A 56,780-nucleotide genomic window follows, 5' to 3' on the forward strand; every position below is an offset into this window, starting at 1 on the left:
GAGCCGGAAGCGATTCGCGCATTGCACAAATGGTTGCAAGAGCGCGGCGAGCCGGTGTTTGCCAGTCATCACCTGGCCAGCGTCTATCCGCCGGCCGCGCATTATCAGCAGGTCGCCAGCGGCGTGCTCGCCATGAGCCTGCCCAAACCGGTGGACAACGGCGTGCTGTGGTTCCGCCCCGAAGTCAAAGAGAACATCAACTGGAGCGGCGACCCGCGCAAGCCGCTGGACCTGGAAAACTCCGACGCCGGCCTGCGCCTGCGGCCGCGTACTTCGTTCGAAATCTGGAAGGTCGAGATGGCCGGGATTTCCAGCAAGTGGAGCCACGGTGATCTGTTTGCCGCCAATGATCTGCGCCGCTCGGCGCTGGAAAACGATCTGGCCCGCCAAGTGCGCCGCGAGCAGGAAGCGGTGCGCGCCCGCGACGAGCTGGTGGCGGTGGTGTCCCACGATCTGCGCAACCCGATGACCGTCATTTCGATGCTGTGCGGCATGATGCAAAAGGCTTTCAGCTCAGACGGGCCGCACACCTCGCGGCGTATCTCGACCGCCATCGACACCATGCAGCAAGCCGCCGGGCGCATGAACACGCTGCTGGAAGACTTGCTCGACACCTCGAAAATCGACGCCGGGCGCTACACCATCGCGCCGCAGAAACTCGATGTCGCGCAGATGTTTGAAGAGGCGCAATCACTGCTCGCGCCGCTGGCGCTGGACAAGGACATCAGCATCTCGTTCGAGGCGGATCCCGATCTGCGCATCCATGCCGACCCCGAGCGACTGTTCCAGGTGCTGTCGAATCTGGTCGGCAACGCGATCAAATTCACTCCGCGCCTGGGCACGGTAGGCGTGCATGCCAGATCTGTCGGCGATGAAATCGTCTTCACCGTGCGTGATAGCGGCGAAGGCATTCCCAAGGATCACTTGCCGCACGTTTTCGACCGCTACTGGACGGTGAAGGAAGGCAATCCGACCGGCACCGGACTGGGCTTGTACATCACGCAAGGCATCGTCGAGGCCCATGGCGGGCGGATCGTTGCCGAGAGTGAGCCGGGGCAGGGCAGCGAATTCCGCTTCACCGTGCCACGTCTGGACTGAATACCGGCTCGCGTCGGGTGGCCTGCAGCAGGGCCACCCACTCGGCGGCGAATCGATGGCAATCGCCGGGCCAGCGCGCCGTCAGCAATTGGCCGTCGCGCACCACAAATCCCGCGTGGGGTGACTGCGCGCAATCTCGCTTGGCGATGAGTGGGCCGCGTATGAAATCGGCTTTGCTGGCCAGTGCGGTTTTCACTTCTGCCTCGACCGTCTGTTTGTAGGTGCGGTAGTAGCGCCCCAGCCAGAACGAGGTCATCAGCCACGCCGGTAGCTCCATGGTTGCCGCGAGCAACGCGGTGACCTTGCGCCCGAACAACACCGAGCGCCCGGTGTCGGGATCGAGCGTCCGGGCCAGCAACAACACGCCATGACACACCGCTGCCACGGGTTTTTCAGCCTTGAAAAATTGCAGGGCGATCTGCTGGGCCTGCGTGGACTCCAACAGCGTGCGCATCCCTTTGGCATGACCGCCGGGAATCAATAAACCGTCGAACCGGGTCGTGTCGACATCGGCATACGCCAGTGGCTGGCGAAACGCTTCGGATTCGATCATCTGCGTGTAACTGTCGAGGTCGGCCTTGCGCGTCATCAGCATCGAACTCAACAGGCCGAAACCGATGTCCACCAGTCGTGAGTCGGCGTGGGCGGGCAAGCCTTGCGGCGTGGCAAAACGTACCTCGATGCCCGCGTTGCGCAATGCCTGCCAGGGCACGCTGCTTTCGGTGGGGTCGTAATCGGCGGAGGGCAGCAGAATCAAAATCATCGAGGGCGGACTTCCTGATCAAAAGTGGTCGCATGGCCAAAGCGTAGTGGGTCTGAGCGCACGGGGGTAATTTCCTTCAATACCGCCCGGTGTGTGCTGGCTACTGTGAGCGCCTTGTTCCTCGATTTGAAGCAGGTGTGCGATGAGTCTGATTGTGTCGATGGCGGCGTTTGCCCTGGCCGCGTCCATTACCCCGGGGCCGGTGAATATCGTGGCGTTGAGTTCCGGTGCGCAGTTCGGTTTTCGTGCCAGCCAGCGGCATGTGGCCGGGGCGACGCTGGGGTTTGTGCTGTTGCTGGTGTTGATGGGGTTGGGGCTGCACGAAGTGTTGAAACTGTGGCCGTCGCTGACCCGCGTGGTGCAACTGGCCGGCGTGGCGTTTCTGCTGTTCATGGCCTGGAAGCTGGCCACCGATGACGGGCGGTTGAACGCGAAGGATTCCGGGCGGGCACCGTCGATGCTTTATGGCGCGGTGATGCAATGGCTCAATCCCAAGGCCTGGCTGGCCTGCGTGGCGGGGATGGGCGCGTTTGTCGCCGATGGCGAGGCGCGGCTGGTGTGGCAGTTTGCGGCGGTGTATCTGGTGATCTGTTATCTGTCGGTAGGTTGCTGGGTCTATGCCGGGACGTTTCTGCGTGGCTATCTCGGTAACCCGGCGGGGATGCGGTTGTTCAATCGGGGGATGGCGTTGCTGTTGGCGGTGAGTGCGGGGTATCTGTTGCTGCCGTGAGCGGGGCGGCCCTTGGGTTTAAAGGTGTTTAAGGATGCGTCCGGCAAGCCACAACACCTTGCGCCATTGCCTACGCATCCGCCAGAATCCGCCGGCTTGTGGGCCTTGGGGCCGGGTTTTATCGTGTGTCGGTCGCTGACGAATCAGCGACCGGACTTGACCGTCCGACTCAATCAAGGCGCCAGCGTGCCGTTTTCGTTCAGCTTTCATGGCTGTTCGTTTTATGGCGGTTGTGCGCGGGATACCTTCGGGTATGCCGGGTTCCTTGATTCCCGGTCGGTCAACCCGCGTACAGCTGCCACCTGTTTCGATTGACCGCGAACGGTTGCAGCTCCGCCTATCAAGGAGCTTCACCATGATCAAGCCAACGCCAAACCCGCCTGAAACAGATACAACCTCGCCCTACGAAACCCTCGATTCAAAGAAATTCCACGAAGCCGCCGAACGCGCCCTCGATCACTACCTCAATCCGTTCCACCCCAGAAAGCCGCTGCTCAAACCCAACACCCGCTACCTCATCGCCCCCGGCATCCCGAACGAAGAACTGCTGGCCGACGCCTGTGAAACCCTGACCTCGGCCAAAACCATGGCCACCGACTTCGCCGGACTGGTGGATGGCTCGCATCGGCATGTGCTGCTGGGTATTGCGCAACTGATCATGCTGGGGGAACTGGCGGTGAATCGGGCGCTGGATAATCTGGAGGTGGCAGCTGAACCTCGCGTCTGAGTGATGGAACCGAAACGGCTCCTTTAAGGGGTCGTTTTTGCGTCCGCAGGACACAGTTCACCAACGACCATTCGTCTTGAAGTCTGCCTCACCTGTCAGATCTGACAGGTGACGATGCGCCCCTTTCGCGGTGTGATGAGGTTCGAACCCGATATGGCCGGCGCCGGCGCCAGGAGAACAAGATGAACATCAACGTCAATTCACTGGAAGCTGATGCAGTGCTCAAGCTCTATCCCTTGCATCTCCCCGGCTCGATACAAACGGTGCAACCGCCGGGATATGCCGATCGCGGGGTGCCCCGTTCCATTTATTCGGCAATTCAACCCCTGGCCATCGTGGTTGATCCGTTGGTGATGCTGGCCAATTCGAAAAATGGTGCGCTGGGTGGCGTGCTTGAAGCTTACGATACCGTGACGGTGTGGGTGAACGGCGTTGCGACGGGCGCGAGTGACTACGTCAGGCCAGGTAAGGAAAGCGAACGGATGTTGTTGCATCTTCAGCCGGGATGGTTCAACGACGGTGTAAACACAATGCGTTATCGGGTACAGCGACTGAGCGGAAATAACGAGGATTCTCTGCCATTGAAGGTGCTGTATTACAACCCGGCCTCCGGCGTCACGGTCAGCCATCCGCCAAGTGTCGGTCCGGGACAAACGGGACCAATCACCATCACCATCAGCTACCCGCGCCCCTATGGAACCGTGACGCTGACCATCGGCAACTGGAGCATCACGTTTAACAACTTCGATGACACCAAACCGATCATTTACCACCTGACGCTCACTGACCTCCAGCAGATCGGTGACGGTACCCACCCAGTCAGCGCCATACATATTGATCAACTTACTAACAGCAATGTGTCGCCGACGACCTCTATCGTTATCACCGCCAACACACTTGTTTTACGGCCCCCCACCGTCACGGGGCAGACAGGCAACAACTTCAATCCGACCTTGCAGAATGTCGAGGTAGTGGTGCCTGCGGGCACTCTGTTGCCCAGCGACAAGGTCCACGTCGTATGGGAGGGCGCGATCAGTGCGCCAGGGGCTTCCTTCACCAGTCCGCAACGCCTGGTCAGTGCGGGTCTGAAATTCGTGGTACCGCGCTCGGTGCTGGCCTACAGCCTGGGCAAAGGGGTCAAGGTCACCTATGTCATCGAGCGCAATGGTGTCTTGACCTCATCGCAAGTCTTGCCACTGAACATCCTGCCATTGCCCGCCACGGCGCTGATCCCGCCGAAAATTCTGGAAGCGAATGCGAACAACGTGCTCGACGTCACTGCGCTGGGCACCAAAAACGCGACGAATCACGCCTTGCTCTGGACGCTGATTGCCGATGGCATGCCGTGTTGGCTTTCGCTGGAGGGCAAGAACGCGGACGGTACGGTCGTTAATCTGCCCTTGTGGAATGGTCTGCCGGCGCGGGTCAATCCGACTTGGGTCAGTCAGGGTTTCTGGCCTCAAGTGTTGGAGAACAGCTTCCTTAAGGAACTTGGAGATGGAACTTCACTGATCATCAAGTTCGCGGTGTCGATGGACATGAGCAATGTCAGGGCGACGGCCGTGGAGTTTCCGGATCGGGTCTACACGATCAAGGCTGTGGCGCTCATTGCGCCAACCATCGTCAACGTGAACGAAAACACCGCCACCGGTAAACCTGTTGCGAACGCAGGAACCACCACGGCAACCACGCTGGTGATCAGCGGAAAGTTGAGCCCTGGTCAGCAGGGCGAGTTGTACGATGGCAGCGGCGCGAGCGCGAAGCCGTTGGGCAAGGTGACCGCCAACGCGGCGGGCGACTATTCGATTACCATCACGGTCGCGCAGGGCGCCCATCGGTTCTACATTCAGTCGCTGTATCACCCCGGGACGGTGTATTCCAATGTCTGGACGCTGACTGTTGTTGCTCTCGTGATACCGACCATCGTCAATGTGAACGAAAACAACGCCAACGGTAAACCTGTTGCGAACGCAGGAACCACCACGGTGCCCACTCTGTTTTTCAGAGGCAAGCTGAGCCCCCATCAGCAGGGCGAGTTGTACGATGGCAGCGGCGCGACCGCGAAGCCGTTGGGCAAGGTGACCGCCAACGCGGCGGGCGACTATTCGATCACCATCACGGCCGCGCAGGGCGCCCATCGGTTCTACATTCAGTCGCTGTATCACCCCGGGAATGTGTACTCCAATGTCTGGACCCTGACTGTCGTGGCCCTCGTCAACGCAACTATCACCAAGGTGAACGAAAACACCGCCACCGGTGCGCTCGTTGCACATGGAGCATCTACCCATGCGATTAGGCTTGTGATTACAGGCACGGCTAATGCCGGTGAAAATGCTGAGCTGCGTGACAACAATTCGGTGATAGATACATTTGTCGTGGACGCGAAGGGTGATTTCCAGCGAACCGTAACGGGGCAGGCGGTTGGTAATCATAATTATAGAGTCAGAGAGTTGGGCAACGGGACGGAGTCGGCAATTAGATCACTTACAGTTGTGGCCTGGAGAGATTCGATAACGGATTTCAATAATGGTACTTCTGGAGGTTGGCTGAAGGGGCCAGCAGGCTTTCAAGGCGCTATCGCTGGGGGAGTATTTCGGAATTTAACTCCGGCCCATACTGGTCATGCTGGTGTATTGTTCAGTCAGTCATTTCAGTTGGTCGGTGGAAGTAGGTATTCGTTCAGCTATCGAGTTCGTAATATATCCCCCCAACCTCCGGATCTGGCACCTTCATTTTCGGTAAGCACATCTTCGGGGCTGACGATTCTTCCGGTTTTCAATGTACCTCGAAATAGTCAGTGGTATACGCAGTCGAATGTTTTCAGTGTCACTACGAGCGGTACATATCGAGTAAATCTAGTAAGCCACCAAGATAGAGGTGGAGGTAATAACGGTGACGGTGGTAACGACTATGAAATCGACGACCTTATTATGAGATGGGTCAGTTAGCGTAAAAAACGTAAAAGGGGACGCGTAAAGAATAAGAGGGGACGCATCTATTTTCCTGCGACAAAGCCATGATCAATGACTTTGCCGATTACCCTCAAGGCCCGCAGCAATGCGGGCCGTTTTGTTATCCCCGATACTGTCCCGGCGTCGCCGCCAGATGCTGCTTGAACGCCCGCTGAAAGTGCGCCTGGTCAGCAAACCCGGCCTCCAGCGCCACATCCGCAATCAACTGCCCGCGACGCAGACACTCACGGGCAAATTGAATGGCGAGTAAAAGGGGACGCATTTATTTACCTGCGACAAAGTCATGACCAATGACTTTGCTAGTTACCCTGACGGCCCGCAGCAATGCGGGCCGTTTTGCTGTTATCCCCGGTACTGCCCCGGCGTAGCCGCCAGATGCTGCTTGAACGCCCGCTGAAAATGCGCCTGATCGGCAAACCCTGCCTCCAGCGCCACATCCGCAATCAACTGCCCGCGCCGCAGGCACTCACGGGCAAACTGAATGCGCTGGTTAATCAGAAACGCATGAGGCGTCATGCCGTAATGCTGTTTGAAGGCACGAATCAGGTATGACGGTGACAATTCGGCAGCGGCGCAGATGTCGTCGAGGCTGAGCAGGTCGGTGCAATGCTGGCGTATGAACTCGGCGGCGCGTTCGAGTTTGAAGTTTGGCTCGCGCAATGGTTGTTCGATGGGGTTCAGGCGCAGTTGCAGATCACTGAAGAACTCCACTGCCGCGCTCTGTTTGCGCAGCACGTCTTGCTGATCGTCGACCAACACTGCGTACAACGCATTCAAGTCGCGAAACAGGCGGGCATCATTCAAATGCGTATCGGAAAACCGCCGAAACTCAAGCTCCGCGCTGAACCCCAGCTGATGCTGCAGATCCGTCAGCCACGGCGTTTCCACATACAACATCAGATACGACCATGGCTGATCATCGATCGGGTTGCACGCGTGCACATCCCCCGGATTCATCAGCACCACGGTGCCAGCCGCCACTTCGAACGAGGATTGCTCATGCACATAGGTGCTGCGCCCGGCGGTGATCGCGCCGATGGAGAAGTGCGCGTGGGAATGCCGTGAATAGCAGACCTCACGCCCGTCGGCGATGGCCCGGGCCTCGATGAAGGGCAGGGCGTCGTCGCGCCAGAAACGCGGGGCTTGTTCGGGGTTCTTGGCGACAGCTTTCATCATTGGGGTTCTCGGCAGGCCAGTGCCCGAGTGTATTAGCTCTGGCCGGCGAAGGCTCGTTCCAGTTCGGCGATGTCGAGTTTTTTCATCCCGAACATGGCCTGCATCGCCCGCTGGGCTTTGCTCTGGTCGGCATCGGTCATCATGTGCATGAACGCCACCGGCACGATCTGCCACGACACGCCGAACTTGTCCTTGAGCCAGCCGCATTGCTGCGCTTCCACCGGACCTCCAGCGGACAGGTTGCCCCAGAAATGGTCGACTTCCTCCTGGTTCTGGCAATTGACCTGGAACGAGATCGCCTCATTGAACTTGAACACCGGCCCGCCATTGAGGCCGGTGAAGGTGTGGCCGTCGAGTTCGAAACTGACGGTCATCACCGAGCCTTCCGGGCGACCGTGGAATTCCTGGCCGACCTTGCTGTAGTGGGTCAGGGCGGTGATTTTCGAGTGATCGAAGATCGAGCAGTAAAACTTGGCCGCCGCCTCGGCCTGATCGTCGAACCACAGGCACGGGGTCAGCTTTTGAAAGCGTTGCATGGCAGTCATCCTCGGCAGGTTAGACACGCTGGATTAATAGCGTAGTCAGTTTGTGATCAGCTGGCGGTGCCGTGGATCGAGTGGTTGGCTGTTGTGAGGATGAGGTGTAGTCGTATTGACTTTGAGGTGTGTCAAAAAGACTCTTTTGTGTTTGTGTCAAATTGACTCGTATTTTCGCAACTGGCTGATATTGCTGAGCTAAAAATCTGGCACGCAAGTTGAATTGTTCAACGTACAAACTGATCCGCTCAGGAGTACGAAACATGTTCACTGTCTTCGAGAATCCGCTGAACGTTCTGCACCTGTCGAGCAAAGTGCTCGTCGCCGGTCTGGTCATGTTGCTGGCCGGGATCTATGGCGCTTATCTGTATCAGGGCCACATGCCGATTGCTTTGCTGGTGGCGATGCACGCGATGACCATCGTCGGTCCGACGCTGATCAAGATCGGCTATGTGATGCGTTTGCTGTCGCAGTATCGGCTGGCTCGATACCCAGCCATGGCGGTGGCCTGAGATGCGCAGACTCGCGGCGGCGCCGGTGTTCAGCCTGGGCTTTCGGCCGCTGTTCCTGGCCGGGGCCGGATTCGCCGCTCTGGCGATTCTGATCTGGGGTTTGTGGCTTTACGGCCATTGGTTCGATCTGCAACCGGCGGGCGGCATGCTCGCCTGGCATCGGCATGAAATGCCGTTCGGTTTCGCGGCGGCGATCGTTGCCGGGTTTCTGCTGACGGCGGTGCCCAACTGGACCGGAATTCCCGGTGTACGCGGCGGGGCGTTGATCGCTTTGGTGTCGGTCTGGCTGCTTGGTCGCGTGGCCTGGTGGCTACCGTTGCCCGTTGGATTGATCCTCGGGCTGCAATGGGTTTTTCTGCCGCTGCTGGCGGTGATGCTGACGCGGGACTTGATTGCTGCGGGCAAACGCGACAACTACCCGATTGTGCTGGTGCTCGGGCTGATGGCGGGTTGTCAGGCACTAACCTTGATTGGCCTGTTCAACGATGACACCGGTTTGCAGCGCCAAGGCGTGCTGGGCGCGTTGTGGCTGATTGCGGCGCTGATGACTGTGATTGGCGGGCGAGTGATTCCGTTCTTTATCCAGCGTGGCTTGAACCGTCCACCGGCACCGGTCGCCAACCCACTGCCAACACGCTTGCTGCTGATCGGCAGCCTGCTGACCGCCGTCACATTTGCGGCAGGGCTCAATGATTCGCCACGGCTGTGGCTGGCGGGCTTGTTTGCGCTCACCGGCAGTTTGCAAATGCTGCGGCTGATCCGCTGGCATGATCGCGGGATGTGGCGGGTGCCGCTGCTGTGGTCGCTGTACCTGGCTTACGGCTGGATGGCGTTGGCGACTTGGGACATGGCGGCCTGGCATCTCGGACTGCTCGGCCAGCAAAGCCTGGCGACCCATGCACTGGCGGTCGGCGGCGTGGGCGGGTTGATTCTGGCGATGATTGCACGGGTCAGCCTCGGTCACACCGGCCGGTTGTTGCAACCGCCGAAAGCCGTGGTGCTGGGGTTTGCATCGGTGTTGATCGCGGCGGGTTGCCGGGTGTTGCTGGTGCCGTTTTCCAGCCTCGGCCTCGGTTTGTCTGTGGCGCTCTGGTGCGCGGGGTTCGCGCTGTTTTTACGGCATTACACCGGGATCCTGCTCAAGCCGAGGCTGTAGCTTTTTCAGCCGCGACGCTCGGCAATCATCAACAACGACTGTGGCACAGGGCTTTGCGGATGTTGTGGCTCGCGCAGACTGCTCAACTGAAATCCGGCCATGTCCAGCGCATTCAGCCAACTGGACAAGGTGCGGAAATACCACGGCATCGGTCGCCATTGGCCCTTGAATCCATCGAAGGTTTCCTCCCGCCAGCCATCCTGATAATCACCCGCTGCCACCGACCACGGATGCAGCGTCTGGATCACCAGCGCACCGCCGGGCACGAGCAGGGCGTTCATGGCGGCGAGCAGCGGGATGATGTCCTGATGCAGCAGGGAAAAGTTGGCGCAGATCAGGTTGTAATCGCGGCCGATGTCGACTTTCGCTTCTACCAAATCTTCATAGCTGGCGACCTGCACCGGTGACGATCCTGCCGCTTGCGCTGCCTCCACCAGTGTTGCATCACCGTCCACGCCGACCGCTTCGATCCCGCGTTCGGCCAGCGCCCGCAACAACCAGCCTTCGCCGCATCCCAGATCGAGCACGCGCTCGGGTTGGCGCCCCATGATTGCCAGCAGAATGGCCTGATCGGTGACCTGCCGACGGCTCTCGATGGCGCCGCTGCGCACGGCTTCGGTCCAGGCCAGGGCGTTGTGGTGCCAGCTCTGGAGCAGGGTGGATTCAGGCGAGGGCATGGCGAGCTCCGAGGATGCGGGTGCAGACAAGGATAGGTCAGGTGTAGTCGGCCAGACGAATCCGGTTGCGACCGCTACGCTTGGATTCGTAGAGCGCGCTGTCGCCCTGTTCGATCAATGCAGTGAGGCTGGTCGGCGGCTGATCGAACACCTTGGCGCCGATGCTCAGGGTGACCGCTTCCGGGGTGACGTAGGACTGAGAAGTCATCTGCTGAAACTGCTCACGCAACGCACTGCCCAGCACCATGATCTGTTCGTGGGACGCATCGCCCAGCAGCATCACGAATTCGTCACCGCCCAGCCTTGCCGCCAGTGCGCCCTTGGGCAGCACCGCGCGGATCATTTCGCTGAGGGCGATGAGCAGCCGATCGCCAGCGGCATGGCCATACAGGTCGTTGATCAGTTTGAAGTTGTCGATGTCGATCAGCAGCAGGGCGCCGGGGCGAGTGCTGGATACTTGATCGAGCAGGCGCGGCGCGCGGACTTCGAGAGCGCGGCGGTTGTACAGCGCGGTCAGCGGATCCCGGGCGGCCAGTTCGGCAATCTGTTTTTCCCGGCGGTAGCGCTCGGTGCCGGTCATCGACAGTGCGATCAGCATGATCGCCATCGCGCCCTCGACCAGAGAAATCTGAATGATCTCACCGCGCAGCGACGCCAGATCGATCAGCGTGCCCGGAATCACTGCGATGATCGCTTTGGTGAAATAGAACGCGCCGTGGATCAGCAGTACATAGCGCAGTTGCACCGCACCGATACTCAGCGACTTGCCGTGAGGGCGCAGCAACAGACTGGCCCGCAGCATCAACAGCGCAATCAGCAGCGAGTTGGCCATCAGCATGATCTTCGACCACGCCGGATCTTCCGGTAACAGCAGCAACGCCAGCCATGCGAGGAACATCAAGTACCAGGCCCGCGACAACCGGCGTTGGGTAAACTGCGCGACGCCCAGCAGGAACAGCCAATGCGCAACGACCAGCAAACCGTTGGCGAACCAGATGCCGATCAACGGATATCCGTTGGCGCGCAGCAGTGCAAGGCTCGAGCCGACGGTGATGGTGGCGAAACCGGCGCTCCAGAACAGCAGTGAGGATTCGCGGATGCTGCGCCATTCGACCGCCAGATACAGGGCGGCCGCCGCGGCCAGGGCGGTGGAAATGGTGAGCATCGTGAGGGGATCGAGCGCCATGAACGGACGGGTCTGCCTGGATAGTGGTAATGGGCCACGATTGTAAGCGTTCGCCCGATGGGCTGCTATTTTCACTCACCGGTTATTCCATTTTCAGGCGAGGTGTTCCATGGACCGGTTTACTGGCGGTTGTCTGTGCGGCGAGGTGCGGATCGAGGCGTCGGGGCGACCTTACCGTGTCGGGATTTGTCACTGCCTCGATTGCCGTAAGCACCATGGGGCGCTGTTTCATGCATCGGCCATCTTTCCCGAGGACGCGGTGACGATTACCGGCGAGACCCATGACTATGCCGGGCGACATTTCTGCCCGCGCTGCGGGTCGTCGGTGTTCGGCCGCAGCGGCGATGAAGTCGAGGTGAGTCTGGGCGCGATGGATGCGCCGGATCAATTCCGGCCCACCTATGAGTTGTGGACGGTGCGTCGCGAGTCGTGGCTGCCGACGTTTCCATTGGCCAGACACTATGTGGGTAATCGCAAGGCAACGGGGCGAACCGAAGAATAGCCGGGGTCAGGCTGGGAGCCTGAGCCCGGCCAATAGGGTCAGCCGCGAATGAAGGCCAGCAGATCCGCGTTGATCGTCGGCGCTTCGGTGGTCGGCATCCCGTGAGGGAAGCCCGGATAAATCTTCAGCGTGCTATTTTTCAGCAGTTTTGCCGACAGCACACCGGAGTCTTCATACGGCACGATCTGGTCGTCATCGCCGTGCATCACCAGCACCGGGATCGAAATGCCTCTCAGGTCTTCGGTGAAGTCGGTCTGGGAGAAAGCGACGATCCCGTCATAGTGCGCCTTGGCGCCGCCCATCATGCCTTGACGCCACCAGTTGAGCACGACGGGTTCCGAAGGTTTGGCTCCCGGCCGGTTGTAACCATAGAACGGACCGGCCGGCACATCGTGATAGAACTGCGCGCGATTGGCTGCCAGTTGGGCCTGAAGATCGTCGAACACCGACTTCGGCAGACCGCCCGGATTGCTCTCGGTTTTCACCATCAGCGGCGGCACGGCACTGATGATCGCGGCTTTGGAAACCCGATCCTCGCCATGCCGGGCGATGTAATGGATGACTTCGCCGCCACCGGTGGAATGGCCGACATGCACGGCTTTTTGCGTTCCCAGATGATTGACCACCGCCGCCACGTCATCGGCGTAGTGATCCATGTCGTGGCCGTCCCAGACCTGGCTCGAGCGTCCGTGACCGCGTCGGTCGTGGGCCACTACCCGGAAGCCCTGAGCGAGGAAGAACAGCATCTGCGCATCCCAATCGTCCGAGCTCAGCGGCCAGCCGTGGTGGAAGTGGATCACCGGGGCATCTTTCGGGCCCCAGTCCTTGTAGAAGATTTCGACGCCGTCTTTCGTTGTGACATAGCCCATGTTCGCTACTCCTGAAAAATGCGGAACGGAAACGTGAAGGGGTGAAGACAAGCGCTATGAACTCTAGGATTGAAGTGCACTTTAAGGTCAAGCAAGTTCCGAACGGTCATCGCTGGCGTGAATGGTGGGCCATAGCCGTTGTGCGCTTGACCTTAAAGTTTGGTTGAACCTTAGAGTGGCGCTGACCGGCCACCTGCCGGGCCACTCATCGAGAAAGGTCAGCGAACATGAGCAAGCGCTTTACAGAAGTCGAATTCGGATCGCACAAGGTCGAGGTGCTGGAGGGCGGCTACTACGACCGTTTTCGTATGAACCCCAATCTCGACGAAGTGGCCCGGGACAAGGCTGCCGGCAATATCGACTTCTTCCGGCGCATTCCCAAGCAGCAGGTCGCTTCGAGAGTCGGCCCGACCTGGGCGCCGAACTTCTATTACCGTTCCGGCAGCGTGCAGTTGCTGTTCCTGGCGCCGCTGGACCGTCTGCGCGCTACCTTGCCTGCGCCGCTTGAACCGCTGCGGGCATTTCCCGGTTATGGGCTGGTGGCGCTGACATTTTTCTCCTACTCGGTTTGCGACAACGATCCGTACGACGAAGTCTCCGTGGCGATCGTCGTGCGTCGTCCCGGCGCCCGTGGCTCCCATGTGCTGGAGCTGATGGACGCCATGCGCCGGCGTAGCTTCACCGCCCATGTGCTGGCGCTGCCGGTGAACACCGAAATCGCCCGGGTGCGCGGCGTGCACGGCTATCAATTGCCCAAGTGGCGCGCCGACATCAACGTGAACATCGGCACCAGCGTCAGCGCCCGTATTGACGGGCCCAAGGGCCTGCCGGACCTGATCCTGAAAGCGCCGCTGCCGACCCTGCAAAACGTTACGCCGCAATCGCGCATGAGCACCGCCACCATGATTCATCAGGTCGATGGTCTGTGGCATCAGAGCGTGGTGCAGAGCAACACACTATCCTTTGCCCAACGCCTGTTTCCCCGCGATGTGCAGCTGGATCGCAACGGCGGCCCCCTGAGCCAGTTGCTCGACGGCCTCGGGGCTTCGCGGATCCTGCGTCTGGACGTGATCAAGGACGCCCAGATCGTGCTCAACCTGCCGGTGCCGCTGACGGCGTTCGGTCAGGCCGGTGTCACCCCAAGAGAGGCTGCCAAATGACACGTCGAATCCTGCACGTCGTGACCAATGTCGCCCACTATGCCGACCCGACCGAACCCACCGGGCTATGGCTCGGGGAGTTGACCCATGCCTGGCAGGTGTTCGCGGAAAAAGGCTTCGAGCAGCGACTGGTCAGCCCCAGGGGCGGGCGGAGTCCACTGGAGCCTCGGGCATTGAAGTGGCCGATGCTCGACCGCTCGGCCAAGACCTGGCTGAACGATCCGGCGAGCATGGCGCTGCTGGCGAACACCGCCAGCCCGGAGCAGATCGACAGCGCGGATTTCGACGCCATCTATTTCACCGGCGGGCACGCGGTGATGTGGGACTTTCCCGACGACCCCGGCCTGCAACGGCTGACCAGGGAAATCTTCGAGCGCGGCGGGATCGTTTCGTCGGTCTGCCATGGTTATTGCGGGTTGCTCAATACGCGGTTGTCGGACGGCAGCCTGCTGGTGGCGGGGCGCAAGGTCACCGGTTACTCGTGGATGGAAGAAGTGCTGGCCGGTGTCGCGAAAAAAGTACCGTACGACTCGGAGCAACAGATGAAGGATCGCGGGGCGCGCTACGAAAAGGCGTTTCTGCCATTCACCTCGAATGTGGTGACCGACGGCAAACTGGTGACCGGACAGAACCCGCAATCGGCCAAAGCCACGGCGCAACAAGTAGCCGCGATGCTGTAGATCCATGACCGGTGGTCGCGGCGGCTGGTCGTCGGGGCAAAATGCGCTTAGCTGAAAGGGATAAGCCGAGGTGTGCACGGCATCGAATGCTGTCGCAACGCCCCTTCAGAACACCGTGAGTCTGAGGAAATCCCCGATGCTGACCTTGAACATCAATGGCAAGGATCAGGAGCTCGATGTCCCCGCGGACATGCCGTTGCTCTGGGTTCTGCGCGACGTCGCGCACCTGACCGGCACCAAGTTCGGTTGCGGCATGGCCCAGTGCGGGGCCTGCACCGTGCATGTCGATGGTGCACCGCTGCGCGCCTGTATAACGCCGGCCACTGCCGTCGCCCATGGCCAGAAAATCCTCACCATCGAAGGCCTGTCGACCGACGGTTCGCACCCGGTGCAACAGGCCTGGGCTGAACTGGACGTGGTGCAGTGCGGTTACTGCCAGTCCGGGCAGATCATGTCCGCCGCCGCGTTGCTGGCCAAAATCCCCAAACCCACCGACAGCGACATCGATCAGGCGCTCTCCGGCAATATCTGCCGCTGCGGCACGTATCCAAGAATCCGCGCAGCGGTCAAACGTGCCGCCGACATTGGCTGAGCGAGGGGAGGTGAGTGATGAACAGTCCTGTATCCCGTCGCGGATTTCTCAAGGGCAGTGCCGTGCTTGGCGGTGGTCTCGTCGTGGCTTTCGTGGTGCCCGGCGGCAACCGCTTCGCCATGGCGGCCGAGAATGAAGGCAAGGTGTTTGCGCCGAACGCGTTCCTGCGGATTGCGCCGGACAACAGCGTCACCGTGCTGCTCGGCCATTCGGAAATGGGCCAGGGCATCTGGACCGGCCTGACCATGCTGATCGCCGAAGAGCTGGACGCCGACTGGTCGAAGATCCGCGTCGAGCACTCGCCGGCCTCGGCGGCCGATTACGGCATGCCCGGTTTCGGCGGGATGCAGATTACCGGCGGCTCGACCTCGACCTGGATGGAATTCGACCGCTACCGACTCGCAGGCGCCACGGCCCGGCAGATGCTGATCGAGGCGGCGGCCAAGCGTTTCAACGTGGCGCCGTCGACGATCCACACCGAATCCGGTGTGGTGATTGCTGGCGACAACCGCGCCACTTACGGCGAACTGGCGGACGCCGCCGGGCAACTGCCGGTGCCGGATCCGAAGTCGATCACCTTCAAGGAAGCCAAGGACTGGAAAGTCATCGGCAAACCCACCAGACGCCTCGACACCCCGGAGAAAATCACCGGCCGTGCGAAGTTCGGCATGGACGTGCAGTTCGACGGACTGATGACGGCGATGGTCGCGCGCGCCCCGGTGTTCGGCGCCACGGTGAAATCCTTTGAAGGTGCGCAGGCACTGGCCGTTCCAGGCGTACATAAAGTGGTGCAGGTGCCGACCGGCGTGGCGGTGATCGCCGATCATTACTGGGCGGCGAAATTGGGGCGTGATGCGCTGAAGGTTGATTGGGATCTGGGGCCGCACGCGGATCTCAGCAGCGAAAAACTGCTGGAGAGTTTCCGCAAACTCGCCGCCACACCGGGCATTTCCGCCAGTCAGGCCGGTGATGCCAAGGGCGGCTTTGGCAAAGCAGCGAAGAAAATCGATGTCGAGTACAGCGTGCCTTATCTGGCTCATGCGCCGATGGAACCGCTGAACTGCACGGTGAAGATCAGCGCCGACAAGTGCGAGATCTGGACCGGCACCCAGTTTCAGACGCTGGACCAAATGGTTGCCGGCAAGATCACCGGATTGAAACCGGAGCAGGTGGAGATTCATACCGAATTCCTCGGCGGTGGTTTCGGTCGGCGGGCCAACCCGACGTCGGACTTTGTCGCCGAAGCGGTGCAGGTGGCGAAGGCCGCCGCGATGCCGGTGAAAACCGTGTGGTCGCGGGAGGATGATATCCGGGGCGGTTATTACCGTTCGATGTTTCTGCATCAGGCACGGATCGGTCTCGGCGCGGATGGCTTGCCGCTGGCCTGGCAGCATGTGCTGGTCGGGCAGTCGATCATGGCCGGCACGTTCATGGAACAGACCATGGTCAAGAACGGCGTCGATCAGACCTCGGTCGAAGGCGTTGCCGACAGCCCGTACATCAAGGATCTGGCCCATCATCAGGTCGATCTGCATTCGCCGAACACTGGCATCAATGTGTTGTGGCTGCGTTCGGTGGGGCATAGCCACACCGCGTTTGTCATGGAATCGCTGATCGACGAAATGGCCGCAGCGGCGGGCAAGGACCCGGTGGAGTACCGACGAACCTTGCTCAAGGATCACGCCCGGCATCTCGGCGTGTTGAATCTGGCGGTGGAGAAGGCCAACTGGAAAGCACCGCTGCCCGACGGCCATGCGCTGGGCGTGGCGGTGCACGAGTCGTTCGGCAGTTATGTGGCGCAGGTGGCCGAGGTATCGCAGGACAACCTGAAAATTCGCGTGCATCGGGTGGTGTGTGCGGTGGACTGCGGGATTGCGGTCAACCCGCAGAGCATCGCGGCGCAGATGGAATCGTGCATCACCTTCGGCCTGGGCATGGCGTTGCACAGCAAGCTGACGCTCAAGGACGGCCGCGTCGTGCAGTCCAACTATCACGACTATCAAGTGCTGCGCCTGAACGAGATGCCGGTGGTCGAGGTGCACATCGTGCCGAGCACGGACAAGCCCGGCGGTATCGGCGAGGCAGGTGTGCCGCCGACTGCACCAGCGGTGGCCAACGCGGTGTTCGCCCTGACCGGGCAGCGCCTGCGGGAACTGCCGCTGCAACTGTCGGGGGTGTGAGATGAAACGACATCTGTTGTTGGGCGCTGTGATTCTGGTCGGGCTGGGTGGCTATGCCTCGGACCTGTTCGCCGACGATCAGGAGGCCTTGAAAGCCTTCGGCACGGTGCAGAAAGTGTTCCAGAGCCCGCGTTGCCAGAACTGCCACATTCCCGGCGATTCGCCATTGCAGTTCGACGCCGGTACGCCCCACGCGATGAACGTGGTGCGCGGCATGGATGGCAAGGGCGCCGCCGGTTTGCCTTGCGCCACCTGCCACGCCGAAACCAATCCGCCGGCCAGTTATGGCCCCCACGCGCCACCGGGTGCGCCGCACTGGAGCCTGCCGCCGGCCTCGCACAAGATGGCCTGGATCGGCCTGCCGCCAGATCGCTTGTGCGCGATGATCAAGGACCGCAGCAGCAACGGCGACCGGGACTTCGCCGCGCTGATCAAGCACGTCAGCGAGGACAAACTGGTGCTCTGGGGCTGGAATCCCGGGCCGGGGCGGCAACCGGTGCCGGTGCCCCACGACATCTTCGTGAGTCAGTTCAAGCTCTGGGCGGACGCGGGTGGGCCGTGTCCGGTGGCGGGCGGATGAGCATTTGAGTCATCGCCAATCGGGGCTACGCTGAAGGTCACTGATAACAAGGGAGTGTGTGATGCTGGTGCCAGGCAAACCCGTCAATGAAGCGGCTCGAGTGCAAGCGCTGTATGGATTGAACCTGCTCGATTCCGCCCCCGAAGAACGCTTCGACCGTCTGACTCGATTGGCCAGGCGGCTGTTCAACGTACCGATCGCGCTGGTGACGCTGGTGGACAAGGATCGGCAGTGGTTCAAGTCCTGCGTGGGCCTGGACGCCACGGAAACCCCACGGGACGTTTCGTTCTGCGGCCATGCGATCCTCAAGGATGAATTGCTGCTGGTGCCGGATGCCCGCCAGGACGAGCGTTTCCACGACAATCCTTTGGTGATCGGCGACCCGAACATCCGCTTCTACGCCGGTTATCCGCTGACCGTGCCCAACGGTAACAAGATGGGCACCTTGTGCCTGATCGACACCCGTCCCCGCGAACTCGACGACGAAGAGCGCGCCTTGCTGCGCGATCTCGCCGGCATGGCCGAGCAGGAACTGATGGCCGTGCAGATGGCGAGCATGGACGAGCTGACGCTGTTGTCCAACCGACGCGGGTTCATGATGCTGGCCCAGCATGCGCTGGATGCCTGCGCGCGGATGGGCAAGCCGGCGACGCTGCTGTTTTTCGACCTCAACGACTTCAAGCAGATCAACGACCTCTATGGCCATGCCGAGGGCGACAGTGCGCTAAAGACTTTCGCCGATGTATTGCGCATCGCCTTTCGTGAGAGCGACGTGGTCGGGCGGTTGGGCGGCGATGAGTTCGTGGCGTTGCTGACCGGTTCCAGCCACATCGAAACCACGGCGATCATGACGCGGCTCAAGGAGATCCTTGAGGAGCGCAATGCCACGTTGCATCGGGGGTATGCGATTCGCTTCAGTGTCGGCCAGATCGAATACGACCCGCGACGACATGAAACCGTGGACAAGCTGCTGGCGGATGCGGATGGGGCGATGTATGCCCACAAGCAAGCCCTGAAGCGAATCTGACGCTTATTTGGCAAACAACTGCCCGATGTCCTTGAACGCCTTGAACTCCAGGGCGTTCCCGCAGGGGTCGAACAAAAACATCGTGGCCTGTTCGCCCACCAATCCCTGAAAGCGAATCCCCGGTTCGATCACAAACCGCGTGCCCAGCGATTTCAGGCGTTCGGCCAGGGCGTGCCATTCCTCCATCCCCAGCACCACACCAAAATGCGGCACCGGTACGTCGTGTCCGTCCACGGCGTTGGTGTGGGCGGCTTCCTGCGAGGCATTTTTCGGCGCCAGGTGAATCACCAGTTGATGGCCGAAGAAGTTGAAATCGACCCAGTGATCGCTGGAACGACCCTCTTCGAGGCCAAACACTTCACGGTAAAAATGCCGGGCGGCGGCGAGGTCGTACACGGGAATGGCCAGATGGAAAGGGCTGAGTGGCATGGGGTTGGTCTCGATCAACGGTTGGGGTGAGCTGAGTCTAGCGCTGTGCATTTCGATTGAAAGACGATAGTTTTTGCGCCGAGCTCAAATTATTTCGATCAATCGAGGTGTCCATGCTGCGTGAACTCAAGACCTTTCTGGCGGTGGCGCAGCACGGCACGTTTGCTGCGGCGGGCCTGCATGTCGGCCTGACGCAATCGGCGGTCAGCGCGCAGATCCGCAATCTGGAACAAGCGCTGGGCATACGTCTTTTCGACCGCACCGGGCGTCAGGCGATGCTCAATCCGGCAGGGCAACGCGCCGTGCCGATGGCGCAGGAAATGCTCGCCACCTTCAGCCGCATGGCGATCAGTGAAGATGCCAGCGAGTTTCGCGGCGAGCTGAGAATCGGCGCCGTGGCGACCGCACAGACCGGGCTGTTGCCTCAGGCCTTGCTGCGCTTGCGTCAACAGGCACCTGGCGTGGAGCCGAAACTGGTGCCGGGTGTGTCGTTGAACCTGCTGAGCCAGGTGGATGCCGGGGAAGTCGATCTGGCGATCATGATCAAGCCGCCGTTCGAATTGCCCAAGGAGCTGTCGGCGCAGGTGATGCGGCGCGAACCGTTCGTGCTGATCGTGCCGACAACGGTCGAGGGCGATGATCCGCTGCAATTGCTCGCCGAGCATCCCCATGTGCGCTACGACCGCAACTCGTTCGGGGGGCGGCTGGTGACGCGGTTTCTGCGTGAGCAGCGGATTGACGTCCACGTAGCACTGGAGCTGGATGAGCTGGAAGCGATCGTGAAAATGGTCGAATGCGGGCTCGGCGTTTCATTGCTGCCCAGGGCCGGGCTGTGGCTGGAGCATCCGTTGAAGGTGAGGGTGATCGAGTTGGGTGAGCTGACGTTTTATCGGGAGATGGTGCTGTTGCAGCGTTATAGCCAGCGCCGTCAGCCGATTCAGCAGTTGTTCGCTCGTTGCCTGGAATCGCAGGCATGAAAAAGCCCGCCAATCGGCGGGCTTTTTATCGGCAGCGCGAAGATTACTCTTCGATGTTGCCCATGGCGGTGGTGTTGAAGCCGCCGTCCACGTACATGATTTCACCGCTGATGCCCGACGCCAGGTCGGAGCACAGGAAGGCGCCGGCGTTGCCGACTTCTTCGATGGTGACGTTGCGGCGCAGTGGAGTTTGCGCTTCGTTGGCGGCCAGCATCTTGCGGAAGTTCTTGATGCCCGAAGCTGCCAGGGTGCGGATCGGACCGGCCGATACGCAGTTGACGCGGGTGCCGTCCGGGCCCAGGGAGCCAGCCAGGTAACGTACGCCGGCTTCCAGCGAAGCCTTGGCCATGCCCATTACGTTGTAGTTAGGCATGGTGCGCTCGGCGCCCAGGTACGACAGGGTCAGCAGGCTGCCGTTGCGGCCTTTCATCATTTCGCGACCGGCTTTTGCCAGGGCCACGAAGCTGTAGGCGCTGATGTCGTGAGCGATGCGGAAACCGTCACGGGTGGTGGCTTCGGTGAAGTCGCCGTCCAGTTGGTCGCCCGGTGCGAAGCCGACGGAGTGCACGATGCAGTCCAGGCCGTCCCACTTCTTGCTCAGTTCTTCGAAGACCTTGGCGATTTCTTCATCGCTGGCCACGTCGCACGGGAAGCACAGCTCAGGGCTCGAGCCCCAGCCCTGTGCGAATTCTTCGACACGACCTTTCAGTTTGTCGTTCTGATAAGTGAAGGCAAGCTCAGCGCCCTCGCGATGCATGGCGGCAGCGATGCCGGATGCGATGGACAGCTTGCTGGCGACACCGACGATCAGTACGCGCTTACCGGCGAGAAAACCCATGTGTTGCTCCTCTTTCAGGTTATTGCGCAGTGGCTGGTGCCAGAAAAGCGGCTTCCAGCAACTGCTGTGTATACGGATGTTGGGGGGCGGCAAAGATTGCTTGCGCGTCTCCCTGTTCGACCACTTGGCCATGCTTGACCACCATCAGCTGGTGGCTCAGCGCTTTCACAACAGCCAGATCATGGCTGATGAACAAATACGTCAGGTTGTACTTGGCTTGCAGTGAACGCAACAGCTCCACCACTTGCCGCTGCACCGTCCGGTCGAGCGCCGAAGTCGGCTCGTCCAGCAGGATCAGCGCCGGTTTGAGCACCAGGGCCCGGGCAATGGCGATACGCTGCCGCTGCCCACCGGAAAATTCATGGGGGTAGCGGTGCCGGGTTTCCGGATCCAGACCTACCTCCTTCAATGCCGCAATAATTGCCGCTTCCTGCTCGGCGGCGGTGCCCATCTTGTGGATCCGCAGGCCTTCGCCAACGATGTCGCTCACGCACATCCGCGGGCTCAGGCTGCCAAACGGGTCCTGAAACACCACCTGCATCTCCCGACGCAACGGGCGAACCTCGTTCTGCGTCAGGCAGTCTAGCTGCTTGCCTTCAAAACGGATCGCGCCTTTGCTGCCGATCAACCGCAAGATCGCCAGGCCCAGGGTGGATTTGCCGGAACCGCTTTCTCCCACGATCCCCAGTGTCTGACCCTGAGGCAGGCTGAAATTGATGCCGTCCACTGCCTTGACGTGATCCACCGTGCGCTTGAGCAGGCCTTTCTTGATCGGGAACCAGACTTTCAAGTCCTCGACCTGCAACAGCGGCGCCCCGATTTTATTGCTCGCCGGGCCTCCGCTGGGCTCCGCCGCCAGCAGCTCCCGAGTGTACGGATGCTGCGGAGAACGGAACAGCTCTTCGCACGATGCCTGTTCGACGATGCAACCGCGCTGCATGACACATACGCGATGCGCAATTCTTCGCACGAGGTTCAAATCGTGACTGATCAGTAGCAGCGCCATGCCCAATCGAGCCTGCAATTCCTTGAGCAGGTCGAGGATTTTCAGCTGAACGGTCACGTCCAGCGCGGTGGTCGGTTCGTCGGCGATCAGCAGTTCCGGCTCGTTGGCCAGGGCCATGGCGATCATCACCCGCTGGCGCTGACCGCCGGACAATTCGTGGGGCAGGGCCTTGAGGCGCTTGTGCGGCTCGGGGATGCCGACCATCTCCAGCAGTTCCAGGGTGCGCTTGGTCGCGACCTTGCCGGTCAGGCCCTTGTGGATGCCGAGCACTTCGTTGATCTGTTTCTCGATCGAGTGCAGCGGGTTGAGCGAGGTCATCGGCTCTTGAAAGATCATCGCGATCCGGTTGCCGCGGATGTGGCGGATGGTCTTTTCGCTCAGTTCCAGCAGGTTTTGCCCGGAATAGGTGATGCTGCCGGCCGGATGGCGAGCCAGCGGGTAGGGCAGCAGGCGCAGGATCGAGTGCGCCGTCACCGACTTGCCCGAGCCGGACTCGCCGACCAAGGCCAGGGTTTCGCCACGCTTGATGTCGAAGCTGACGCCCTCGACCACTCGGTGCGAGCGTTCGCCCGTGCCGAATTCGACGACGAGGTCGCGCACTTCGATCAGATTGTCCTGATTCATTTCACTTCCTCGGGTCGAAGGCATCGCGAGCGGACTCGCCGATAAACACCAGCAGACTCAACATCAGCGCCAGTACCGCAAACGCGCTCATGCCCAGCCACGGCGCCTGCAGGTTGGATTTGCCCTGGGCCACCAGTTCACCCAGCGACGGGCTGCCGGCCGGCAAGCCGAAGCCGAGGAAGTCCAGCGCAGTGAGGGTGCCGATGGCGCCGGTCAGGATGAACGGCATGAAGGTCATGGTCGAAACCATGGCGTTGGGCAGAATGTGGCGGAACATGATCGCGCCGTTCTGCATCCCCAGCGCCCGGGCCGCGCGCACGTATTCGAGGTTGCGCCCGCGCAGGAACTCGGCGCGCACCACGTCCACCAGGCTCATCCACGAGAACAGCAGCATGATCCCCAGCAGCCACCAGAAATTCGGCTGGACGAAACTGGCGAGAATGATCAGCAGGTACAGCACCGGCAGACCCGACCAGATCTCCAGAAAACGCTGTCCGGCCAGATCGACCCAGCCGCCATAGAAGCCCTGCAAGGCCCCGGCGATCACACCAATGATCGAGCTGAGCACGGTCAGTGTCAGGGCGAACAACACCGAAATCCGGAAACCGTAGATCACCCGCGCCAACACGTCGCGGCCCTGATCGTCGGTGCCCAGCAGGTTGTCCGCTGACGGCGGGGCAGGGGCCGGGACTTTCAGGTCGTAGTTGATGCTCTGGTAGCTGAACGGAATCGGGGCCCACAGCACCCACGCGTCCTTGGCCTTGAGCAGTTCCTGGATGTACGGGCTCTTGTAGTTGGCTTCCAGCGGGAATTCGCCGCCGAAGGTGGTTTCCGGGTAACGCTTGATCGCCGGGAAATACCAGTTGTTGTCGTAATGCACCACCAGCGGCTTGTCGTTGGCGATCAGCTCGGCGCCGAGGCTCAGGCCGAACAGAATCAGGAACAGCCACAGCGACCACCAGCCACGCTTGTTGGCCTTGAACAGTTCGAAGCGCCGGCGGTTGAGAGGGGACAGGTTCATCTCAATGCTCCCGGCTGGCGAAGTCGATGCGCGGATCGACCAGGGTGTAGGTGAGGTCGCCGATCAATTTCACCACCAACCCCAGCAAGGTGAAGATGAACAGGGTGCCGAACACCACCGGGTAATCGCGGTTGATCGCCGCTTCAAAACTCATCAGACCGAGGCCGTCGAGGGAGAAGATCACCTCCACCAGCAGGGAGCCGGTGAAGAAGATGCCGATGAACGCCGACGGGAACCCGGCGATCACCAACAGCATCGCGTTGCGGAACACATGACCGTAGAGCACACGGTGACGGGTCAGGCCCTTGGCCTTGGCGGTCACCACATACTGCTTGTTGATTTCGTCGAGGAAGCTGTTTTTGGTCAGCAGGGTCATGGTCGCGAAGTTGCCGATCACCAGCGCGGTCACCGGCAGCGCCAGGTGCCAGAAATAATCGAGGACCTTGCCGCCCAGGCTCAACTCGTCAAAGTTGTTCGATGTCAGCCCGCGTAATGGAAACCAGTCCAGATAACTGCCGCCGGCAAACACCACGATCAGCAGAATCGCAAAGAGGAACGCCGGGATCGCATAACCGACGATGATCGCCGAACTGGTCCAGACGTCGAAATGGCTGCCGTGCCGCGTGGCCTTGGCGATCCCCAGCGGAATCGACACCAGGTACATGATCAGCGTGCTCCACAGCCCGAGGGAGATCGATACCGGCATCTTCTCCTTGATCAGATCGATGACCTTGGCGTCGCGGAAGAAGCTGTCGCCGAAATCCAGGGACGCATAGTTCTTGACCATGATCCACAGACGTTCCGGGGCCGACTTGTCGAACCCGTACATGTGCTCGATTTCCTTGATCAGCGCCGGGTCCAGGCCCTGCGCGCCGCGATAGGCGGAGCCGGCCACCGACACTTCGGCACCGCCGCCGGCGATGCGGCTGGTCGCGCCCTCGAAGCCTTCGAGCTTGGCGATCATCTGCTCCACCGGCCCGCCGGGCGCGGCCTGGATGATCACGAAGTTGATCAGCAGAATGCCGAACAGGGTCGGGATGATCAGCAACAGTCGCCGAAAAATATACGCCAGCATCTGATTACTCCGTGCCCACAGGGTCGGCTTGCAGTTGGGTTTGCACTTCTACCGCAGGTTTCGTATCGGGTTTGACCCACCAGGTGTTAATGCCGATGTCGTACTTGGGGGAGACTTTCGGATGGCCGATGTGGTTCCAGTACGCCACGCGCCAGCTCTTGATGTGCCAGTTGGGGATCACGTAGTAGCCCCATTGCAGCACACGGTCCAGCGCCCGGGCGTGGGCCACCAGACTTTTGCGCGAGTCGGCGTTGATCAGGTTCTCGACCAGATGATCGACCACCGGGTCCTTCAGGCCCATCGAGTTGCGGCTGCTCGGCTTGTCGGCGGCGGCGCTCATCCAGAATTCGCGCTGCTCGTTGCCGGGCGAGTTGGACTGCGGGAAGCTGCCGACGATCATGTCGAAGTCCCGCGAACGCACGCGGTTGACGTATTGCGAGACGTCGACGCGGCGGATCACCAGATCGATGCCAAGGTCGGCGAGGTTGCGCTTGAACGGCAGCAGCACCCGTTCGAATTCGGTCTGGGCCAGCAGGAATTCGATGACCACCGGTTTGCCGGTGGCGTCGACCATTTTGTCGTCGACGATCTTCCACCCGGCCTCTTGCAGCAGTTGATAGGCCTCGCGTTGCTGCAGGCGGATCATGCCGCTGGCGTCGGTCTTCGGGTTTTCGAAAGCTTCGCTGAACACCTGCGCCGGGAGCTGGCGGCGGAACGGGTCGAGGATCGACAGCTGATCGGCGTCCGGCAGGCCGGTGGCGGCCATTTCCGAGTTCTCGAAGTAGCTGCGAGTGCGCACGTAGGCGCTGTTGAACAGTTGCTTGTTGGTCCATTCGAAGTCGAGCAGCAGACCCAGTGCCTGACGCACGCGAACGTCCTGGAACACCGGGCGGCGCAGGTTGAAGACGAAGCCTTGCATGCCGGTCGGGTTGCCGTTGGGGATCAGCTCCTTGACCAGTCGGCCCTCGGTGACGGCCGGGATGTTGTAGGCGTTGGCCCAGTTCTTTGCGGTCATTTCCAGCCAGTAGTCGAACTGTCCGGCCTTCAGCGCTTCCAGCGCGACGGTGTTGTCGCGGTAATAGTCGGTGGTCAGCACGTCGAAGTTGTAGAACCCGCGATTGACCGGCAAGTCCTTGCCCCAGTAATCCTTGACCCGCTCGTAACGCACCGAGCGTCCGGCCTTCACTTCGGCGACCTTGTACGGGCCGCTGCCCAGCGGAATTTCCAGATTGCCCTTGTTGAAGTCGCGACTGGCCCACCAGTGTTTTGGCAGTACCGGCAGTTGACCAAGAATCAGCGGCAGCTCGCGATTGTTGTTGTGCTTGAACTTGAACAGCACCGTCAGCGGGTCTTCGGCGACGGCTTCTTCGACGTCGCTGTAGTAGCCGCGAAACATCGGCGAGCCTTCTTTGGTCAGGGTCTCGAAGCTGAACACCACGTCTTCTGCGCGCACCGGGTGACCGTCGTGGAAACGCGCTTCGGGGCGCAGGTAGAAGCGCACCCAGCTGTTGTCCGGGGCCTTTTCGATCTTGCTGGCGACCAGGCCGTATTCGGTGAACGGCTCGTCGAGGCTGTGTTTGGTCAGAGTGTCGTAGATCTGCCCGACATCGTCCGCCGGCACACCTTTGCTGATGAACGGGTTGAGGCTGTCGAAGCCGCCAAAACCGGCCTGACGGAAGATCCCGCCCTTGGGCGCGTCGGCGTTCACGTAATCGAAGTGCTTGAAGTCGGCGGGGTATTTCGGCGGCTCGTTGTACAGCGTCACGGCGTGTTGCGGGGCGGCGCAGGCCAGCCCGGCGAACAACAGGCCGCAAGCCTGCACGAGCAGGGTGCGAACGACGTTCATTGACCTTTCTCCGAAGATTTCAGCCACCACGCGCTCAGGCCCAGGGTGTAGGGCGGCGTGCTGACGAAGGCGAACCGGTTGCGGTACGCCAGACGGTGATAATTGAGGTACCAGTTGGGAATGCTGTAGTGCTGCCAGAGCAGCACGCGGTCCAGCGCCTTGCCGGCGGCGACCTGTTCATCGCGGGTGCGTGCGGCGAGCAACTGCTCAAGCAGATGATCGACCACCGGGTTGGCGATGCCCGCGTAATTCTTGCTTCCCTTGACCCCGACCTGGCTGGAATGGAAGTACTGCCACTGTTCCAGTCCCGGGCTGAGGGTCTGATTGAGGGTCATGAGGATCATGTCGAAATCGAACTGATCCAGACGCTGCTTGTATTGAGCGCGATCCACCGTGCGCAGCCGCGCGTCGATGCCGATGCTGTTGAGGTTCTCGATGTACGGCTGGAGGATCCGCTCCAGGTTCGGATTGACCAGCAGCAGTTCGAAACTCAGCGGTTGGCCGGCAGCGTTCTGCAAGCGCTGGCCATTGAGCTTCCAGCCGGCCTCGGCCAGCAATGCGAGGGCCTTGCGCATGGTTTCACGGGGAATGCCGCGCCCGTCGGTCTGCGGCAGCGTGAACGGCTCGGTGAACAGTCGGGCCGGCAGTTGATCCTTGTACGGTTTGAGCATCAGCCATTCATGACCGACCGGCAGGCCGCCGGCGCTGAATTCGCTGTTGGGGTAGTAACTGGTGGTGCGTTTGTAGGCGTCGCTGAACAGCGCGCGGTTGGTCCACTCGAAGTCGAACATCAGGCCCAGGGCTTCGCGGGTCTTGACGTCCGAGAAGGTGGCTCGCCGGGTGTTCATGAACAGACCCTGGCTCTGGGTCGGGATCTGATGCGGGATCTGCGCCTTGATCACGTCGCCCCGGCGGATCGCCGGGAAGTTGTAGCCGTTGGCCCAGTTCTTCGCCTGATGCTCGATGTAGATGTCGAACTCACCGGCCTTGAAGGCTTCGAAGGCCACGTCGCTGTCGCGGTAGAACTCGACTTCCATGCGATCGAAGTTGTACTTGCCGCGATTGACCGGCAAGTCCTTGCCCCAGTAATCCTTGACTCGTTCGAACACCAGTTGCCGGCCCGGCGTCACCGAGGTAATGCGGTACGGCCCGCTGCCCAGCGGCGGTTCGAACGTAGTGGCCTTGAAATCACGGCCCTTCCAGTAATGCTGGGGCAGTACCGGCAACTCACCCAGACGCAGGATCAGCAGCGGATTGCCCGAGCGTTTCATCACGAAACGGATGCGCTGCGGGTTGAGGATGTCGACTCGCAACACTTCCTGCAGAGCGGTGCGATACAGCGGATGACCTTCCTTGAGCAGCAGGCGATAGGAAAACGCCACGTCGTAGGCGGTGATCGGCGTGCCATCGTGGAAACGCGCTTCCGGGCGCAGGTTGAACACCACCCAGCTGCGGTCTTCGCTGTACTCCACCGACTGGGCGATCAGGCCATAACTGGAGGCCGGTTCATCTCCGGACGGCGAATACTGGCCGGTGCCGACCATCAGCGGTTCGTTCAACTCGTTGATGCCGTATTGCAGGAAATTCGGGGTGGTGACCGGGCTGGTGCCCTTGAAGGTGTACGGATTCAGCGTATCGAAGGTGCCAAACGCCATCACCCGCAAGGTGCCGCCCTTGGGCGCTTGCGGGTTGACCCAGTCGAAGTGGGTAAATCTGGCCGGGTACTTGAGCGTGCCGAACTGCGCATAACCGTGACTTTCGGTGATCGTCGCGCTAGCGGGGGAGCTCAAGGCCAGGCTGATCAGGAGCAGGAGGAGGGGACGCTTCAAGTCAGATCCGATCCAGGCGGCTTGGGCTTTGTGGGCCGTACAGTAACAGCTTGTATGGACAGGAAAAAGACAGGGGGTTAATGCGCGCTTAATTGTGGGAGTAGCTGGCGGCGACGGCAAAAAATGACAGGCAAAAAAAAGCCCCTGGATTCAGGGGCTCTTTATCAGTGTGGCTGGTAAACCGTGAGCATCTGCCCAGGCTTGAGCGCCTTGCCGGCGCCCGGGTTCCAGCGCTTGAGATGCTGCATCTCGACGTTGAAACGCTTGGCCACCACGTACAGCGTGTCGCCTTGCTTGACCTTGTATTGGGTCTGTTTCTGGTTGTCGGTCTTGCTGCTGGTCTTGCTGTTGGCGGCCAGCACCGTGTTGATGCGTCCGCCACCGGTATTGCGGGCTGGCGTGCGCTTGGTGGTGTCCTGCATGACCAGGGTCTGGCCGACCTTGAGGTTCTTGCCGGTCATCTTGTTCCAGCGTTGCAGGTCCTTGACGTCGACCTTGTTGGCCTTGGCGATGGACGCAAGGTTGTCACCGCGTTTGACCCGGTAGGCACGCTTGAGCTTGGCGACTTCGGTCGGATCGGCGCCTTCGAAGACCGGTTTCAGCGAGCGAGGACTGATCAGTTCTTCAGGACGCATGGTCTGCAGGCTGGCGGTCAGCAGTTGCGCCTTCGAGGTCGGCACCAGCAGGTGCTGCGGGCCGTCGATGGTGGTGCGCTGCTTGAAGGCCGGGTTGAGCTGGAACAGCTCGTCTTCGTCGATGTTGGCCACTGCGGCGACCTTGGACAGGTCCATGCGCTGGTTGATTTCGACGACCTGGAAGTAAGGTTCATTGGCGATCGGGTTGAGGTTCACCCCGTAGGCTTCCGGCGACAGTACCACTTGCGACAGCGCCAGCAGTTTTGGCACATAGGCCTGGGTTTCTGCCGGCAGCGGCAGGTTCCAGTAGTCGGTCGGAAGGCCCAGTCGCTCGTTGCGCTCGATGGCGCGGCTGACCGTGCCTTCGCCGGCGTTGTAGGCCGCCAGGGCCAGCAGCCAGTCGCCGTTGAACATGTCGTGCAGACGGGTCAGGTAATCCATCGCCGCCGTGGTCGAGGCGGTGATGTCACGACGGCCGTCGTAGAAGCGAGTCTGGCGCAGGTTGTAGTAACGCCCGGTGGAAGGGATGAATTGCCAGAGACCCACAGCATCGGCCCGGGAATAGGCCATCGGGTTGTAGGCGCTTTCAATCACTGGCAACAGCGCCAGTTCCAGCGGCATGTTGCGTTCTTCGAGGCGCTCGACGATGTAATGAATGTAGAGGCTGCCGCGTTCGCCAGCGTTCTCGAGAAAGGAAGGGTTACTGGCGAACCACAGGCGCTGTTGCTCGATGCGCGGGTTCACGCCCAGGCCTTCCTGAAGCTGGAAACCACCGCGCATGCGTTCCCAGATGTCCTGGGGCACCTGCGGGCTGGGCTTCTCGGACAACCAGATGGGCTTCTGCTTGGCTCGCGCAGCAATGTTCGGCGTATGGGTCGCTTCAGTCTGCGGAGCATGGCTGGAACAGCCCGCCAGCGTGGCGGACACAGCCACCGCGATGGCTTGCGCCAGGCGGGTCAATGCGTCTGAATTGACGGACTTACGTATGGATGACGACATTGGCTGGAAGTAAGTTCCGGGCAAAAATGTCGGGGGATTCTAGAAAGCGCACCCCCTGCGGTCAACCATTCAGAGTTTTTGTACCAAGTGGTGAACGGCTTAGAACTTATCTTTCCAAGCCCGCAGAGCCGCAAAAACCTCACTCGGCGCCCGGTTTTGAGCGCCATTCCGTTCGTCCACTTTTTGTTTAACTAATGTTTCACCGGTACGCAAAAACGGGTTTGTGAGCTTTTCCAGAGCCAAGGTCGAGGGTAGGGTCATGACGCCGTTCTGCCGTTGCTGGGTGACTTTTTCCAGACGGGCGGCAATGTTCGGGTTGCCCGGTTCCACGGCGGCGGCAAACTTCAGGTTGCTCAGGGTGTATTCGTGGGTGCAGTAGATCAGCGTGTCCTCGGGCAGCGACGCCAGACGACCGAGCGAGTGGTGCATCTGCTCCGGCGTGCCTTCGAACAACCGGCCGCAACCGGCGGCGAACAGGGTGTCGCCGCAGAACAGCAGGCCGTGGTGGTAATAGGCGATGTGCCCCAGGGTATGACCGGGAACGGCGTAGACATCGAAATCCCAGCCGAGCACACGCACCTTGTCGTTGTCCTTGAGGGCTACGTCTCGCCCCGGAATGCTTTCGCTGGCCGGACCGTAGACCGTGGCATCGGTTGCCTTCTTCAGCGTTTCGACGCCGCCGACATGATCATGGTGATGATGAGTGATCAGAATGTCGGCGAGCACCCAGCCCGGATGCGCAGCGAGCCATGCCTGCACAGGGGCGGCATCCCCCGGGTCGACCACCGCGCAACGCTGGGTGGCATGATCCTGTAACAACCAGATGTAGTTGTCGGTGAAGGCGGGCAGGGCACTGATCTGTATCATCTTCGGATTCGCCAAGCAGGTAACATTGGCGCATCTTAGAGGTTCCTGGCGTGTTGGAGAATGCAATGATCGATAAAGCGTTCGCTCAGGCCGATCCTGACTGGCTCGCCCTGATCGGTGCGGCCCGTGAGTGGCTGTCCGGCCCCCTCGGGCAATTTCTGCTGGACGAAGAGCGCCGGATGCTCGAAGACGAGCTCGGCCGGTTCTTCGGCGGCTATCTGGTGCATTACGGCCCGTCCGCCGAAACGCCGCCGTCGGCGCCACAGGTGCAGCGCAACGTGCGACTCGGCGCGCCATTGCCCGGTGTCGAGATTGTCTGCGAGGAACAGGCCTGGCCGTTGAGCGAGCACGCTGCCGACGTGGTGGTGTTGCAACACGGTCTGGATTTCTGCCTGTCGCCCCACGGTTTGCTGCGGGAAGCGGCCAGCAGCGTACGCCCCGGCGGGCACCTGCTGATCGTCGGCATCAACCCCTGGAGCACCTGGGGCCTGCGTCATGTGTTCGCCCATGACGCCTTGCATCAGGCGCGCTGCATCTCGCCGTCGCGGGTCGCCGACTGGCTCAACCTGCTGGGCTTCGCGCTGGAGAAACGCCGCTTCGGGTGCTATCGTCCGCCGCTCGCGTCACCCAAGTGGCAGGCCCGTCTGGCCGGCTGGGAACGCAAGGCTGGCGACTGGCAACTGTCGGGCGGCGGCTTCTATCTGTTGGTTGCGCGCAAGATCGTGGTCGGCCTGCGTCCGGTGCGCCAGGAGCGCCGCGAGCCGATGGGCAAGCTGATTCCGCTGCCGATGGCCAAGGTCAATCGCCGCCGTATCGAACCGTAAACCTTCTTTTATTTGTGGCCGGGCTTGTCCCGGCCTCGGCCATCGTCGATCCGTGATCGGCGGGGCCTCGCATTTTTTCTGGATAGATTGGCATGAGCGAAAGCGTCGATAGCGTAGAACTGTTCACTGACGGCGCCTGCAAGGGCAACCCCGGCCCCGGCGGCTGGGGCGCCTTGCTGGTGTGCAAGGGCGTCGAAAAGGAACTGTGGGGCGGCGAAGCCAACACCACCAACAACCGTATGGAACTGCTCGGTGCGATCCGTGGCCTGGAAGCCCTCAAGCGTCCGTGCGAAGTGCTGCTGGTGACCGACTCGCAATACGTGATGAAAGGCATCAACGAGTGGATGGCCAACTGGAAGAAGCGCGGCTGGAAAACCGCCGCCAAAGAGCCCGTGAAAAACGCCGACCTGTGGAAAGAGCTGGATGAGCAGGTCAACCGCCACAAAGTCACCTGGAAATGGGTGCGCGGCCACATCGGCCACCACGGCAACGAACGCGCCGACCAGTTGGCCAACCGTGGTGTGGATGAGATTCGCGGCTACAAGCAGGACTGATCAGAGCATCAAAATGGCGCCGGCCAGTTGCAGGTCGGTGGCGGGCAGTTCCGGCAACAGGCTGCGAATCCGCTGGAACGCCGCTTCCATCTGCGCGCCGCGAATGTCCCCGTTGCTGGCAACAAACGCTGCTGCGTCATCCTTGGCGGCCAGCACGATTTTGTCGTCCTTGAACGAACCGCTGGTGCCTTTGCTGGAGCTGAGCGTCAGGCTCATGGTGATGTCGGTGCTGATGACGAAGCTGGTGGCGTGGGCGTCGGCCATCAGCAAACAGCCGCCGAGCAGTAAAATCCGTGCAGTCTTCATGAGGTGCCTGAGTCCGTGAGAAACAAGCCGCGCACGCTAACAAGCCGGTTTCCCCCAGACTTTATGAACATTGCTAATGATTGTTAAAAACTGCATGAGCGCCGATCACCAGCCCGTGGGCGACGCGCGCCACGGGCGTGTTAACATCGCCGTTTTTGCACGATTGACCCGTTGAGAGCTGAACACTGATGGCCACCAGATCCGTTGTACTCGATACCGAAACCACCGGCATGCCGGTGACCGACGGCCACCGGATTATCGAAATCGGTTGTGTCGAGCTGATCGGTCGGCGCCTGACGGGCCGGCACTTTCACGTTTACCTGCAACCGGACCGCGAGAGTGACGAAGGTGCGATTGGCGTCCACGGCATCACCAACGAATTTCTGGTCGGCAAGCCGCGTTTTGCCGAAGTGGCCGATGAGTTCTTCGAGTTCATCAACGGCGCGCAACTGATCATCCATAACGCGGCGTTCGACGTTGGCTTCATCAACAACGAATTTGCCTTGATGGGGCAGCAGGATCGCGCTGACATCACGCAGCACTGCTCGATCCTCGACACCCTGATGATGGCCCGGGAACGTCACCCGGGTCAGCGCAACAGCCTCGATGCCTTGTGCAAACGCTACGGCGTCGACAACTCCGGCCGTGAGCTGCACGGCGCATTGCTCGACTCGGAGATTCTCGCCGACGTCTACCTGACCATGACCGGTGGCCAGACCAGTCTGTCGCTGGCCGGCAATGCGTCCGACGGCAACGGAACCGGCAACGGTGCGGATAACTCCGCCACCGAAATCCGCCGTTTGCCGGCGGATCGTCAGCCGGGGCGGATCATTCGCGCCACCGAAGCCGAGCTGGCCGAACACCAGGTGCGCCTGGAAATCATCGCCAAGTCGGCCGGCGCACCGGCGCTGTGGACTCAGCTGCTGGAAGCCGAAACCCAGGCGTAAAGCACAAAGGATCGTTCGAACACTCAGGCTGTGTTCTGACGATCCTTTGTTTTTGGCAGTACTGACAACTGGCCACCCTCGCCACATCCGCTCCGACCCTCTACCCTGAGGACATTGGCAGATCATTCTCCGCCGCCTCAGGACACTGAGCCCCATGTACAAGGATCTGAAGTTCCCGGTATTGATCGTCCACCGCGACATCAAGGCCGATACGGTTGCCGGCGAACGCATTCGCGGCATCGCCCATGAACTGGAGCAAGAAGGTTTCAGCATCGTTTCGGCCACGGATTACACCGAGGGCCGGCTGGTGGCATCGACTCATCATGGTCTGGCGTGCATGTTGATCGCCGCCGAAGATGCCAGCACCAATTCCCATTTGTTGCAGAACATGGCCGAACTGATCGGTCTGGCCCGGGTGCGGGCGCCGGACTTGCCGATCTTCGCGCTCGGTGAGCAGGTCACTTTGGAGAACGCCCCGGCCGATGCCATGGCCGAGCTCAATCAGTTGCGCGGCATTCTCTATCTGTTCGAAGACACGGTGCCGTTTCTCGCCCGCCAGGTGGCGCGGGCGGCGCGCAAGTATCTGGATGGATTGCTGCCGCCGTTCTTCAAGGCCTTGGTGCAGCACACGGCCGATTCCAACTATTCCTGGCACACCCCGGGCCATGGCGGCGGCGTGGCGTATCACAAGAGCCCTGTGGGGCAGGCGTTTCACCAGTTTTTCGGCGAAAACACCCTGCGTTCAGATTTGTCGGTGTCGGTGCCGGAGCTGGGTTCACTGCTCGATCACACCGGCCCGTTGGCCGAGGCAGAAGCGAGAGCTGCGCGCAATTTCGGCGCCGATCACACCTTTTTCGTGATCAATGGCACCTCGACCGCCAACAAGATCGTCTGGCATTCCATGGTCGGGCGCGACGATCTGGTGCTGGTGGATCGCAACTGCCACAAGTCGGTGTTGCACGCGATCATCATGACCGGGGCGATTCCGCTGTACCTGTGCCCGGAGCGCAACGAGCTGGGGATCATCGGCCCGATTCCGCTGAGCGAATTCAGCCGCGAATCGATCCAGGCCAAGATCGACGCAAGCCCGCTGACCAAGGGCCGCGAGCCGAAAGTCAAACTGGCGGTGGTCACCAACTCCACCTACGACGGCCTCTGTTACAACGCCGAACTGATCAAGCAGAGCCTGGGCAACAGCGTCGAAGTCCTGCATTTCGACGAAGCCTGGTATGCCTATGCGGCGTTTCACGAATTCTTTGCCGGACGCTACGGCATGGCCACCTCGCGCAGTGCTGACAGTCCGCTGGTGTTCACCACCCATTCCACACACAAATTGTTGGCAGCGTTCAGCCAGGCTTCGATGATTCATGTGCAGGACGGCGGGGCGCGGCAACTGGACCGTGACCGGTTCAACGAAGCGTTCATGATGCACATCTCGACGTCGCCGCAGTACAGCATCATCGCCTCGCTGGACGTGGCCTCGGCCATGATGGAAGGCCCGGCCGGTTGTTCGCTGCTTCAGGAAACCTTCGATGAAGCCCTGAGCTTTCGCCGGGCGCTGGCCAATCTGCGTGGGCACATCGACGCCAACGACTGGTGGTTCTCGATCTGGCAGCCGCCGGGTGTCGAGGGCATCGATCGGGTGCAGACCGAAGACTGGCTGCTGAAACCCGAAGCGGACTGGCACGGCTTCGGCGAGGTCAGCGACGACTACGTCCTGCTCGACCCGATCAAGGTCACTCTGGTGATGCCAGGCCTGACCGCCGGCGGCGCGCTGAGCGACAAGGGGATTCCGGCGGCGGTGGTCAGTCGTTTCCTCTGGGAACGCGGGCTGGTGGTGGAGAAAACCGGGCTGTATTCGTTCCTCGTGCTGTTCTCGATGGGCATCACCAAAGGCAAGTGGAGCACGCTGTTGACCGAACTGCTGGAGTTCAAGCGCAGCTACGACGCCAATGTCAGCCTCGACACCTGCCTGAAGTGTGTCGCCCAGGAAGCTCCGGCGCGCTATCGCGGCATGGGCCTGCGCGATCTGTGCGATCAGCTCCACGCCTGTTACCGCAGCAACGCCACCGCCAAACACCTCAAGCGCATGTACACCGTGCTGCCGGAAATCGCCATGAAACCCGCCCATGCCTATGATCAACTGGTGCGCGGCGAAGTCGAGGCGGTGCCGATCGATGAGCTGGATGGCCGGGTCGCGGCGGTGATGCTGGTGCCGTATCCGCCGGGAATTCCGTTGATCATGCCCGGCGAACGTTTTACCGAATCCACTCGGTCGATCATCGATTACCTGAAATTTGCCCGCACGTTTGATGCGAGTTTTCCGGGATTCGTGGTCGATGTGCACGGACTGCAACACGAAGATGAGGGCAATGGACGGCACTACACCGTCGATTGCGTCAAGGAATGAGGGCGTTTCCCAGTATGCAACCGGTCATGAATCCAAAATACCCAGGGCTGTCGGTGCGCGTCGCCGACGACGGCTTTGCCGCTTATATCTGGGGCAGTGATTTCAGTTTTGAGGTCGCGGCCTATGGCGCGGCCGAAATCGGCAAACCCGTCGCGCAGTGGGGCGTGACGCCCATCGTGCCGTACCGCAAGTGCTACGGCATCGATCCGGAGGAGTTCAGCAGTTTCCGCGATGCTGCCGACAGTGCGATTTTCATGGCGTATCTGGAAGATCAACCGGTGGGGCATCTGGTGATCAGCACCAACTGGAACGGTTTTGCCCACATCGATGAACTGGCGGTGCATGCGCCGGCCCGGCGTCACGGTGTGGCCAAGGCATTGCTGGATGTGGCGCAGTTCTGGAGCCGCAAGAAAAAACTGCCGGGGATCATGCTTGAAACCCAGAACAACAACCTCGGTGCCTGTCGTTTATATGAGCGTTGCGGTTATGTGATTGGTGGCATCGACCATCTGCGTTATCGCGGCATCGACCCGAACACCGCCGAAGTGGCGTTGTTCTGGTATCGAATATTCGATAATCCGCTGGAAAACCTGGTCAGCTCGCCAGCATCGCCGCGGCTTGTTCCGTGACAATGCCGAGCAGGGTCTGGACTGCCGATGGCGGCGCTGCGTGCTTGAAGGTCAGCGCGTAGAGGCTGATCGGCACCGCCGGTGACAACGGGCAGACATCGAGACCACCAGCGCGGGCGCCTAGTGCAGTGAAGGGGTCGACGATGGCCAGGCCTTCGCCGGCCTCGACCATGCTGCGCATCATCTGATGGGTCTGCACCCGGGTCTGAATGCTCGGCGCCGGGCGCAAGGCCTGAAGCTTGTGCTCCAGCGCCGGGCTCAACGGGTCCTGGCCTTCGAGGCCGACCATCGCCTGGCCTGCCAGGTCCTGCAGCGAAATGTACTTCTGCTTCGGTTGCAGCCAGCCGTGGGGGGCGAGCAATTGCAGCTTGCCTTGCGCCAGCACCTGGCAATCGATATCGGGGTGTTCGGGATCGTGCAGGCTCAGGCCCAGATCGCTCTCGCGCAGCAACAGGCTGCGAACGATGTGGCGGGTGGGCTCGCTGAGCAGCGTGCAGGGGACGTCCGGCAGGCGTCGGCGCAATGCGGCAAGGCTTTGCGGCAACAGCTGCTGTGCCAGCGGCGGGGTGCCGATAATTCGCAGAGGTGGGGCGAGGTATTGCTTGAGGCTGCTGGCCAATCGTTGCACCGGTTCCAGCGCGTCATAGATGTGGGCGATTTCGACTTGCAGTGCACGGGCTTCGGCCGTGGCCTGAAGCCGTCCGCGTACGCTGGCGAACAGCATGAACCCCAGCTGACTCTCGGCTTCGCGCAACCGCTCCTCGACATCGCCCGTCGGCAATTGCAGCCATTCGGCGGCGGTGCCCACGTGACCCGTCTGTAAAAGCGCCTGAATCACCTCGATATGACGTAAACGCATGCGTGAAGTCCATGTCCGGCCGTTGGGGTCAGTGGCTGAATCCTACCCCAACTCGGCGCGGATGACTTCTGCTCATAACAATCGGTTATGAAGCGACAGTCGGCTCGGGTTCGCGAATCAACGTGATGCCCGACTGAACCAGCAGGAACTCGTTGTCATCGACTTTATTGACGCGATCGCCAATCGCCAGTTTGTAGGTTGTAACGGGCTCCATGCCGGTGAAACCGTCTGCCGACGGGTTGGATTCCTGGAACTCATGCACGGAATAAACGCGGCCTTCCGCATCTCTTGCATGGAACTGACCGACGAGTACTGCTGCCATCTGCTTAGAACCTCTGGAGATAAAACGCTTGATTTGCGGCTTGGTAGACCGTCATCGAGCTCGGTAAGTTTTCCTACAGGAAAAAAATAATCCGGACGCGGGAAATATCCCTCGTCGTCTGGTGGAATCGTCGCTGGATCATCTATAACTACAGGCTCCTCCCACGGACAGTCGAGAGTCTTCCCATGAGCAATGTCTATAACGTCGCTGTAGTCGTCGGCAGCCTGCGCAAAGCCTCGATCAATCGCAAGGTCGCCCTGGCGCTGGCGGAACTGGCACCGGCCAACCTCAAGCTGAACATTGTCGAAATTGGCGATCTGCCACTCTATAACGAAGACATCGACGGCGATTCACCGCCGGCAGCCTACAGCACTTTCCGGCAAAAAGTGGGTTCATCCGACGCGGTGCTGTTTGTCACCCCGGAGTACAACCGTTCGGTGCCGGCACCGTTGAAGAACGCGATTGACGTCGGCTCACGGCCTTATGGCAAGAGTGTCTGGGGTGGCAAACCGGGCGCAGTGATCAGCGTTTCGCCAGGTGCCATTGGCGGTTTTGGCGCCAACCAGCATTTGCGCCAGTCCTTCGTTTTCCTCAACGTGCCGTGCATGCAGCAGCCGGAAGCCTATCTGGGTGGCGCCGGCACCGCGTTCGATGAAGCGGGCAAGTTGAACGAATCGGTCAAACCGTTCCTGCAAAGTTTCATCAACGCCTATGGGCAGTTTGTGGAACAGCACAAGAAAGTCTGAAGCCTTCAATCCCGCCCCGGGCCATGATCGGCCGCGCCTCGATGGTGTTTTCATCGGGGTGCGCGGCCTGTGACGTTTTCGCCCTCACCACTCTTCGCAGCAGGAGTCCGAACGATGCCAAGTCCGATCACGGTCACGCGACTGGTGACCCGCAAAAGTGCGCTCGACCAGAGCCGAATCGAGCAGGAACAGCGCAGTTCAGTGGCGGCTGACGGCGAGGTGATCCTGAAAGTCGATCGTTGCGCCCTGACCACCAACAATATCTCCTACGCCGCATATGGCGATTCGATGCATTACTGGGACTTTTTTCCGACAGGGCTGGCCGAATGGGGCCACATTCCAGCCTGGGGTTTCGCCGATGTGATCGCTTCCGGCGTCGAAGGCGTGGCGGTCGGCGAGCGGTTTTATGGTTACTTGCCGCTGGCCAGTCATCTGTGGGTGCGCCCTGAGCGGGTCACCGGGCGTGGTTTCCAGGACGGCACGGAGCACCGGCAGACGCTGAGCTCGGTTTACAACCAATACACCCGCAGCAGCAAAGACACGTATTACCGCCCGGCGACGGAAAACCTGCAGATTCTGCTCAAACCGCTGTTCTTGACGTCGTTGATGTTGGCGGATTTCCTTCAGGACAATCAGTTCTTCGGTGCAAGCCGTGTGGTGATTTCCAGTGCTTCGAGCAAAACCGCCTACGGCACGGCAGTGTGTCTGGCCGGCCATCTGACGCTCGAATGTGTGGCGTTGACGTCGGCCGGTAACAAAGCCTTTGTCGAAAGCCTGGGCTGCTATGGCCGGACGGTGTCTTACGCAGAGTTGTCGGAACTGGCCAATGATCGTCCGACGCTTTATGTGGATTTTTCCGGCGACCTGGGTTTGCGCGAGCGGGTGCATCAGCACTTCGCCGGTCACCTCGTCTACAGCTGTTTTGTTGGCTCCTCGCACACCACCGATGAAGCAGAACTGAGCGCTGTCGAAGGGCTTCGACCGGTGTTTTTCTTTGCCCCGATCCAGATTCGCAAGCGCAGTGTCGAATGGGGGGCGGAGCGCGTGAACCGGTACATCGGCGAAGGGTTGCAGCGGTTTTATCATCAGGTCAGCGCACCGGCCAATCCCCTGTTACGGGTGGTGGAGAGTCACGGCCTTGAGGCGGCACGGAGCGTGATTTCTCGTCTGTTTCATGGTCATATCTCACCGGTGGAGGGGCACGTGATTCGACTGTGAGTTGACGGACGGGCAGGGTGCGCTTCCTCGATACCCATTCTGCCCCCTGATCGAAGGTCGCTCTGCATGCTCACGGCTTCACTGATTTTCCTGCTGACCATCACCTTGGTGATCTGGCAACCCAAAGGCCTCGGGGTCGGCTGGAGTGCGACGTTCGGCGCGATGTTGGCGCTGATTTTCGGCGTAGTGCACCTGAGCGATATTCCGCTGGTGTGGCAAATCATCTGGAACGCCACCGGCACGTTTGTGGCGCTGATCATCATCAGCCTGCTGCTCGACGAGGCGGGTTTTTTCGCCTGGGCTGCATTGCACGTGGCGCGGTGGGGGCGGGGCAGTGGGCGCAAGTTGTTTGCCTTCATGGTGCTGCTCGGTGCGCTGGTGTCGGCACTGTTCGCCAATGACGGCGCGGCGCTGATCCTCACGCCCATCGTGATTTCCATGCTGCTGGCGCTGCGCTTTTCCCCGGCTGCGACCCTGGCGTTCGTCATGGGTGCCGGTTTCATTGCCGACACCGCGAGCCTGCCGCTGGTGGTGTCGAACCTGGTCAACATCGTCTCGGCCGACTTCTTTCACATCGGTTTCAATCGCTATGCGGCGGTGATGGTGCCGGTCAACTTCGTCAGCGTCGCGGCCACGCTGGCGGTGTTGTTATGGTTTTTCCGCCGCGACATCCCGAAAGACTACGACCCTGAACAACTCGAACATCCGGAATCGGCGATTCACGACAAAGCCACGTTCTATGCTGGTTGGGCGGTGTTGCTGATTCTGCTGGTGGGCTGTTTTGCCCTGGAGCCGCTGGGCATTCCGATCAGTGCGATTTCGGCCGTTTGCGCGGCATTGCTGCTGGGCATCGCCGCTCGCGGGCACAAGATTTCCACGCGCAAGGTGATGAAAGAGGCACCGTGGCAGATCGTGATTTTCTCGCTGGGCATGTATTTGGTGGTCTACGGACTGCGCAACGCCGGGCTCACGGATCATCTGGCCGGCTGGCTGGATATCTTTGCCGGGTACGGCGTCTGGGGCGCAGCCATGGGCACCGGCGTGCTGACGGCGCTGTTGTCGTCGATCATGAACAACCTGCCGACGGTGCTGATCGGGCTGCTGTCGATCGATGCCAGCCAGGCGACCGGTGTCGTGAAGGAGGCGATGATCTACGCCAACGTGATCGGCAGCGACCTGGGGCCGAAGATCACCCCGATCGGCAGTCTGGCGACCTTGCTCTGGTTGCATGTGCTGGAGCGCAAGGACATCCGGATTGGTTGGGGGTATTACTTCAGGGTCGGGATTGTGCTGACGGTGCCGGTGTTGCTGGTGACGCTGGCCGCGCTGGCGCTGCGGTTGAGCGTCTAACTCTGCCCGGGCACGTTCGGCCACAGATCCGAAACCAGAAACAACCGCTCGGCCTCTTCCCAGTCACCCCGGGCATTTTCGGTCAGGCGCACCATCAGTTGCGCCGGGGCCAGCGGTTCGAGTTCATCGAGCCAGGCCTGTAAATGCTCGTGGCTCCAGGTCTGATCCGCCGGGTAATGCGCCGGGGCCAGCCACGCATGGCGTGGCAGGGGTTGCCAGCGTCCGGCCGGGCGCTGGGCGACAAATGCCGGCCAATCCTTTTGATGCAACCAGCTGCCGCGCAAATGCTGCGGATGGGCGCCGCTCGGTGGCTCGGATTGTCCGGGCCATGGATACAGCAGATAACCGCCCAGCCACAACTGCGCACTGAACGTCCCGACATCCAGCGCCGCCAGGGCCTCGCGGCTTTCCGGGCGGGCGGAAATCGGCAACTGGTGTTCGCTCAGATGGGCCAGTTTGCGGTCCAGCCGATCATGGCAGCCGGGGCCGAGCCATTGCGCCGGATCACGGCCGTCACCGTTCTGCGGGCCGAGGTAGAGCTTGATCGCCAGCTCCAGGTGATGCACGCCGTCGCGGTCGCGCAGCAGCATGTCGAGTTCGCCGAGGGTGTGGCCCTCGCGGCGGATCGGCAGGTTGGCGGCGATCAGTTCGATCCCCGGCGCGTGCTCGACGGCAAACTGCCAGAGCCGTTCGTAATACAGGCCAAGGCGCCGGGTGCGGGCCTGGGACAGCCAGTGCAGCAGGCCATAGCTGTCACGGTCGAGCTCATGCAGCCAATGCGCCAGCCGTTCGGGATCGTGCACCCAGTCGCTGCCCGCCAGCGGATGGCGTTGCGGCCACGGTGTGGTGGAGAGCATCGGCGGGGCGAGGATCACCCACGCCAGATCGCGCACCTCCGGGTGGCGCAATTGGTGGGGCAACTGGAGCAAATCGGGAAATAGGATCATCTTGCGAGCATAGCCTCAAACACGGTCGCCCCCTCGGGGCTGAAAGGATTTTGTCTATCCGGCGCTTTCGCCCATAATCGTCCTTTTCGCCGTTGCAGCCCCCCCGCAGGAGTCCCATGGAGCAATTTCGTAATATCGGCATCATCGGTCGCCTGGGCAGTTCCCAGGTGCTGGATACCGTCCGCCGACTGAAACGGTTTCTGCTCGATCGTCACCTGCATGTGATCCTCGAAGACACGATCGCCGAAGTCCTGCCCGGTCATGGCCTGCAGACTTCCTCGCGCAAGATGCTCGGCGAAGTCTGCGACATGGTCATCGTCGTCGGCGGTGACGGCAGCCTGCTCGGCGCCGCTCGGGCGCTGGCCAAGCACAATATTCCGGTGCTGGGCATCAACCGTGGCAGCCTGGGCTTTCTGACCGATATACGTCCCGATGAGCTGGAAGTCGAAGTCGCCAAGGTGCTCGACGGCCATTATCTGGTGGAAAACCGTTTCCTGCTGCAAGCCGAAGTCCGCCGCCACGGCGAAGCCATCGGCCAGGGTGACGCGCTGAACGACGTGGTGCTTCACCCCGGCAAGTCGACGCGAATGATCGAATTCGAGCTGTACATCGACGGGCAGTTCGTCTGCAGCCAGAAGGCCGACGGCCTGATTGTCGCCACGCCGACCGGTTCCACGGCGTATGCGCTGTCGGCCGGTGGCCCGATCATGCATCCCAAGCTCGACGCCATTGTGATCGTGCCGATGTATCCCCATATGTTGTCCAGCAGACCGATTGTGGTCGATGGCAACAGTGAGCTGAAAATCGTCGTGTCCAAAGATATGCAGATTTACCCGCAAGTTTCCTGTGACGGGCAGAACCACTTCACCTGCGCGCCGGGCGACACCATCACTGTCAGCAAGAAAGCGCAGAAGCTGCGGCTGATCCATCCACTCGACCACAACTATTACGAAGTGTGCCGTACCAAGCTCGGCTGGGGCAGCCGCTTGGGGGGTGGAGGCGAGTGATGCTCGATCCCGCGCGTGGCTACGACCTGATCGGTGACGTGCACGGTTGCGCTCTGACCCTTGAGCACCTGCTCGACCGGCTCGGCTATCACAAACAGGCAGGCGTCTGGCGGCACCCCTCGCGTATGGCGGTGTTCGTCGGCGACATCATCGACCGCGGCCCGCGGATTCGCGAGGCGTTGCACATCGTCCACGACATGGTCGAGGCCGGTCAGGCGCTGTGCATCATGGGCAACCACGAGTTCAACGCGCTGGGCTGGAGCACGCCGGCGCCTCCGGGCAGCGGCAAGCAGTTCGTGCGTGAACACACCCCGCGTCACGCCCGGTTGCTGCATGAAACCCTGACTCAGTTCGAAGACCATCCTGGCGACTGGCACGACTTCCAGCAGTGGTTCTACAAACTGCCGCTGTTCGTCGACGCCGGACGCTTCCGGGTCGTGCATGCCTGCTGGGATGCCGGCCTGATCGAGCCATTGCGCGCGCTGTTCCCCGATGGCTGCATCGATGAACACTTCCTCCAGGCGTCGGCCGTTCCGGGCAGTTTTGCCTGCACCGTGTTCGATCGCCTGCTGCGCGGCACCGACATGCGCCTGCCCGATGGCCTGACCATGACCAGCGGCGACGGCCTGGTGCGTTCGTTCTTCCGCACCAAGTTCTGGGAAGACGATCCGCAGACCTACGGCGACATCGTGTTCCAGCCCGACGCACTACCGGAACCGGTGGCACAAAAGCCGCTGACCTCCAGCGAAAAGAATTCCCTGCTGCGCTATGGCGTCGATGAGCCGTTGCTGTTCGTCGGCCACTACTGGCGCAGCGGCAAACCGGCGCCGATCCGCCCGAACCTCGCGTGCCTGGATTACAGCGCCGTGCTCTACGGCAAACTGGTGGCTTATCGTCTGGATCAGGAAACCCGCCTCGATCCGCATAAATTTGTCTGGGTCGATGTCGAGCGGCCGGAGGTGCTGCGATGAGCGCGGTAGCGGTATTGCGTCTGCCATTGGCGGCGGACCTGAGCGGTTTCGTCAAACTGCTGCAACGGATGCAGGTGCCTCACCGCGTCAGCGAAGAGTCGGGCGAGCAGGTGCTGTGGGTGCCCTCGGAAATCAGCGAAGACGTGCGTTCGCTGTACGAGCGCTTCCCGGCAGGCGACCCGGACCAGCAACTGGATATTCCGGTGGCGCCGACGTTCAAGCGTCCGAGCTTCGCCGAGCAACTGAAACACGCCAAGGCCACCGGCTTCATCTTGCTGCTGAGCCTGCTGGTCGGCGGGCTGACGTATCTGGGCGACAACCTCGACACGATGCGCTGGCTGACCTTCCTCGATTTCCGCGTAATCGGCGACTACATCCACTTCACGCCATTGGCCGACAGCCTGGCGGCAGGGCAGTGGTGGCGTCTGTTCACGCCGATGCTGATCCACTTCGGCATCCTGCACCTGGCCATGAACGGCATGTGGTACTGGGAACTGGGGCGGCGCATCGAGTCGCGTCAGGGCAGCGTCAACCTGATCGGCCTGACGTTGCTGTTCAGCCTGGTGTCGAACTATGCGCAATTTGCGTGGAGCGGCCCGAGCCTGTTCGGCGGTCTGTCCGGCGTACTTTACGGGTTGCTCGGTCACTGCTGGATCTTCCAGCTGCTGGCGCCGAACCCGGCTTATCGTCTGCCGCGCGGCGTGCTGGTGATGATGCTGGTGTGGTTGCTGGTGTGCATGTCCGGGTTGATCTCGATGATCGGCTTCGGCGAAATCGCCAACGCCGCCCACGTCGGCGGGTTACTCATCGGATGCTTCACCGGTTTGTTGGGCGGTTTGTATAACCGCCGTAAACTGGCCGCCTGAATTTTTTGGATTAAAGAGCACGGAGACCCTGATGTCCTCTTTTAACGACCTGATCAAGAACATCACCCCGGATATCTACCAGAGCCTGAAACTGGCCGTAGAAATCGGCAAATGGTCCGACGGTGGCAAGCTCACCGCCGAACAGCGCGAACTGTCGTTGCAGGCGATGATCGCCTGGGAAATGCAGAACCTGCCCGAGGAAGAGCGCACCGGTTACATGGGCCCGCAGGAGTGTGCGTCGAAGTCGATCGAAGTGCCGAACATCCTGTTCAAGTCGGACGCCATCCATTGATCGAGATTGGCCGTGGTGCAATCAGCAAAATGTCGGCGCGCCTGGACGGGCCGAACGTGCAATACGCGTTTCGTCTGGATGACGTCGAGGTGCCGGTCAACCCGTTGATCGGCACGACGGTGCGTCTGGAATATCTCGGGGCGATCCACTGCACCCATTGCGGGCGCAAGACCAAGACCAGTTTCAGTCAGGGTTACTGCTACCCGTGCATGACCAAACTGGCCCAGTGCGATATCTGCATCATGAGCCCGGAGCGCTGCCATTTCGACGCCGGCACCTGCCGGGAACCGGAGTGGGGCGAGAGGTTCTGCATGACCGACCACGTTGTCTACCTGGCCAATTCGTCGGGGATCAAGGTCGGCATCACCCGCGCCACCCAGTTGCCGACCCGTTGGCTCGACCAGGGTGCCAGTCAGGCGCTGCCGATCATGCGCGTCGCCACGCGGCAGCAGTCCGGTTTCGTCGAAGACCTGTTCCGCAGTCAGGTGGCCGACAAGACCAACTGGCGCGCGTTGCTCAAGGGCGATGCAGCGGCGGTGGACCTGGCGCAGGTGCGTGATCAGTTGTTCGCCAGCTGCGCCGAAGGTCTGCAAGGCTTGCAGGAGCGTTTCGGCCTGCAGGCGATTCAGCCGGTGACCGACGTCGAGCCGCTGGAAATCCGTTACCCGGTCGAGCAATACCCGGCCAAGATCGTCAGCTTCAACCTGGACAAGAACCCGATTGCCGAAGGCACGCTGTTGGGGATCAAGGGTCAGTACCTGATCTTCGACACCGGCGTGATCAACATTCGCAAGTACACGGCCTATCAGCTCGCCGTGCATCAATAAGGACTTCAGCATGCGCACCGAACAACCGAAGATGATTTACCTGAAGGACTATCAGGCGCCCGAGTACCTGATCGATGAAACACACCTGACCTTCGAGTTGTTCGAGGACCACAGTCTGGTCCACGCGCAACTGGTGATGCGCCGCAACCCGGCCCGTGGCCCGGGCCTGCCGCCGCTGGTGCTCGATGGCCAGCAGCTGGAGTTGCTCTCGGTGACCCTGGCAGACCAGGAACTGAGCGCCGACGATTACCAACTGACCGAGAACCACCTGACCCTGCAGCCGGCCAGCGAAACCTTCACGGTCGACACCAGCGTCAGGATCCACCCGGAAACCAACACCGCACTGGAAGGCCTGTACAAGTCCGGCACGATGTTCTGCACCCAGTGCGAGGCTGAAGGCTTCCGCAAGATCACCTATTACCTCGACCGCCCGGACGTGATGAGCAAGTTCACTACCACCGTGGTCGCTGAGCAGCACAGCTATCCGGTGCTACTGTCCAACGGCAACCCGATCGCCAGCGGTCCCGGCGAAGACGGCCGGCACTGGGCGACCTGGGAAGATCCGTTCATGAAACCGGCGTACCTGTTCGCGCTGGTGGCGGGTGACTTGTGGTGCGTTGAAGACAGCTTCACCACCATGACAGAGCGCAACGTGGCGCTGCGCATCTATGTCGAGCCGGAAAACATCGACAAGTGCCAGCACGCCATGAACAGCCTGAAGAAGTCGATGCGCTGGGACGAAGAGGTCTACGGTCGCGAGTACGATCTGGACATCTTCATGATCGTCGCCGTGAACGACTTCAACATGGGTGCGATGGAGAACAAGGGCCTCAACATCTTCAACTCCAGCGCCGTGCTGGCTCGCGCCGAAACCGCCACCGACGCCGCGCACCAGCGGGTCGAGGCTATCGTCGCCCACGAATACTTCCACAACTGGTCGGGCAACCGCGTGACCTGCCGCGACTGGTTCCAGCTGTCGCTCAAGGAAGGCTTCACGGTGTTCCGCGACGCCGGTTTCTCCTCCGACATGAACTCGGCCACGGTCAAGCGTATTCAGGACGTGGCGTACCTGCGTACCCACCAGTTCGCCGAAGATGCCGGCCCCATGGCTCACGCCGTGCGCCCGGACAGCTTCATCGAGATTTCCAACTTCTACACCCTGACCGTGTACGAAAAGGGCTCGGAAGTGGTCGGCATGATCCACACCCTGCTGGGCGCCGAAGGCTTCCGCAAGGGCAGCGACCTTTACTTCGAACGTCATGACGGCCAGGCCGTGACCTGCGATGACTTCATCAAGGCCATGGAAGATGCCAACGGCGTCGACCTGACCCAGTTCAAGCGCTGGTACAGCCAGGCCGGTACGCCGCGTCTGGCGGTGAGCGAGTCTTACGATGCCGCCGCGAAAACCTACAGCCTGACCTTCCGCCAGAGCTGCCCGGAAACCCCGGACAAGGTTGAAAAACTGCCGTTCGTGATCCCGGTGGAACTGGGTCTGCTCGACAGCAAAGGCAACGAGATTGCCCTGCGTCTGGCCGGCGAAGCCTCGGCGCAAGGCACTACCCGAGTGATCTCGGTGACCGAAGCCGAACAGACCTTCACCTTCGTCGACATTGCCGAACAGCCGCTGCCATCGCTGCTGCGCGGTTTCTCGGCGCCGGTGAAGCTGAGCTTCCCGTACAACCGCGACCAACTGATGTTCCTGATGCAGCACGACAGCGACGGTTTCAACCGCTGGGATGCCGGCCAGCAACTGTCGGTGCAGGTGCTGCAAGAGTTGATCGGCCAACAGCAGAAGGGCGAAAGCCTGGTGCTCGATCCACGTCTGATTTCCGCTCTGCGCACTGTGCTGGCCGACCAGACGCTGGATCAGGCGATGGTGGCTGAAATGCTCTCGCTGCCAAGCGAGGCGTACCTGACGGAAATCAGCGAAATCGCCGACGTCGAGGCGATCCACACCGCTCGCGAATTTGCCCGTCAGCAACTGGCGGACAACCTGTTCGATGCCTTGTGGCAGCGTTATCAGGCCAACCGCGAGCTGTCGAAAAAGACCCCGTACGTGGCCGAAGCCGAGCATTTCGCCCGTCGCGCGCTGCAGAACATCGCGCTGTCGTACCTGATGCTCAGCGGCAAGCCCGAAGTGCTGGCGGCAACACTGGAACAGTTCGACGCCTGTGACAACATGACCGAGCGCCTCACCGCGCTGGCGGTGCTGGTCAACTCGCCGTTCGACGACGAGAAGGCCAAGGCGCTTGCCAGTTTTGCCGAGCACTTCAAGGACAATCCGCTGGTCATGGATCAGTGGTTCAGCGTGCAGGCCGGCAGCACCTTGCCCGGCGGTCTGGCGCGGGTCAAAGCCCTGATGCAGCACCCGGCGTTCAACATCAAGAACCCGAACAAGGTGCGTGCGCTGGTCGGCGCTTTCGCCGGGCAGAACCTGATCAACTTCCACGCGGCGGATGGTTCGGGTTATCGCTTCCTCGCGGATCTGGTGATCGAGCTGAACGGCTTCAACCCGCAGATCGCTTCGCGCCAATTGGCGCCGTTGACTCGCTGGCGCAAGTACGACAGCGCTCGTCAGGCGTTGATGAAAGCGGAGCTGGAGCGGATTCTGTCGTCGGGTCAGTTGTCCAGCGATGTGTACGAGGTGGTCAGCAAAAGCCTTGCCTGAAGTCTTTTCAGGGCAATAAAAAACGCCGCTCAATGAGCGGCGTTTTTGTGGGTGGGTAAAAAGCCCTTATTGGCGCAGATCAAACCGATCCAGGTCCATCACCTTCGCCCATGCGGCGACGAAGTCGTTGACGAACTGTTCCTTCGCATCGGAACTGGCATACACCTCCGCCAGTGCCCGCAGTACCGCGTTGGAACCGAACACCAGATCGACCCGGGTCGCCGTCCATTTCACGCTGCCGGTCTTGCGATCGCGACCTTCGAACTCATCCGCCGCCTTGGACGTCGGTTTCCACTCCACGCCCATGTCCAGCAGGTTGCGGAAGAAGTCGTTGGTCAGGGTGTCGGGTTTGTCGGTGAACACCCCGTGCTTCGTCTTGCCGACGTTGGTGTCCAGCACGCGGAGTCCGCCAACCAGTACGGTGAGTTCTGGCGCCGAGAGCGTCAGCAGTTGTGCCTTGTCGATCAGCAACGCTTCGGCCGGCACACGGTAAGTGTTGGCGGCGTAGTTGCGGAAGCCGTCGGTATGCGGTTCGAGGAAGCCGAACGACTCGACGTCGGTCTGCTCCTGAGTCGCATCGGTACGGCCGGGCGAGAAGGGCACCGTGACCGAATGCCCGGCGTTTTTCGCCGCATGCTCAACCCCGGCATTACCGGCCAGTACGATCAGGTCCGCCAGCGAGACTTTCTTGCCGGATGCCCCGGCGTTGAACTCGTTCTGAATGCCTTCGAGGGCTTTCAGCACCTTGTCCAGTTGTTCGGGTTGGTTGGCCTGCCAGAAGCGTTGCGGTGCCAGACGCAGACGCCCGCCGTTGGCGCCGCCGCGTTTGTCCGAACCCCGGAAAGTCGAAGCGGCTGCCCAGGCGGTGGAGACCAGTTCCGAAACGGAAAGTCCCGAGGCCAGTACTTTGCCTTTCAGCGCCCTGATATCACTGTCGTCGATCAGTGGATGGCTGGTCTCGGGAATCGGGTCTTGCCACAGCAGTTCTTCCTGCGGCAATTCCGGGCCGAGATAGCGTGACAGCGGGCCCATGTCGCGGTGGATCAGCTTGTACCAGGCGCGGGCGAAGGCATCCGCCAGTTGATCGGGATTGGCCAGGAAGCGCCGTGAGATCTTCTCGTAGGCTGGGTCGAAGCGCAGCGCCAGGTCGGAGGTGAGCATGGTCGGGTCGATGCGTTTGTTCGGGTCATGAGCATGGGGAATGGTGCCGGCCCCGGCGCCGTTTTTCGGTTTCCACTGGTGGGCGCCGGCCGGGCTCTTGGTCAGTTCCCACTCGAAGCCGAACAGGTTTTCCAGGTAGTTGTTGCTCCATTTGGTCGGAGTGGTGGTCCAGGTCACTTCCAGGCCGCTGGTGATGGTGTCGCCACCCTTGCCGGTGCCGAAGGTGCTTTTCCAGCCCAGGCCTTGTTCTTCCAGGCCGGCGGCTTCCGGTTCCGGCCCGACGTTATCGGCAGGGCCGGCACCGTGGGTCTTGCCGAAGGCGTGGCCACCGGCAATCAGGGCGACGGTTTCTTCGTCGTTCATGGCCATGCGGGCGAAGGTTTCGCGGATGTCTCGGGCCGAAGCCACGGGGTCGGGATTGCCTTCCGGACCTTCCGGGTTCACGTAGATCAGGCCCATCTGCACGGCGGCGAGCGGGTTTTCCAGATTGCGCTCGCCCTGGTTGGTGCGGCTCTGTTCATGGCCGTGCTCGGCCGGTTCGGCCACCAGCGTGCCGTCGCCCGGTTCCTGCATGGCCTCGGGGTGTTTGCCGTAACGGGTGTCGCCGCCCAGCCACTTGTTTTCCGAGCCCCAGTAGACGTCTTCGTCCGGTTCCCACACGTCGGGCCGTCCGCCGGAGAAACCGAAGGTCTTGAAGCCCATGGATTCCAGCGCGACGTTGCCGGTGAGAACGATCAGATCGGCCCAGGAAATGTTGCGGCCATATTTCTGTTTGATCGGCCACAGCAGGCGCCGGGCTTTGTCGAGGCTGACGTTGTCCGGCCAGCTGTTGAGCGGGGCGAAGCGTTGCTGACCGGAGCCGGCGCCGCCACGGCCGTCAGCGGTGCGATAGGTGCCGGCGCTGTGCCAGGCCATGCGGATGAAGAGCGGGCCATAGTGGCCGAAGTCGGCTGGCCACCAGTCCTGGGAGTCGGTCATCAGCGCCGTCAGGTCGCGTTTCAGGGCCTGGAAATCCAGGCTCTTGAAGGCCTTGGCGTAGTCGAAGTCCTGGCCCAGCGGATCGGAGGCGGGCGAGTGCTGACTCAGGATTTTCAGGTTCAGTTGATTCGGCCACCAATCGCGGTTCGTCGTGCCACCGCCGGCGGCGTGATTGAACGGGCATTTCGATTCATTTGCCATGTTCGGGTCCTTATCAGGTCTTCTGCGGCCGGCTCGTGCCGACTTCGGAGTAGTAAGGCTAGACCCGACTGGGGATGTCAGCTAATAGGCCGACTATTGGTGCCCGATAGGCAAAGTCTTTTACTGGTTGCTTCGAAGGATTTGCTACTACGCTGATATCGGCAAGACGCAGCGCGGTTCGGGACACCCGACGTGATGACCAGGAGGTTCGCATGATGCTCTCTGCCCGTCCTTTGATCGGCCCACCGGGAACATTCCGGGTCTGGGTGGGTGCCTTTGGCTTAGTCAATCCGCCGGTTCCCCGATTCACCATCGACGGTACGCCGGCTGCGACGGTGGGCCCGGCGGTGTTTTTCGAGGTGCGCGACAAGCAGCGCCAGGCCGGTTCCGGCAACAGTCCAGCCAATCATCAGGGTGTCTTCGAGCTGCAATCGCCGGGGCCCGGGGATCATGTGGTGGTTGTCAGCCTGGCGGGAGAAACGTCGTCCGTTCGCTTGCGGGAGATGCCCGCCCGGGTGACCGAATCGTTTGCCGGCGGTTTCACCCTGCTGCTGGCGTCCTGTTATTACCAGAAGAATGACAAAGGCGCGCTCGCCAGCCTGCAATCGCGCCTCAAATCGCGTCCGGACATGGTGTTGCTGGCCGGCGATCAGGTGTACCTGGATTTGCCGCTCCACGAAGACATCCCGGAACAGGAACCGGCGCTCTCGCGCATGTTGGGCGACAAGTACGCGAACCACTGGCTTTCGAGGGAAAAGCAGATCAACGGGCTGGACCCGCTTCTGCAACTGGCTCCCACCGCGTGCATTCCCGACGATCACGAATACTGGAACAACGCGCCGCATTTTTCGCCCTGGCTGCCTTGCACCTATACCGCGCAAAAGCGGCAGATGCTCGTCAGTGCCGGGCGCAATCTGTATGAAGACTTTCAACTGGGTGGTGACCCTGCATCCCATCAGGGCGCGCAGCGAATCGAGGTCGATCCGCTGCGCATGATCCTGCTTGATACCCGTTCGGATCGCGATCCGGGCGGGGGTTACGATGGTCGGTACGGCTTGATGAGCAAGGCCACCGAAAACGATCTGGTGCAGTGGCAAAACGACCTGTTGAATGATCACCGCGCCGGCAAGCTGACCATCGGTGTGCTGGCCGCCGGCCAGACGCTGTTTTCCAAGGCACCGCCCTGGTACTCCGAATGGGCGGACTCGGATCTGCAGAGTTACGCGCAGTTCGGCATCATCCTGCGCGTGCTGCGCACGCTCTGCGAGGCGGGTATTCCGGTGGTGTTCCTCAGTGGCGATGTGCATTACAGCACCATTTCCAAGGCAACCTGGAGCAAGACCGGGCAGGAATGCCTGTTTGAAGTGGTTAGCTCGCCGGTCTGCCAGATTGACGGGCCGCCGACCAAGGCCGACCCACCGGTTACGGATCTGGACGCCAAACGCTTCCAGACGAAATGGATCGACCATTACTCGGGCAACGTCGTGCTGACGATCAATTTTTTGCGCGCAGGTGGCAGTGTCGACATGAACATCACCTTGTACCCGCTGGATGGCGACTACCTGTCGCCTCGCGCTCTGGAGACGATTCGTCTCACCCCTCGGCATTGACCACTTTTGGAATGAGGTACAAGTCATGTTGAAAAATCGCAGTGGAAGCGGACGCAACCCGGAGATCGTCGAGCAGGAGCGCCGTCGAAGTGAAAAGAACGATGGGTGGCTGGAGCGTGCGTTCAAGGACCTCGGCCAGCCGGATCTGAAGAAAACCACGTTGCTAGTGCTGGCCGGGGGCAAGGATCAACTGGCCACGCGGGTGCGCATTGCCCAGTCGGCCCTGCGTAATGACCGGTTGCCGTCCTATTGGTCCGACTGCTTTCTGCTCAAGATCAGAGACGACGGCCTGGAAGGCGCCAAGGTCTTTCATGTGCCTCTGATCCAGCCGGCGAGGCCCTTCGCGACCGAGCGCAACGGTGTGGTGGAGGAAGATCTGGCGTTTCTGTCGGACAGGGACGAATGGCCGAATCTGGCGTTGCTGGCGTTTCCGGTCGATCAGCGCGACGTAGTGTCGAAGCTGAAAAGGTTCATGATCGATCGCAACAGCCTCGATGCCCTGGAACACATTCTCAAATGGCTGGCGTATGCCTGGGGTGTTTCGCGAACCCCCAATCCGGTGCACGAAGACATGGGATTCCCCTCGGCGTGCATGCTGGAGGTAGCGTTTTCCGCCGCTCAACTTGATCTGACGCCGGGCCTGGCTTCAAAGGTTTCCTGCCCCGAAGCGATCTGGAGCACGGCCTGTTACTGGCAGAAGTATTACGAACAAAGCCGCGGCGCTGTGCCTTTGGGACGGTACGTGATCGGGCACACCTACGACATCGATGACGGTAGGCCGAAACGGGGGAAATGACCGGGTGCTCCTTTGGAAGACCCGTGCTTGAGCGGTTGTTGTAAGCATTGAGGCAAGAATCGTGATGGTCATTGGAAATGTTATTGTATAACATAAAAATGATTTCATCTGATCGATGTCACTGACCTGTCCGTGTGGCAGTGGCATCGATCCTTACTTTTCTGCCTTACGGAATTTAGAAATGCCTTCCCGTTTTCCCTCTTTCCAGCCAAGCCTGTTGGCGTCTGTGTTGCTGATCGCATTGCCCGCATTCGCCGCCGAACCCCTCGAACTGCAACCGCAAGTCATCACCGGCAATCCGCTGGGCAGCCAGACCCTGGCTTCGCCCTCGACGGTGTTGAGCGGCGATGAGCTGACGCTGCAGCAGAAGGGCAGCCTGGGCGAAACCCTGAACAAGCAGCCGGGCGTTTCGTCGTCCTACTTCGGGCCGGGTGCCAGTCGCCCGATCATTCGCGGGCAGGACGGCGATCGCATTCGCATCCTGCGCAACGGCGTCGGTGCGCTGGACGCCTCGTCGCTGTCCTACGACCATGCGGTGCCACTGGACCCGGTCAACGTTGAACGCATCGAAATCGTCCGAGGCCCGGCTGCGTTGCTCTACGGCGGCAGTGCCATCGGCGGGGTGGTCAACACCTTCGACAACCGCATCCCGACCGAAGCCATCGACGGTATCCACGGCGCTGGTGAGCTGCGCTACGGCGGCGCCGACACCACCCGCAGCAGCGCGGGAAAACTCGAGGCCGGCAACGGCCAGTTCGCCTTGCACCTGGACGCCAGCGCTCGCGAGTTCAATGACCTGAAGATCCCCGGCTACGCCAAAAGCAGCCGCGAACGGGCGGGCGACGATGGCGATTCCAGCAAGCATCGTCTGGCCAACAGCGACGGTCGTCAGGACGGCGGCGCGGTGGGCGGGTCTTACACTTGGGACGACGGTTATGCGGGGCTGTCGTACAGCAATTACGACTCCAATTACGGCTCGCCGGCCGAAGATGACGTGCGCATTCGCATGCAGCAGGAGCACTACGCGTTCGCCTCGGAAATCCGCAACCTCGACGGCCCGTTCAGCTCGGTCAAGTTCGACGCCGGCTACACCGATTACCAGCACCGTGAAATTGAAGGCGGCGAGGTCGGCACCACGTTCAAGAACAAGGGCTACGAGGCACGGGTCGAAGCCCGGCACCAGCCGTTGGGGCCGTTCAACGGGGTGATCGGTGCGCAGGTCAGTCGCAATGAATTCTCGGCGCTGGGCGAAGAAGCCTTCGTGCCGCAGACCGACACCAACGCCGGTGCACTGTTCGTTCTGGAAGAGCTGCAAGCCACGGATCGCTTGCTGTTCACCCTTGGCGGTCGCCTGGAACACACCACGGTCGACCCGGACGCCAAAGGCAACGAGCGTTTCGCCAATGCCGACCGCTCCAGCAGTTTCACCGCCGGCAGTCTGTCGTCCGGTGCGGTGTACACACTGACGCCAATCTGGTCGGTCGCCGCCACGCTGGGCTACACCGAGCGGGCGCCGACTTTCTACGAGCTGTACGCCAACGGGGCCCACGTCGCGACCGGCACTTATGAAGTCGGGGACGCGGGGCTGTCGAAAGAGAAAGCCGTCTCCAGCGATCTGGCCCTGCGTTTTGACAATGGCACGCACAAGGGCAGCGTGGGTGTGTTCTACAGCCACTTCTCCAATTACATCGGCTTGCTCGGCACCGGGCGCACGCTGAATGACGAAGGAGAAGAAGACGCGGGCGGAATTCCCGAATACGCCTATTCCGGTGTTCGTGCACGCTTCAGCGGTATCGAGGCGCAGGATCACTGGCAGCTCGGCGAGAGTGCCTACGGCAAGTTCGCGCTGGAGCTGTCGGGCGACTACACCCGCGCCAAGAACCTCGACAACGGTCAGGATCTGCCGCGCATTGCGCCACTGCGCCTGAACACCGGACTGCTCTGGGAACTGGATCGCTGGCAGGCGCGGATCGATGTGGAGCACGCCAGCTCCCAGCATCGGGTGCCGGACAATGAAAGCAGCACCGATGGCTACACCACGCTGGGTGCCAATGTGGGGTATCACTTTGACGTCGGCCAGAGCAAATGGCTGGCCTTCGTCAATGCCGAGAACCTGACCAACCAGACTGTGCGCTATGCCAGCTCGATCCTGCGCGACATTGCGCCGGCAGAAGGGCGAAGCATTCAAGTGGGCCTGCGCACCACGTTCTGATCGTTCCCCGCGATCTTGCGCCAGCGTCCCGCGAACCGCGTGACGCTGGCGTCGACATCAGCTCGACTGAGCGGTGTCGTCTTCCGGGAGTTCCTCCCGCAGATCCTGTTGCCCCGGCAGCTCGGTGATCACGCTGAAGTCCGTGACTTCCACTGCACCCAGCCCATAACCCAGCAAATGGAACGAGAAGGCCTTGCGCGGTTGCGGGTTGTCGAAGCTGAAATCCATTTCCAGCGGTTGATCCGCCGTGGCGACCATTTCCGAAGGCAGGCCCAGTTGCACGTCCTGCTCGAATTCCTTGGCCTTGAGCTGGATGTACGCCGCCTGTTGCGGATCCATCGAGCGCACGGTCAGACGCACGCGGGTGTGCGAGCCCTTGGGCATTTCCAGGTATTGCGCGCCGATCAGGTTGTCGGCCCAGTCATCCTTGATCTGCGCTTGCAGCGGGATGATGTTGTCGCTGCCGAACTGATAGCGCTGGTTCAGCGGGGTGCGCAGCAGCGACAGGTCCAGCGCATCGGCGCGGGCCGCAATCTGCCGGGCATTCTGGCCGCTGGCATTGCCCTTGAACGTGGCGCTTTCGGCGATGAAACCTTCGCTAACGTAAGCGCGGCAGCGGCGCGGCATGTCGCATTCGGTCAGGATGCCGTGGCCGTCGTGGTAGCGCAGCTTGCCGTTGGTGAACGACATGATTTCGCGCCCGGTGTCGTAGTCGCGAAACAGCGAACGCCCGCTGAGTGCGGCGGGCACCGGCAGGTCAAAGTAATCGAGGATCGATGCGCTCAAGTCGACATGCCCGTAGACCCCGGC

General features: G+C 61.2%; 52 protein-coding genes and 1 pseudogene (2 of these 53 cut by a window edge). 31 read left to right on the forward strand and 22 right to left on the reverse strand.

All coding sequences use genetic code 11. The features are described 5' to 3' along the window. Nucleotides 1–1,098 carry the 3' portion of an ATP-binding protein gene (locus AC07VV_RS00835; RefSeq protein WP_495034861.1) on the forward strand. 1,140 nt of this gene lie to the left of the window's left edge, so 1,098 of the gene's 2,238 nt are visible here — the last part of the coding sequence; its start codon lies beyond the left edge, outside the window; it ends in the stop codon at nt 1,096–1,098. Here the strand turns inward: AC07VV_RS00835 and AC07VV_RS00840 are convergent. Next, nucleotides 1,076–1,861 carry a type 1 glutamine amidotransferase domain-containing protein gene (locus tag AC07VV_RS00840; RefSeq protein WP_495034862.1) on the reverse strand — a complete coding sequence of 262 codons (786 nt, stop codon included), beginning with the start codon at nt 1,859–1,861 and terminating at the stop codon, nt 1,076–1,078. The two genes, AC07VV_RS00835 and AC07VV_RS00840, sit on opposite strands and share 23 nt — an antisense overlap. 142 nt (nt 1,862–2,003) lie before the next feature. On the opposite strand from AC07VV_RS00840, the gene AC07VV_RS00845 reads away from it, so the two are divergent. From AC07VV_RS00845 to AC07VV_RS00855, 3 genes are all read left to right on the forward strand, one after another. Next, nucleotides 2,004–2,591, forward strand: coding sequence for a LysE family translocator (locus AC07VV_RS00845; protein ID WP_495034863.1), 588 nt, complete (start codon nt 2,004–2,006; stop codon nt 2,589–2,591). Between the two features lie 355 nt (nt 2,592–2,946). Further along, nucleotides 2,947–3,318 (forward strand): DUF6124 family protein, encoded by a 372-nt coding sequence (locus tag AC07VV_RS00850; protein ID WP_495034864.1) that lies wholly within the window; start codon nt 2,947–2,949, stop codon nt 3,316–3,318. 182 nt (nt 3,319–3,500) lie between these two features. Further along, nucleotides 3,501–6,266, forward strand: a complete 2,766-nt coding sequence (locus tag AC07VV_RS00855; protein WP_495034865.1) for a hypothetical protein — start codon at nt 3,501–3,503, stop codon at nt 6,264–6,266. Nucleotides 6,267–6,390: 124 nt separating this feature from the next. Here AC07VV_RS00855 and AC07VV_RS00860 read toward each other — a convergent pair. The 3 genes and pseudogenes from AC07VV_RS00860 to AC07VV_RS00870 form a co-directional block, all read right to left on the reverse strand. Then, a pseudogene (locus tag AC07VV_RS00860) lies at nt 6,391–6,531 on the reverse strand (helix-turn-helix domain-containing protein); the annotation flags it as partial. Between the two features lie 101 nt (nt 6,532–6,632). Next, nucleotides 6,633–7,466 carry a helix-turn-helix transcriptional regulator gene (locus AC07VV_RS00865; protein WP_495034866.1) on the reverse strand — a complete coding sequence of 278 codons (834 nt, stop codon included), beginning with the start codon at nt 7,464–7,466 and terminating at the stop codon, nt 6,633–6,635. A gap of 32 nt (nt 7,467–7,498) precedes the next feature. Continuing rightward, complete coding sequence (locus tag AC07VV_RS00870; protein WP_495034867.1) at nt 7,499–8,002, reverse strand: VOC family protein; 504 nt, start codon at nt 8,000–8,002, stop codon at nt 7,499–7,501. A 263-nt stretch (nt 8,003–8,265) separates the two neighbouring features. Here AC07VV_RS00870 and AC07VV_RS00875 point away from each other — a divergent pair, with 263 nt between their 5' ends. Both AC07VV_RS00875 and AC07VV_RS00880 read left to right on the forward strand, forming a co-directional pair. After that, a complete protein-coding gene (locus tag AC07VV_RS00875) occupies nt 8,266–8,514 on the forward strand; it encodes a transmembrane sensor/regulator PpyR (RefSeq protein ID WP_495034868.1) in 249 nt (82 codons plus the stop codon). Between the two features lies 1 nt (nt 8,515). Beyond that, entirely contained in the window at nt 8,516–9,670 is a 1,155-nt protein-coding gene (locus AC07VV_RS00880; RefSeq protein ID WP_495034869.1) for an NnrS family protein, read from the forward strand. Between the two features lie 5 nt (nt 9,671–9,675). Here the strand turns inward: AC07VV_RS00880 and AC07VV_RS00885 are convergent, their stop codons facing one another. Together AC07VV_RS00885 and AC07VV_RS00890 are read right to left on the reverse strand one after the other, a co-directional pair. Next, a complete protein-coding gene (locus AC07VV_RS00885; RefSeq protein WP_495034870.1) occupies nt 9,676–10,347 on the reverse strand; it encodes a class I SAM-dependent methyltransferase in 672 nt (223 codons plus the stop codon). Between the two features lie 37 nt (nt 10,348–10,384). Then, on the reverse strand, nt 10,385–11,533 hold the full coding sequence (locus AC07VV_RS00890) for a GGDEF domain-containing protein (RefSeq protein ID WP_495034871.1): 1,149 nt from the start codon (nt 11,531–11,533) through the stop codon (nt 10,385–10,387). 109 nt (nt 11,534–11,642) lie between these two features. On the opposite strand from AC07VV_RS00890, the gene AC07VV_RS00895 reads away from it, so the two are divergent. Then, entirely contained in the window at nt 11,643–12,035 is a 393-nt protein-coding gene (locus AC07VV_RS00895; protein ID WP_495034872.1) for a GFA family protein, read from the forward strand. A 38-nt stretch (nt 12,036–12,073) separates the two neighbouring features. Here the strand turns inward: AC07VV_RS00895 and AC07VV_RS00900 are convergent, their stop codons facing one another. Then, complete coding sequence (locus tag AC07VV_RS00900) at nt 12,074–12,904, reverse strand: alpha/beta fold hydrolase (RefSeq protein ID WP_495034873.1); 831 nt, start codon at nt 12,902–12,904, stop codon at nt 12,074–12,076. A gap of 227 nt (nt 12,905–13,131) precedes the next feature. Between AC07VV_RS00900 and AC07VV_RS00905 the strand changes: the two genes are divergently transcribed. From AC07VV_RS00905 to AC07VV_RS00930, 6 genes are all read left to right on the forward strand, one after another. Beyond that, nucleotides 13,132–14,064: an acetoacetate decarboxylase gene (locus AC07VV_RS00905; RefSeq protein WP_495034874.1), complete on the forward strand. Its 933-nt coding sequence runs from the start codon at nt 13,132–13,134 to the stop codon at nt 14,062–14,064. Then, on the forward strand, nt 14,061–14,744 hold the full coding sequence (locus AC07VV_RS00910; protein WP_495034875.1) for a type 1 glutamine amidotransferase domain-containing protein: 684 nt from the start codon (nt 14,061–14,063) through the stop codon (nt 14,742–14,744). Before AC07VV_RS00905 ends, AC07VV_RS00910 begins: the two co-directional genes overlap by 4 nt. A gap of 136 nt (nt 14,745–14,880) precedes the next feature. Beyond that, a complete protein-coding gene (locus AC07VV_RS00915; RefSeq protein ID WP_493091701.1) occupies nt 14,881–15,336 on the forward strand; it encodes a (2Fe-2S)-binding protein in 456 nt (151 codons plus the stop codon). A gap of 17 nt (nt 15,337–15,353) precedes the next feature. Next, entirely contained in the window at nt 15,354–17,516 is a 2,163-nt protein-coding gene (locus tag AC07VV_RS00920) for a xanthine dehydrogenase family protein molybdopterin-binding subunit (protein WP_495034876.1), read from the forward strand. A 1-nt stretch (nt 17,517) separates the two neighbouring features. Beyond that, nucleotides 17,518–18,096: a hypothetical protein gene (locus AC07VV_RS00925; RefSeq protein WP_495034877.1), complete on the forward strand. Its 579-nt coding sequence runs from the start codon at nt 17,518–17,520 to the stop codon at nt 18,094–18,096. A 61-nt stretch (nt 18,097–18,157) separates the two neighbouring features. After that, a complete protein-coding gene (locus AC07VV_RS00930; protein WP_495034878.1) occupies nt 18,158–19,123 on the forward strand; it encodes a GGDEF domain-containing protein in 966 nt (321 codons plus the stop codon). 3 nt (nt 19,124–19,126) lie between these two features. Here the strand turns inward: AC07VV_RS00930 and AC07VV_RS00935 are convergent, their stop codons facing one another. Further along, complete coding sequence (locus tag AC07VV_RS00935; protein WP_192560461.1) at nt 19,127–19,552, reverse strand: VOC family protein; 426 nt, start codon at nt 19,550–19,552, stop codon at nt 19,127–19,129. Between the two features lie 113 nt (nt 19,553–19,665). On the opposite strand from AC07VV_RS00935, the gene AC07VV_RS00940 reads away from it, so the two are divergent. Next, complete coding sequence (locus tag AC07VV_RS00940; RefSeq protein ID WP_495034879.1) at nt 19,666–20,529, forward strand: LysR family transcriptional regulator; 864 nt, start codon at nt 19,666–19,668, stop codon at nt 20,527–20,529. A 43-nt stretch (nt 20,530–20,572) separates the two neighbouring features. Here AC07VV_RS00940 and fabI read toward each other — a convergent pair whose 3' ends face one another. From fabI to gloB, 8 genes are all read right to left on the reverse strand, one after another. Then, nucleotides 20,573–21,367 carry an enoyl-ACP reductase FabI gene (gene fabI / locus AC07VV_RS00945; RefSeq protein ID WP_007956947.1) on the reverse strand — a complete coding sequence of 265 codons (795 nt, stop codon included), beginning with the start codon at nt 21,365–21,367 and terminating at the stop codon, nt 20,573–20,575. Nucleotides 21,368–21,386: 19 nt separating this feature from the next. Next, nucleotides 21,387–22,997: an ABC transporter ATP-binding protein gene (locus AC07VV_RS00950; protein ID WP_495034880.1), complete on the reverse strand. Its 1,611-nt coding sequence runs from the start codon at nt 22,995–22,997 to the stop codon at nt 21,387–21,389. A 1-nt stretch (nt 22,998) separates the two neighbouring features. Next, nucleotides 22,999–24,018, reverse strand: coding sequence for an ABC transporter permease (locus tag AC07VV_RS00955; RefSeq protein WP_495034881.1), 1,020 nt, complete (start codon nt 24,016–24,018; stop codon nt 22,999–23,001). Between the two features lies 1 nt (nt 24,019). Continuing rightward, nucleotides 24,020–25,093: a microcin C ABC transporter permease YejB gene (locus tag AC07VV_RS00960; RefSeq protein ID WP_273540970.1), complete on the reverse strand. Its 1,074-nt coding sequence runs from the start codon at nt 25,091–25,093 to the stop codon at nt 24,020–24,022. A 4-nt stretch (nt 25,094–25,097) separates the two neighbouring features. Further along, on the reverse strand, nt 25,098–26,939 hold the full coding sequence (locus AC07VV_RS00965; RefSeq protein WP_495034882.1) for an extracellular solute-binding protein: 1,842 nt from the start codon (nt 26,937–26,939) through the stop codon (nt 25,098–25,100). Beyond that, nucleotides 26,936–28,768, reverse strand: coding sequence for an extracellular solute-binding protein (locus AC07VV_RS00970; protein WP_495034883.1), 1,833 nt, complete (start codon nt 28,766–28,768; stop codon nt 26,936–26,938). Before AC07VV_RS00970 ends, AC07VV_RS00965 begins: the two co-directional genes overlap by 4 nt. A 164-nt stretch (nt 28,769–28,932) precedes the next feature. Further along, complete coding sequence (locus AC07VV_RS00975; RefSeq protein ID WP_495034884.1) at nt 28,933–30,402, reverse strand: transglycosylase SLT domain-containing protein; 1,470 nt, start codon at nt 30,400–30,402, stop codon at nt 28,933–28,935. 99 nt (nt 30,403–30,501) lie between these two features. Then, nucleotides 30,502–31,269, reverse strand: a complete 768-nt coding sequence (gloB, locus tag AC07VV_RS00980) for a hydroxyacylglutathione hydrolase (RefSeq protein ID WP_493157937.1) — start codon at nt 31,267–31,269, stop codon at nt 30,502–30,504. 65 nt (nt 31,270–31,334) lie between these two features. On the opposite strand from gloB, the gene AC07VV_RS00985 reads away from it, so the two are divergent. After that, nucleotides 31,335–32,093 carry a methyltransferase domain-containing protein gene (locus tag AC07VV_RS00985; RefSeq protein ID WP_011333614.1) on the forward strand — a complete coding sequence of 253 codons (759 nt, stop codon included), beginning with the start codon at nt 31,335–31,337 and terminating at the stop codon, nt 32,091–32,093. A 92-nt stretch (nt 32,094–32,185) separates the two neighbouring features. Continuing rightward, on the forward strand, nt 32,186–32,647 hold the full coding sequence (rnhA, locus tag AC07VV_RS00990) for a ribonuclease HI (RefSeq protein WP_096820534.1): 462 nt from the start codon (nt 32,186–32,188) through the stop codon (nt 32,645–32,647). Here the strand turns inward: rnhA and AC07VV_RS00995 are convergent, their stop codons facing one another. Beyond that, nucleotides 32,648–32,953, reverse strand: coding sequence for a DUF2388 domain-containing protein (locus tag AC07VV_RS00995; protein WP_495034885.1), 306 nt, complete (start codon nt 32,951–32,953; stop codon nt 32,648–32,650). It lies immediately after the preceding gene. 188 nt (nt 32,954–33,141) lie between these two features. Between AC07VV_RS00995 and dnaQ the strand changes: the two genes are divergently transcribed. From dnaQ to AC07VV_RS01010, 3 genes are all read left to right on the forward strand, one after another. After that, nucleotides 33,142–33,900, forward strand: a complete 759-nt coding sequence (gene dnaQ, locus AC07VV_RS01000; RefSeq protein ID WP_495034886.1) for a DNA polymerase III subunit epsilon — start codon at nt 33,142–33,144, stop codon at nt 33,898–33,900. Nucleotides 33,901–34,054: 154 nt separating this feature from the next. Continuing rightward, nucleotides 34,055–36,310 carry an Orn/Lys/Arg family decarboxylase gene (locus tag AC07VV_RS01005; protein WP_495034887.1) on the forward strand — a complete coding sequence of 752 codons (2,256 nt, stop codon included), beginning with the start codon at nt 34,055–34,057 and terminating at the stop codon, nt 36,308–36,310. Between the two features lie 14 nt (nt 36,311–36,324). Beyond that, nucleotides 36,325–36,939 carry a GNAT family N-acetyltransferase gene (locus AC07VV_RS01010; RefSeq protein ID WP_495034888.1) on the forward strand — a complete coding sequence of 205 codons (615 nt, stop codon included), beginning with the start codon at nt 36,325–36,327 and terminating at the stop codon, nt 36,937–36,939. Here AC07VV_RS01010 and AC07VV_RS01015 read toward each other — a convergent pair. Both AC07VV_RS01015 and AC07VV_RS01020 read right to left on the reverse strand, forming a co-directional pair. Then, nucleotides 36,905–37,798, reverse strand: coding sequence for a LysR substrate-binding domain-containing protein (locus AC07VV_RS01015; protein WP_495034889.1), 894 nt, complete (start codon nt 37,796–37,798; stop codon nt 36,905–36,907). The two genes, AC07VV_RS01010 and AC07VV_RS01015, sit on opposite strands and share 35 nt — an antisense overlap. 85 nt (nt 37,799–37,883) lie before the next feature. Then, on the reverse strand, nt 37,884–38,120 hold the full coding sequence (locus tag AC07VV_RS01020) for a hypothetical protein (protein ID WP_085733066.1): 237 nt from the start codon (nt 38,118–38,120) through the stop codon (nt 37,884–37,886). Between the two features lie 185 nt (nt 38,121–38,305). On the opposite strand from AC07VV_RS01020, the gene AC07VV_RS01025 reads away from it, so the two are divergent. The 3 genes from AC07VV_RS01025 to AC07VV_RS01035 all read left to right on the forward strand — a co-directional run bounded on the left by AC07VV_RS01025 (nt 38,306) and on the right by AC07VV_RS01035 (nt 41,434). Beyond that, nucleotides 38,306–38,866, forward strand: a complete 561-nt coding sequence (locus tag AC07VV_RS01025) for an NADPH-dependent FMN reductase (protein ID WP_096820540.1) — start codon at nt 38,306–38,308, stop codon at nt 38,864–38,866. Nucleotides 38,867–38,980: 114 nt separating this feature from the next. Next, nucleotides 38,981–40,084, forward strand: a complete 1,104-nt coding sequence (locus AC07VV_RS01030) for a DUF2855 family protein (RefSeq protein WP_495034890.1) — start codon at nt 38,981–38,983, stop codon at nt 40,082–40,084. Nucleotides 40,085–40,150: 66 nt separating this feature from the next. Then, complete coding sequence (locus tag AC07VV_RS01035; RefSeq protein ID WP_495034891.1) at nt 40,151–41,434, forward strand: arsenic transporter; 1,284 nt, start codon at nt 40,151–40,153, stop codon at nt 41,432–41,434. On the opposite strand, the gene AC07VV_RS01040 is transcribed toward AC07VV_RS01035, so the two are convergent. Continuing rightward, nucleotides 41,431–42,381 carry a DUF1853 family protein gene (locus AC07VV_RS01040; RefSeq protein WP_495034892.1) on the reverse strand — a complete coding sequence of 317 codons (951 nt, stop codon included), beginning with the start codon at nt 42,379–42,381 and terminating at the stop codon, nt 41,431–41,433. The two genes, AC07VV_RS01035 and AC07VV_RS01040, sit on opposite strands and share 4 nt — an antisense overlap. A gap of 116 nt (nt 42,382–42,497) precedes the next feature. Here AC07VV_RS01040 and AC07VV_RS01045 point away from each other — a divergent pair, with 116 nt between their 5' ends. Genes AC07VV_RS01045 through pepN form a run of 6 tightly spaced genes read left to right on the forward strand, consistent with a single transcriptional unit; the run spans nt 42,498 to nt 49,012 of the window. Then, a complete protein-coding gene (locus AC07VV_RS01045; protein WP_085733063.1) occupies nt 42,498–43,388 on the forward strand; it encodes an NAD(+) kinase in 891 nt (296 codons plus the stop codon). Continuing rightward, the gene (locus AC07VV_RS01050; protein ID WP_371858325.1) at nt 43,385–44,359 is read left to right on the forward strand and encodes a metallophosphoesterase; all 975 of its coding nucleotides are present in this window, start codon (nt 43,385–43,387) and stop codon (nt 44,357–44,359) included. Before AC07VV_RS01045 ends, AC07VV_RS01050 begins: the two co-directional genes overlap by 4 nt. After that, nucleotides 44,356–45,225, forward strand: a complete 870-nt coding sequence (locus tag AC07VV_RS01055) for a rhomboid family intramembrane serine protease (protein ID WP_495034893.1) — start codon at nt 44,356–44,358, stop codon at nt 45,223–45,225. The genes AC07VV_RS01050 and AC07VV_RS01055 overlap by 4 nt, the downstream gene beginning before the upstream one ends. Before the next feature lie 31 nt (nt 45,226–45,256). Continuing rightward, complete coding sequence (locus AC07VV_RS01060) at nt 45,257–45,517, forward strand: YeaC family protein (RefSeq protein ID WP_007956913.1); 261 nt, start codon at nt 45,257–45,259, stop codon at nt 45,515–45,517. Beyond that, a complete protein-coding gene (locus tag AC07VV_RS01065) occupies nt 45,514–46,344 on the forward strand; it encodes a DUF2797 domain-containing protein (protein WP_495034894.1) in 831 nt (276 codons plus the stop codon). The genes AC07VV_RS01060 and AC07VV_RS01065 overlap by 4 nt, the downstream gene beginning before the upstream one ends. 10 nt (nt 46,345–46,354) lie before the next feature. Continuing rightward, complete coding sequence (gene pepN / locus AC07VV_RS01070; protein WP_495034895.1) at nt 46,355–49,012, forward strand: aminopeptidase N; 2,658 nt, start codon at nt 46,355–46,357, stop codon at nt 49,010–49,012. A 66-nt stretch (nt 49,013–49,078) separates the two neighbouring features. Here pepN and katG read toward each other — a convergent pair whose 3' ends face one another. Beyond that, nucleotides 49,079–51,352: a catalase/peroxidase HPI gene (gene katG / locus AC07VV_RS01075; protein ID WP_495034896.1), complete on the reverse strand. Its 2,274-nt coding sequence runs from the start codon at nt 51,350–51,352 to the stop codon at nt 49,079–49,081. A gap of 212 nt (nt 51,353–51,564) precedes the next feature. Between katG and AC07VV_RS01080 the strand changes: the two genes are divergently transcribed. The 3 genes from AC07VV_RS01080 (at nt 51,565) to AC07VV_RS01090 (ending at nt 55,970) form a co-directional block, all read left to right on the forward strand. Further along, nucleotides 51,565–52,962, forward strand: a complete 1,398-nt coding sequence (locus AC07VV_RS01080) for an alkaline phosphatase D family protein (protein WP_495034897.1) — start codon at nt 51,565–51,567, stop codon at nt 52,960–52,962. 25 nt (nt 52,963–52,987) lie between these two features. Then, nucleotides 52,988–53,758, forward strand: coding sequence for a hypothetical protein (locus AC07VV_RS01085; RefSeq protein ID WP_495034898.1), 771 nt, complete (start codon nt 52,988–52,990; stop codon nt 53,756–53,758). A 181-nt stretch (nt 53,759–53,939) separates the two neighbouring features. After that, the gene (locus AC07VV_RS01090) at nt 53,940–55,970 is read left to right on the forward strand and encodes a TonB-dependent receptor (protein ID WP_495034899.1); all 2,031 of its coding nucleotides are present in this window, start codon (nt 53,940–53,942) and stop codon (nt 55,968–55,970) included. Nucleotides 55,971–56,027: 57 nt separating this feature from the next. Here the strand turns inward: AC07VV_RS01090 and AC07VV_RS01095 are convergent, their stop codons facing one another. Continuing rightward, a protein-coding gene (locus AC07VV_RS01095) for an LTA synthase family protein (RefSeq protein ID WP_495034900.1) crosses the window boundary here: on the reverse strand, nt 56,028–56,780 show its end. 1,458 nt of this gene lie beyond the right edge of the window; 753 of the gene's 2,211 nt are visible here — the last part of the coding sequence; its start codon lies beyond the right edge, outside the window — the gene reads right to left on this strand; it ends in the stop codon at nt 56,028–56,030.

Source organism: Pseudomonas sp. GW821-FHT02C04 (assembly GCF_059421845.1).

Bases quoted from the DNA above. Each gene is read 5' to 3' on its own strand.
- AC07VV_RS00840 (WP_495034862.1), bottom strand. From the start codon at position 1,861: ATGATTTTGATTCTGCTGCCCTCCGCCGATTACGACCCCACCGAAAGC.
- AC07VV_RS00845 (WP_495034863.1), top strand. From the start codon at position 2,004: ATGAGTCTGATTGTGTCGATGGCGGCGTTTGCCCTGGCCGCGTCCATT.
- AC07VV_RS00850 (WP_495034864.1), top strand. From the start codon at position 2,947: ATGATCAAGCCAACGCCAAACCCGCCTGAAACAGATACAACCTCGCCC.
- AC07VV_RS00855 (WP_495034865.1), top strand. From the start codon at position 3,501: ATGAACATCAACGTCAATTCACTGGAAGCTGATGCAGTGCTCAAGCTC.
- AC07VV_RS00865 (WP_495034866.1), bottom strand. From the start codon at position 7,466: ATGATGAAAGCTGTCGCCAAGAACCCCGAACAAGCCCCGCGTTTCTGG.
- AC07VV_RS00870 (WP_495034867.1), bottom strand. From the start codon at position 8,002: ATGCAACGCTTTCAAAAGCTGACCCCGTGCCTGTGGTTCGACGATCAG.
- AC07VV_RS00875 (WP_495034868.1), top strand. From the start codon at position 8,266: ATGTTCACTGTCTTCGAGAATCCGCTGAACGTTCTGCACCTGTCGAGC.
- AC07VV_RS00880 (WP_495034869.1), top strand. From the start codon at position 8,516: ATGCGCAGACTCGCGGCGGCGCCGGTGTTCAGCCTGGGCTTTCGGCCG.
- AC07VV_RS00885 (WP_495034870.1), bottom strand. From the start codon at position 10,347: ATGCCCTCGCCTGAATCCACCCTGCTCCAGAGCTGGCACCACAACGCC.
- AC07VV_RS00890 (WP_495034871.1), bottom strand. From the start codon at position 11,533: ATGGCGCTCGATCCCCTCACGATGCTCACCATTTCCACCGCCCTGGCC.
- AC07VV_RS00895 (WP_495034872.1), top strand. From the start codon at position 11,643: ATGGACCGGTTTACTGGCGGTTGTCTGTGCGGCGAGGTGCGGATCGAG.
- AC07VV_RS00900 (WP_495034873.1), bottom strand. From the start codon at position 12,904: ATGGGCTATGTCACAACGAAAGACGGCGTCGAAATCTTCTACAAGGAC.
- AC07VV_RS00905 (WP_495034874.1), top strand. From the start codon at position 13,132: ATGAGCAAGCGCTTTACAGAAGTCGAATTCGGATCGCACAAGGTCGAG.
- AC07VV_RS00910 (WP_495034875.1), top strand. From the start codon at position 14,061: ATGACACGTCGAATCCTGCACGTCGTGACCAATGTCGCCCACTATGCC.
- AC07VV_RS00915 (WP_493091701.1), top strand. From the start codon at position 14,881: ATGCTGACCTTGAACATCAATGGCAAGGATCAGGAGCTCGATGTCCCC.
- AC07VV_RS00920 (WP_495034876.1), top strand. From the start codon at position 15,354: ATGAACAGTCCTGTATCCCGTCGCGGATTTCTCAAGGGCAGTGCCGTG.
- AC07VV_RS00925 (WP_495034877.1), top strand. From the start codon at position 17,518: ATGAAACGACATCTGTTGTTGGGCGCTGTGATTCTGGTCGGGCTGGGT.
- AC07VV_RS00930 (WP_495034878.1), top strand. From the start codon at position 18,158: ATGCTGGTGCCAGGCAAACCCGTCAATGAAGCGGCTCGAGTGCAAGCG.
- AC07VV_RS00935 (WP_192560461.1), bottom strand. From the start codon at position 19,552: ATGCCACTCAGCCCTTTCCATCTGGCCATTCCCGTGTACGACCTCGCC.
- AC07VV_RS00940 (WP_495034879.1), top strand. From the start codon at position 19,666: ATGCTGCGTGAACTCAAGACCTTTCTGGCGGTGGCGCAGCACGGCACG.
- fabI (WP_007956947.1), bottom strand. From the start codon at position 21,367: ATGGGTTTTCTCGCCGGTAAGCGCGTACTGATCGTCGGTGTCGCCAGC.
- AC07VV_RS00950 (WP_495034880.1), bottom strand. From the start codon at position 22,997: ATGAATCAGGACAATCTGATCGAAGTGCGCGACCTCGTCGTCGAATTC.
- AC07VV_RS00955 (WP_495034881.1), bottom strand. From the start codon at position 24,018: ATGAACCTGTCCCCTCTCAACCGCCGGCGCTTCGAACTGTTCAAGGCC.
- AC07VV_RS00960 (WP_273540970.1), bottom strand. From the start codon at position 25,093: ATGCTGGCGTATATTTTTCGGCGACTGTTGCTGATCATCCCGACCCTG.
- AC07VV_RS00965 (WP_495034882.1), bottom strand. From the start codon at position 26,939: ATGAACGTCGTTCGCACCCTGCTCGTGCAGGCTTGCGGCCTGTTGTTC.
- AC07VV_RS00975 (WP_495034884.1), bottom strand. From the start codon at position 30,402: ATGTCGTCATCCATACGTAAGTCCGTCAATTCAGACGCATTGACCCGC.
- gloB (WP_493157937.1), bottom strand. From the start codon at position 31,269: ATGATACAGATCAGTGCCCTGCCCGCCTTCACCGACAACTACATCTGG.
- AC07VV_RS00985 (WP_011333614.1), top strand. From the start codon at position 31,335: ATGATCGATAAAGCGTTCGCTCAGGCCGATCCTGACTGGCTCGCCCTG.
- rnhA (WP_096820534.1), top strand. From the start codon at position 32,186: ATGAGCGAAAGCGTCGATAGCGTAGAACTGTTCACTGACGGCGCCTGC.
- AC07VV_RS00995 (WP_495034885.1), bottom strand. From the start codon at position 32,953: ATGAAGACTGCACGGATTTTACTGCTCGGCGGCTGTTTGCTGATGGCC.
- dnaQ (WP_495034886.1), top strand. From the start codon at position 33,142: ATGGCCACCAGATCCGTTGTACTCGATACCGAAACCACCGGCATGCCG.
- AC07VV_RS01005 (WP_495034887.1), top strand. From the start codon at position 34,055: ATGTACAAGGATCTGAAGTTCCCGGTATTGATCGTCCACCGCGACATC.
- AC07VV_RS01010 (WP_495034888.1), top strand. From the start codon at position 36,325: ATGCAACCGGTCATGAATCCAAAATACCCAGGGCTGTCGGTGCGCGTC.
- AC07VV_RS01015 (WP_495034889.1), bottom strand. From the start codon at position 37,798: ATGCGTTTACGTCATATCGAGGTGATTCAGGCGCTTTTACAGACGGGT.
- AC07VV_RS01020 (WP_085733066.1), bottom strand. From the start codon at position 38,120: ATGGCAGCAGTACTCGTCGGTCAGTTCCATGCAAGAGATGCGGAAGGC.
- AC07VV_RS01025 (WP_096820540.1), top strand. From the start codon at position 38,306: ATGAGCAATGTCTATAACGTCGCTGTAGTCGTCGGCAGCCTGCGCAAA.
- AC07VV_RS01030 (WP_495034890.1), top strand. From the start codon at position 38,981: ATGCCAAGTCCGATCACGGTCACGCGACTGGTGACCCGCAAAAGTGCG.
- AC07VV_RS01035 (WP_495034891.1), top strand. From the start codon at position 40,151: ATGCTCACGGCTTCACTGATTTTCCTGCTGACCATCACCTTGGTGATC.
- AC07VV_RS01040 (WP_495034892.1), bottom strand. From the start codon at position 42,381: ATGATCCTATTTCCCGATTTGCTCCAGTTGCCCCACCAATTGCGCCAC.
- AC07VV_RS01045 (WP_085733063.1), top strand. From the start codon at position 42,498: ATGGAGCAATTTCGTAATATCGGCATCATCGGTCGCCTGGGCAGTTCC.
- AC07VV_RS01055 (WP_495034893.1), top strand. From the start codon at position 44,356: ATGAGCGCGGTAGCGGTATTGCGTCTGCCATTGGCGGCGGACCTGAGC.
- AC07VV_RS01060 (WP_007956913.1), top strand. From the start codon at position 45,257: ATGTCCTCTTTTAACGACCTGATCAAGAACATCACCCCGGATATCTAC.
- pepN (WP_495034895.1), top strand. From the start codon at position 46,355: ATGCGCACCGAACAACCGAAGATGATTTACCTGAAGGACTATCAGGCG.
- katG (WP_495034896.1), bottom strand. From the start codon at position 51,352: ATGGCAAATGAATCGAAATGCCCGTTCAATCACGCCGCCGGCGGTGGC.
- AC07VV_RS01080 (WP_495034897.1), top strand. From the start codon at position 51,565: ATGATGCTCTCTGCCCGTCCTTTGATCGGCCCACCGGGAACATTCCGG.
- AC07VV_RS01085 (WP_495034898.1), top strand. From the start codon at position 52,988: ATGTTGAAAAATCGCAGTGGAAGCGGACGCAACCCGGAGATCGTCGAG.
- AC07VV_RS01090 (WP_495034899.1), top strand. From the start codon at position 53,940: ATGCCTTCCCGTTTTCCCTCTTTCCAGCCAAGCCTGTTGGCGTCTGTG.